Below are 56,087 nucleotides of genomic sequence, written 5' to 3' on the forward strand. Positions count from 1 at the left end.
GGTCAGCGACTTATTTTCAGTGGCGAGCTTAACCGAATAGGGGAGGCGTAGCGAAAGCGAGTCTTAATAGGGCGTCTAGTCGCTGGGAATAGACCCGAAACCGGGCGATCTATCCATGGGCAGGTTGAAGGTTAGGTAACACTGACTGGAGGACCGAACCGACTACCGTTGAAAAGTTAGCGGATGACCTGTGGATCGGAGTGAAAGGCTAATCAAGCTCGGAGATAGCTGGTTCTCCTCGAAAGCTATTTAGGTAGCGCCTCATGTATCACTGTAGGGGGTAGAGCACTGTTTCGGCTAGGGGGTCATCCCGACTTACCAAACCGATGCAAACTCCGAATACCTACAAGTGCCGAGCATGGGAGACACACGGCGGGTGCTAACGTCCGTCGTGAAAAGGGAAACAACCCAGACCGTCAGCTAAGGTCCCAAAGTTATGGTTAAGTGGGAAACGATGTGGGAAGGCTTAGACAGCTAGGAGGTTGGCTTAGAAGCAGCCACCCTTTAAAGAAAGCGTAATAGCTCACTAGTCGAGTCGGCCTGCGCGGAAGATGTAACGGGGCTCAAACCATACACCGAAGCTACGGGTATCACTTAGGTGATGCGGTAGAGGAGCGTTCTGTAAGCCTGTGAAGGTGAGTTGAGAAGCTTGCTGGAGGTATCAGAAGTGCGAATGCTGACATGAGTAACGACAATGGGTGTGAAAAACACCCACGCCGAAAGACCAAGGTTTCCTGCGCAACGTTAATCGACGCAGGGTTAGTCGGTCCCTAAGGCGAGGCTGAAAAGCGTAGTCGATGGAAAACAGGTTAATATTCCTGTACTTCTGGTTATTGCGATGGAGGGACGGAGAAGGCTAGGCCAGCTTGGCGTTGGTTGTCCAAGTTTAAGGTGGTAGGCTGGAATCTTAGGTAAATCCGGGATTCTAAGGCCGAGAGCTGATGACGAGTGTTCTTTTAGAACACGAAGTGGTTGATGCCATGCTTCCAAGAAAAGCTTCTAAGCTTCAGGTAACCAGGAACCGTACCCCAAACCGACACAGGTGGTTGGGTAGAGAATACCAAGGCGCTTGAGAGAACTCGGGTGAAGGAACTAGGCAAAATGGCACCGTAACTTCGGGAGAAGGTGCGCCGGTGAGGGTGAAGTACTTGCTGCGTAAGCCCACGCCGGTCGAAGATACCAGGCCGCTGCGACTGTTTATTAAAAACACAGCACTCTGCAAACACGAAAGTGGACGTATAGGGTGTGACGCCTGCCCGGTGCCGGAAGGTTAATTGATGGGGTTAGCTAACGCGAAGCTCTTGATCGAAGCCCCGGTAAACGGCGGCCGTAACTATAACGGTCCTAAGGTAGCGAAATTCCTTGTCGGGTAAGTTCCGACCTGCACGAATGGCGTAACGATGGCGGCGCTGTCTCCACCCGAGACTCAGTGAAATTGAAATCGCTGTGAAGATGCAGTGTATCCGCGGCTAGACGGAAAGACCCCGTGAACCTTTACTATAGCTTTGCACTGGACTTTGAATTTGCTTGTGTAGGATAGGTGGGAGGCTTTGAAGCGTGGACGCCAGTTCGCGTGGAGCCATCCTTGAAATACCACCCTGGCAACTTTGAGGTTCTAACTCAGGTCCGTTATCCGGATCGAGGACAGTGTATGGTGGGTAGTTTGACTGGGGCGGTCTCCTCCTAAAGAGTAACGGAGGAGTACGAAGGTGCGCTCAGACCGGTCGGAAATCGGTCGTAGAGTATAAAGGCAAAAGCGCGCTTGACTGCGAGACAGACACGTCGAGCAGGTACGAAAGTAGGTCTTAGTGATCCGGTGGTTCTGTATGGAAGGGCCATCGCTCAACGGATAAAAGGTACTCCGGGGATAACAGGCTGATACCGCCCAAGAGTTCATATCGACGGCGGTGTTTGGCACCTCGATGTCGGCTCATCACATCCTGGGGCTGAAGCCGGTCCCAAGGGTATGGCTGTTCGCCATTTAAAGTGGTACGCGAGCTGGGTTTAGAACGTCGTGAGACAGTTCGGTCCCTATCTGCCGTGGACGTTTGAGATTTGAGAGGGGCTGCTCCTAGTACGAGAGGACCGGAGTGGACGAACCTCTGGTGTTCCGGTTGTCACGCCAGTGGCATTGCCGGGTAGCTATGTTCGGAATAGATAACCGCTGAAAGCATCTAAGCGGGAAACTAGCCTCAAGATGAGATCTCACTGGAACCTTGAGTTCCCTGAAGGGCCGTCGAAGACTACGACGTTGATAGGTTGGGTGTGTAAGCGCTGTGAGGCGTTGAGCTAACCAATACTAATTGCCCGTGAGGCTTGACCATATAACACCCAAGCAATTTGCGTCGAAAGGCCAGATTGCGGTGTGTGAAGACGCAATGAACCGAAAGTTCGCAACCATTCACAAAAGCCGCACAAACTATCGCATACCCAATTTGCTGAAGCGTCGAAAGACGGTTCGGTACCCGAATTTCTTGACGACCATAGAGCATTGGAACCACCTGATCCCATCCCGAACTCAGCAGTGAAACGATGCATCGCCGATGGTAGTGTGGGGTTTCCCCATGTGAGAGTAGGTCATCGTCAAGATTAAATTCCGAAACCCCTATCTGCGTATGCAGGTAGGGGTTTTGTTTTTGTCCGCAGGAAAATCTGACTCTCCGGGTTTCTATGCAACTGCTCGGGGCGTGGCTATCATGCGGGCCTCATTGTGAGGCGAGACTTGCATGCTGACGTTGTTAAAGCTTCTTAAAGATGGCCGATTCCATTCGGGTGAAGCGCTAGGTGCTGCCTTGGGCATCAGTCGCAGCGCTGTCTGGAAGCAGATCCAGCACCTGGAGGCTGAGCTGGGTTTGTCCATTCACAAGGTCCGAGGGCGAGGTTATCAGCTGGCCGCGCCATTGACGCTGCTTGATCCGCAGGAAATTGCCCGGCTTGCGTCTTCCTGTAATTGGCCGGTTTTGGCTTTTGACTCGATTGACTCCACCAATGCCGAGGCGCTACGCGCCATAGCTCAAGGCCAGGCGTCTCCCTTTATCGTACTCGCCGAGCGTCAGACGGCGGGTCGTGGAAGGCGCGGAAGGCGGTGGGCGAGTCCATTTGCAGAGAACATCTATTACAGCCTGGTGCTACGTATTGAAGGTGGGATGCGTCAGCTGGAAGGTTTGAGCCTTGTTGTGGGGCTCGCTGTCATGCATACGCTGCGAGAGCTTGGCATTTCGGCGGCTGGATTGAAGTGGCCCAATGATGTTCTTGTGGGTCAGAAGAAGATTGCCGGAATTCTGCTTGAGTTGGTGGGGGATCCCGCTGATGTCTGCCATGTGGTGCTGGGTGTTGGGATCAATGTAAACATGCAGATAACTGAGGAGGTCGATCAGCAGTGGACCTCCATGCGGCTTCAGTCCGGCAAGGTGTTCGATCGCAATCTTCTTGTCGCCGAGCTTGGATTGATGCTTCAGAAGTATCTGTCGCGTCACCAGGCGGGCGGATTTTCAGCTATTCAGGCTGAGTGGGAGCAAAATCATCTGTGGCAGGGGCGAGCGGTGTCGTTGATAGCTGGTGTAACCCATATAGACGGTGAAGTGCTGGGGATCGATAGCCAAGGCGCCTTGCGCTTGAAGGTGGATGGCGTGGAAAAAGTTTTCAGTGGTGGCGAGCTGAGTCTGAGGTTGCGCGATGATTCTTGAGCTCGATTGCGGAAATAGTTTCATCAAGTGGCGCGTGCTTGAGGCGAATGCGCGGTCAGTGGTGGGTGAGGGCGTTGTCGATTCGGATCTGGCGCTGCTTGACGACTTGAAAACACTGAAAGGCCTTGCTCTGAAGTTTTGTCGGCTGGTGAGTGTCAGGACCGCGGATGAAACCAGTGAGTTGACCGCTTTGTTGAAGGCATCCTTCAATGTCTCGGCGGTCTGCGCGGTTCCCGCGCGAGAAATGTCCGGGGTGCGCAATGGTTATGAGGATTTCGAGCGGCTCGGGCTGGATCGCTGGCTTGCAATGCTGGGCGGCTTTCATCTGGCTGCCGGCGCGTGCCTTGTCCTTGATTTCGGAACTGCTGTGACAGCTGACTTCGTTGCCAGGGATGGAGGGCACTTGGGTGGATTCATCTGTCCAGGTATGCCATTGATGCGTAATCAGCTTCGCACACATACCCGCAAAATTCGTTACGGTGATCGCGCGGCCGAGCGCGCGTTGGAGAGTCTCATTCCGGGTCGTACGACGGTTGAAGCTGTAGAGCGGGGGTGTCTGTTGATGCTTCAAGGGTTTGTGCTTACTCAGCTGGAACTGGCGCGTAGTTACTGGGGTAAAGAATTCGTAGTGTTCCTGACGGGGGGGGATGCGGCTTTGGTTTCAGGCATCGTGCCGGAGGCGAGGGTGGTTCCGGATCTGGTATTCGTTGGCTTGGCTATGGCGTGTCCTTTGTCCTGAGGTCCTTATGCGTTGGTTGTTTCTGCTTCTGCTGGTTCTCAACGTCTTCTATTACATCTGGCATCAGCAAGAGGCTCCTCTGCGTGCGAAAGATGTGACGCCTTTAAGTTTGTATCGGGGGGGGCAGCAGGATATTCGCCTGCTGAGTGAAACGCCTGATTCGACCAAGGAAAAAGGAAAGGCTGCTCAAGTAGATGTTGGCTGCCTCTATATAGGCGGGTTTACGCGGCAGGATGTCGCTCAGGGGCTTGAGCGCCGATTGAGCGGCATGGAGGTGAAATATCAGTCGTTGCCGAAGGGGAGCGCCGAATCAGCCGGTTACTGGGTGCGTGTGGCCCCTGAGAGCAGGCGTTGGCTCGACGATTTGCAGTTGCTAAACCTTTCTAGAGAATTCAATGAGTTAAAACATAAAATAATGCCTTGCGAGGGGGTTGCGCCCATCGAATAGTTTGCATAGAATGGCGCCCGCTCCACAGCGAAGACCTGAAACGGTCAGCGATGTGAAGCAAGGTCAACGCAGCTAACCTCAGGTTTTTAATGAGAAAAATGCTTGACAGAAGGCTGGCATGATGTAGAATGCCGGCTCGCTTAGGAGGGGTTCCCGAGCGGCCAAAGGGATCAGACTGTAAATCTGACGTCTACGACTTCGAAGGTTCGAATCCTTCCCCCTCCACCATTTTTAGCGAGAGCTGCAAGCCTCGCGGGTATAGTTTAGTGGTAGAACCTCAGCCTTCCAAGCTGATGATGCGGGTTCGATTCCCGCTACCCGCTCCAAGTTTGCAGGTTTTGCACGGTGTTACGCTCTTGTAGCTCAGTTGGTAGAGCACACCCTTGGTAAGGGTGAGGTCAGCGGTTCAAATCCGCTCAAGAGCTCCATATAACAAGGCAGATATGAAAATATCTGCCTTTGTTTTAATGGCTAGAGGTTGTTTGTCATTGTTTGCAAGGGTGGTTTTGGCACTCCTAGTGCAGGCGAGTGACCTGGGTCATTGAGTAAGTTGTTGTAAAGTCTTTTTCAGGCCGGCATAATGGTCGGCCTGATTTTGTTTTAGGTCAGTAGCTCAATTGGCAGAGCGACGGTCTCCAAAACCGTAGGTTGGGGGTTCGATTCCCTCCTGACCTGCCAGATTCACCAGGTGTGTCTGGCTTTCTTTTCACAGGATCTTCATAGATGACTCCTAAAGCTGAAGCTCAAGGTTCTCGCTTCGATCTGCTCAAGTGGCTAGTGGTAGTCGCTTTGGTGGTTATTGGCGTTGTTGGCAATCAGTATTTCTCTGCTTCGCCGATCCTGTACCGTGTGCTCGCTTTGCTTGTGATTGCTGCTGTAGCTGCCTTTGTAGGCTTGCAGACGGTCAAGGGCAAGTCTTTCTTTGTTCTTGTCAAGGAAGCGCGCACCGAGATTCGTAAAGTCGTTTGGCCAACTCGCCAAGAAACCACGCAGACCACGTTGATTGTTGTGGCTGTTGTTCTGGTTATGGCGTTGCTGTTGTGGGGGCTTGATTCCCTGCTCGGCTGGCTTGTTTCCTTGATTGTCGGCTAAGGGTGTCCCGTGGCTAAGCGTTGGTATGTTGTGCATGCTTACTCCGGTTACGAGAAGCATGTAATGCGCTCGTTGATTGAGCGCGTAAAGCTGGCTGGCATGGAAGATGGCTTCGGCGAGATTCTGGTTCCCACTGAAGAAGTGGTTGAAATGCGTAATGGCCAGAAGCGTAAAAGCGAGCGTAAATTCTTCCCTGGTTACGTGCTGGTCCAGATGGACATGAATGAGGGTACTTGGCACTTGGTCAAGGATACTCCTCGAGTTATGGGTTTCATTGGCGGTACCGCTGATAAGCCGGCTCCAATCACCGATAAGGAAGCAGAAGCAATTCTGCGTCGCGTCGCTGATGGTAGCGACAAGCCGAAGCCGAAGACGCTGTTCGAGCCTGGTGAGTCGGTGCGCGTCAATGATGGTCCTTTTGCCGATTTTACCGGCACTGTTGAAGAAGTTAACTACGAAAAGAGTCGCATCCAGGTGGCTGTACTCATTTTCGGTCGCTCTACTCCGGTAGAGTTGGAGTTCAGTCAGGTCGAAAAGGTCTAACTGAACAAGCATCCCAACCCCGCAGCCTTAGGCTGTGGGGTTTTGTCGTCACTGGGATAAACGCGCAAGTAACCGGGGAGCCTTTCGAGGCGTTTGAACCCGTAATTGGAGTGCCTCATGGCCAAGAAGATTACCGCTTACATCAAGCTGCAAGTGAAGGCCGCTCAGGCTAACCCAAGCCCACCTGTTGGTCCTGCTCTGGGTCAGCACGGCGTGAATATCATGGAATTCTGCAAGGCTTTCAACGCCCGTACTCAGGGTCTTGAGCCAGGTCTGCCGACTCCAGTGATCATCACTGTCTACAGCGACCGTAGCTTCACGTTCGAAACCAAATCCACCCCTGCTTCGGTTCTGCTGAAGAAGGCGGCCGGTCTGACCAGCGGTTCCGCTCGTCCGAACACCGTTAAGGTTGGCACCGTTACCCGTGCTCAGCTGGAAGAAATCGCGAAAACCAAAAACGCGGATCTGACTGCAGCTGATATGGAAGCGGCCGTGCGTACTATCGCCGGTTCTGCTCGTAGCATGGGCCTTAACGTGGAGGGTGTGTAATGGCTAAGCTGACCAAGCGTCAAAAGGCTATCGCCGGCAAAATCGAAGCAGGCAAGGCCTACAACTTTGTAGACGCCGCTGCACTGCTGGCCGAGCTGTCGACTGTCAAGTTCAGCGAGTCGTTCGACGTTGCTGTAAACCTGGGCGTTGACCCACGTAAATCCGACCAGGTCGTTCGTAGCGCTACTGTGCTGCCACACGGCACTGGCAAGACCGTTCGTGTTGCCGTGTTCACCCAGGGTCCAGCTGCTGAAGCCGCTCTGGCTGCCGGCGCTGACCGCGTAGGTATGGATGATCTGGCTGCCGAAATGAAAGGCGGCGACCTGAACTACGACGTAGTGATCGCATCCCCGGACGCCATGCGCGTAGTGGGTCAGCTGGGTCAGATCCTCGGTCCACGTGGTCTGATGCCTAACCCTAAAGTCGGCACCGTAACTCCAGACGTAGCTACCGCGGTTAAAAACGCCAAGGCTGGTCAGGTTCGTTATCGCACCGACAAAAACGGCATCATCCACACTTCCGTTGGCAAGATTGGCTTCGACGCCGTCAAGCTGAAGGAAAACGTTGAAGCCCTGATCGCTGATCTGAAGCGTATCAAGCCGGCTTCCTCGAAAGGTATTTACGTCAAGCGCGTTACCCTGAGCACCACTATGGGCCCAGGTCTGGTCATCGATCAGAGCTCGCTGGACGCGTAAGACGCGGATTGACGCAAGCGATTGCGTCAGTTGAAAAATTGGGGTCCCTGCCTGGCGGGGGCTGTCCAAGACCGTAGGCGACGCAAGTCTTAAACCTCAAGCCTACGCAGATGGTGCTCCCGGTTCCTTACCGAATCAGACACCAAAACGACATCTGGTTTCGACTGGATGAAACGGTAACAAGCAGGAGTTAAACCCGTGGCAATTAAACTCGAAGACAAGAAGGCCATCGTCGCTGAAGTCAACGAGGCTGCCAAAGTCGCTCTGTCCGCTGTCGTGGCTGATGCCCGTGGCGTAACAGTAGGCGCGATGACCGGACTCCGTAAAGAGGCTCGTGAAGCTGGCGTTTACGTACGTGTTGTACGTAACACCCTGCTCAAGCGCGCTGTTGCTGACACTGAATACAGTGTTCTCAACGACGTGTTCACCGGCCCTACCTTGATTGCATTCTCGAAAGAGCATCCGGGCGCTGCTGCCCGTATCTTCAAAGAGTTCGCAAAAGGTCAGGATAAGTTCGAGATCAAGGCAGCTGCGTTCGAGGGCAAGTTCCTCGCAGCTAACCAAATCGACGTGCTGGCAACTCTGCCGACCCGTGACGAAGCAATTTCTCAGCTGATGAGCGTGATTCAAGGCGCAACCAGCAAATTGGCTCGTACTCTGGCGGCACTTCGCGACCAGAAAGAAGCTGCTGCAGCCTAAGGCTGAGCGACTCCTTTCAGCGTTTATTGTTTATTTCGATGGCCGCGTAGGCTGTCACCCCAATACAGGAATTAATAGTCATGTCTCTGACTAACGAGCAAATCATCGAAGCAATCGGCGAAAAATCCGTAATGGAAATCGTTGAGCTGATCAAGGCAATGGAAGAGAAGTTCGGCGTTTCCGCTGCTGCTGCTTCCGCTGGCCCAGCTGTTGCTGCTGCCGTTGTTGAAGAACAAACTGAATTCAACGTCATGCTGACCGAAGCTGGCGAGAAGAAAGTTAACGTGATCAAGGCTGTACGTGAACTGACCGGTCTGGGCCTGAAAGAAGCCAAGGCTGTAGTTGACGGCGCTCCTGCCATGGTTCTGGAAGCTGTTGCCAAAGACGCAGCTGACAAAGCCAAAGCAGCTCTGGAAGAAGCAGGCGCTAAAGTCGAGCTGAAGTAAGCATCGACTTTGCGTTTCCAGCCCGAGCGTTAAGCGACAGGCTGATGGCTGGTGGCTCTTGCCACCGGCCTTTTTCCGTTATTGGCAGCCGGCTCGGTCGGCGCTGATAGCGAGCTGTAACCACCCGATGTGGTGGCGCAAACCATGGGGTTTGCACGATTTTCTGGCTGCTCCCGTCGGGAGGGGCCAAACAAGCAGGTGACCAAGCTGGGGAACGCTGATGGCTTACTCATATACTGAGAAAAAACGTATCCGCAAGGACTTTAGCAAGTTGCCGGACGTCATGGATGTGCCGTACCTCCTGGCCATCCAGCTGGATTCGTATCGTGAATTCTTGCAAGCGGGAGCGACTAAAGATCAGTTCCGCGACGTGGGCCTGCATGCGGCCTTCAAATCCGTTTTCCCGATCATCAGCTACTCCGGCAATGCTGCGCTGGAGTACGTCGGTTATCGCCTGGGCGAACCGGCATTTGATGTCAAAGAATGCGTATTGCGCGGTGTAACTTACGCCGTACCTTTGCGGGTAAAAGTGCGCCTGATCATTTTCGACAAAGAGTCGTCGAACAAAGCGATCAAGGACATCAAAGAGCAAGAAGTCTACATGGGTGAAATCCCCCTGATGACTGAGAACGGTACCTTCGTAATCAACGGTACTGAGCGTGTAATCGTTTCCCAGCTGCACCGTTCCCCGGGCGTGTTCTTCGACCACGACCGTGGCAAGACGCACAGCTCCGGTAAACTGCTGTACTCCGCGCGCATCATTCCTTACCGCGGTTCGTGGCTGGACTTCGAGTTCGACCCGAAAGACTGCGTATTCGTGCGTATCGACCGTCGTCGCAAGCTGCCTGCATCGGTACTGCTGCGCGCGCTCGGCTATACCACCGAAGAAGTGTTGGACGCGTTCTACACCACCAACGTATTCCACGTGAAAGGCGAGAGCCTGAGCCTGGAGCTGGTGCCTCAGCGCCTGCGTGGTGAAATTGCGGTCCTGGATATCCTGGATGACAAAGGCAAGGTTATTGTCGAGCAAGGTCGTCGTATCACCGCTCGTCACATCAACCAGCTGGAAAAAGCAGCGATCAAAGAGCTGGAAGTGCCTCTGGACTACGTCCTGGGTCGCACCACCGCCAAGGTCATCGTGCATCCGGCAACTGGCGAAATCCTGGCAGAGTGCAACACCGAGCTGAACACCGAGATCCTGGCGAAAATCGCCAAGGCCGGCGTTGTTCGCATCGAAACTCTGTACACCAACGATATCGACTGCGGTCCGTTCGTCTCCGACACGCTGAAGATCGACTCCACCAGCAACCAACTGGAAGCGCTGGTCGAGATCTATCGCATGATGCGCCCTGGCGAGCCGCCGACCAAGGACGCTGCCGAAACCCTGTTCAACAACCTGTTCTTCAGCCCTGAGCGCTATGACCTGTCTGCGGTCGGCCGGATGAAGTTCAACCGTCGTATCGGTCGTACCGAAATCGAAGGTTCGGGCGTGTTGTGCAAGGAAGACATCGTTGCGGTACTGAAGACTCTGGTCGACATCCGTAACGGTAAAGGCATCGTCGATGACATCGACCACCTGGGTAACCGTCGTGTTCGCTGCGTAGGCGAAATGGCCGAGAACCAGTTCCGCGTTGGCCTGGTGCGTGTTGAGCGTGCGGTCAAAGAGCGTCTGTCGATGGCTGAAAGCGAAGGCCTGATGCCGCAAGACCTGATCAACGCCAAGCCGGTAGCGGCAGCGGTGAAAGAGTTCTTCGGTTCGAGCCAGCTGTCCCAGTTCATGGACCAGAACAACCCGCTGTCCGAGATCACCCACAAGCGCCGTGTTTCTGCACTCGGCCCTGGCGGTCTGACTCGTGAGCGTGCCGGCTTTGAAGTGCGTGACGTACACCCGACGCACTACGGTCGTGTTTGCCCGATCGAAACGCCGGAAGGTCCGAACATTGGTCTGATCAACTCCCTGGCTGCCTATGCGCGCACCAACCAGTACGGCTTCCTCGAGAGCCCGTACCGCGTGGTTAAAGACGCTCTGGTCACCGACGAGATTGTGTTCCTGTCCGCCATCGAAGAAGCTGATCACGTGATCGCTCAGGCTTCGGCCACGATGAACGACAAGAAGGTCCTGATCGACGAGCTGGTAGCTGTTCGTCACCTGAACGAGTTCACCGTCAAGGCGCCTGAAGACGTCACCTTGATGGACGTATCGCCGAAGCAGGTAGTTTCGGTTGCAGCGTCGCTGATCCCGTTCCTCGAGCACGACGACGCCAACCGTGCGTTGATGGGTTCGAACATGCAGCGTCAAGCCGTACCAACCCTGCGTGCCGACAAGCCGCTGGTCGGTACCGGTATGGAGCGTAACGTAGCCCGTGACTCCGGCGTTTGCGTCGTGGCTCGTCGTGGTGGCGTGATCGATTCCGTCGATGCCAGCCGTATCGTGGTTCGTGTTGCCGATGACGAAGTTGAAACCGGTGAAGCCGGTGTCGACATCTACAACCTGACCAAATACACCCGCTCCAACCAGAACACCTGCATCAACCAGCGTCCGCTGGTGCGTAAAGGTGATCGGGTTCAGCGTAGCGACATCATGGCCGATGGTCCGTCCACCGATATGGGTGAATTGGCACTGGGTCAGAACATGCGCATCGCGTTCATGGCATGGAACGGCTTCAACTTCGAAGACTCCATCTGCCTGTCCGAGCGTGTTGTTCAGGAAGACCGTTTCACCACGATCCACATCCAGGAACTGACCTGTGTGGCCCGTGACACCAAGCTTGGCCCAGAGGAAATCACTGCGGACATCCCGAACGTGGGTGAAGCTGCACTGAACAAGCTGGACGAAGCCGGCATCGTTTACGTAGGTGCTGAAGTAGGCGCAGGCGACATCCTGGTTGGTAAGGTCACTCCGAAAGGCGAGACTCAGCTGACTCCGGAAGAGAAGCTCTTGCGTGCGATCTTCGGTGAAAAAGCCAGCGACGTTAAAGACACCTCCCTGCGTGTACCTACCGGTACCAAGGGTACTGTCATCGACGTACAGGTCTTCACCCGCGACGGCGTTGAGCGTGATGCTCGTGCCCTGTCGATCGAGAAGTCCCAGCTGGACGAGATCCGCAAGGACCTCAACGAAGAGTTCCGTATCGTCGAAGGCGCTACTTTCGAACGTCTGCGTTCCGCTCTGGTCGGCCACAAAGCCGAAGGCGGCGCCGGTCTGAAGAAAGGCCAGGACATCACCGACGAAGTACTCGACGGTCTTGAGCACGGCCAGTGGTTCAAACTGCGGATGGCTGAAGATGCTCTGAACGAGCAGCTCGAGAAGGCTCAGGCCTACATCGTTGATCGTCGTCGTCTGCTGGATGACAAGTTCGAAGACAAGAAGCGCAAACTGCAGCAAGGCGATGACCTGGCTCCAGGCGTGCTGAAGATCGTCAAGGTTTACCTGGCAATCCGTCGTCGCATCCAACCGGGCGACAAGATGGCCGGTCGTCACGGTAACAAGGGTGTGGTCTCCGTGATCATGCCGGTTGAAGACATGCCGCACGATGCCAATGGCACCCCGGTCGACGTCGTCCTCAACCCGTTGGGCGTACCTTCGCGTATGAACGTTGGTCAGATCCTTGAAACCCACCTGGGCCTCGCGGCCAAAGGTCTGGGCGAGAAGATCAACCGCATGATTGAAGAGCAGCGTAAAGTTGCCGAGCTGCGTAAATTCCTGCACGAGATCTACAACGAGATCGGCGGTCGTCAGGAAAGCCTCGATGACTTCTCGGACCAGGAAATTCTGGATCTGGCTCAAAACCTGCGCGGCGGCGTACCGATGGCCACTCCGGTGTTCGACGGTGCCAAGGAAAGCGAAATCAAGGCCATGCTGAAACTGGCAGACCTGCCAGAAAGCGGCCAGATGCAGCTGACCGATGGCCGTACCGGCAACAAGTTCGAGCGCCCGGTTACCGTTGGCTACATGTACATGCTGAAGCTGAACCACTTGGTAGACGACAAGATGCACGCTCGTTCTACCGGTTCGTACAGCCTGGTTACCCAGCAACCGCTGGGTGGTAAGGCGCAGTTCGGTGGTCAGCGTTTCGGGGAGATGGAGGTCTGGGCACTGGAAGCATACGGTGCTGCATACACTCTGCAAGAAATGCTCACAGTGAAGTCGGACGATGTGAACGGCCGGACCAAGATGTACAAAAACATCGTGGACGGCGATCACCGTATGGAGCCGGGCATGCCCGAGTCCTTCAACGTGTTGATCAAAGAAATTCGTTCCCTCGGCATCGATATCGATCTGGAAACCGAATAACACGTGACGCGAATCGAGAGCGGGGCTGGAATGCCCGCTCTCTGCTCCGCCAGGAGGAAAGGCCTTGAAAGACCTACTGAATTTGCTGAAAAACCAGGGTCAAGTCGAAGAGTTCGACGCCATCCGTATCGGATTGGCATCGCCTGAGATGATCCGTTCGTGGTCGTTCGGTGAAGTTAAAAAGCCGGAAACCATCAACTACCGTACGTTCAAACCCGAGCGTGACGGTCTGTTCTGCGCCAAAATCTTTGGCCCGGTAAAGGATTACGAGTGCCTGTGCGGTAAGTACAAGCGCTTGAAGCACCGCGGTGTGATCTGCGAGAAGTGCGGCGTTGAAGTCGCGCTGGCAAAAGTTCGTCGTGAGCGCATGGCGCACATCGAACTGGCTTCGCCGGTCGCCCACATCTGGTTCCTGAAGTCGCTGCCGTCCCGTATCGGCTTGCTGATGGACATGACCCTGCGTGATATCGAGCGCGTTCTCTACTTCGAGAGCTACGTCGTTATCGATCCAGGCATGACCACCCTTGAAAAAGGTCAGCTGCTCAACGACGAGCAGTACTTCGAAGCGCTGGAAGAGTTCGGCGACGATTTCGATGCCCGCATGGGTGCCGAAGCTGTCCGCGAACTGCTGCACGCTATCGACCTGGAACACGAGATTGGCCGTCTGCGTGAAGAAATTCCGCAAACCAACTCCGAAACCAAGATCAAGAAGCTGTCCAAGCGTCTGAAGTTGATGGAAGCCTTCCAGGGTTCCGGCAACCTTCCAGAGTGGATGGTGCTGACCGTTCTGCCGGTTCTGCCGCCAGATCTGCGTCCACTGGTCCCGCTGGATGGCGGTCGTTTCGCGACTTCCGACCTCAACGATCTGTATCGTCGAGTGATCAACCGTAACAACCGTTTGAAGCGCCTGCTGGATCTGTCCGCTCCGGACATCATCGTGCGCAACGAAAAGCGCATGTTGCAGGAAGCCGTCGACGCATTGCTCGACAACGGTCGTCGTGGCCGCGCCATTACTGGTTCCAACAAGCGTCCTCTGAAATCCCTGGCTGACATGATCAAGGGTAAGCAGGGTCGTTTCCGTCAGAACTTGCTCGGTAAGCGTGTTGACTACTCGGGTCGTTCGGTAATTACCGTAGGTCCGACCCTGCGTCTGCACCAGTGCGGTCTGCCGAAGAAGATGGCTCTCGAGCTGTTCAAGCCGTTCATTTTCGGCAAGCTGGAAATGCGTGGTCTCGCGACCACCATCAAAGCTGCCAAGAAGATGGTCGAGCGTGAGCTGCCAGAGGTTTGGGACGTTCTCGCTGAAGTGATTCGCGAACACCCAGTGCTTCTCAACCGTGCACCGACCCTTCACCGTCTGGGTATTCAGGCGTTTGAACCGGTACTGATCGAAGGTAAGGCTATCCAGCTGCACCCTCTGGTCTGCGCTGCGTACAACGCCGACTTCGACGGCGACCAAATGGCCGTGCACGTACCGCTGACACTGGAAGCCCAGTTGGAAGCGCGTGCGTTGATGATGTCGACCAACAACATTCTGTCGCCAGCCAACGGTGAGCCAATCATCGTTCCGTCGCAGGACGTTGTATTGGGTCTGTACTACATGACTCGTGAAGCGATCAACGCCAAGGGCGAAGGTCGTGTGTTCGCGGATCTGCAGGAAGTTGACCGTGTGTTCCGTGCCGGCGAAGCCGCTCTGCACGCCAAGGTCAAAGTGCGGATCAACGAAACCGTCAACGACCGTGATGGTGGCAGCGTGACCAACACCCGTATCGTCGACACCACTGTCGGCCGTGCGCTGTTGTTCCAGGTTGTGCCAAAAGGTCTGTCGTACGACGTCGTCAACCTGCCGATGAAGAAAAAGGCGATCTCCAAGCTGATCAACCAGTGCTACCGCGTGGTTGGTCTGAAAGAGACCGTGATCTTCGCTGACCAGTTGATGTACACCGGTTTTGCCTATTCGACCATTTCCGGCGTTTCCATCGGTGTTAACGACTTCGTTATCCCGGATGAAAAAGCCCGCATCATCGGTGCAGCCACCGACGAAGTGAAAGAGATCGAAAGTCAGTACGCCTCCGGCCTGGTAACCCAGGGCGAGAAGTACAACAAAGTGATCGACCTCTGGTCCAAGGCGAACGACGAAGTTTCCAAGGCGATGATGGCCAACCTCTCGAAAGAGAAAGTCATCGACCGTCATGGTGTCGAAGTCGACCAGGAATCCTTCAACTCGATGTACATGATGGCCGACTCGGGCGCACGGGGTTCTGCTGCGCAGATCCGTCAGCTCGCCGGTATGCGTGGCCTGATGGCCAAGCCGGACGGTTCCATCATCGAAACGCCGATTACTGCGAACTTCCGTGAAGGTTTGAGCGTACTCCAGTACTTCATCTCCACTCACGGTGCTCGTAAGGGTCTTGCGGATACCGCGTTGAAAACGGCTAACTCCGGTTACCTGACTCGTCGTCTGGTAGACGTAGCGCAAGATCTGGTTGTAACCGAGATCGATTGCGGCACCGAACACGGCCTGGTAATGACTCCGCACATTGAAGGCGGTGACGTTGTAGAGCCGTTGGGTGAACGCGTATTGGGTCGTGTTATCGCCCGTGACGTATTCAAGCCGGGTACCGAGGACATCATCGTTCCTGCCGGCACTCTGGTAGACGAGAAGTGGGTCGAGTTCATCGAGCTGAACAGCATCGACGAAGTGATCGTGCGTTCGCCGATCAGCTGCGAAACCCGCTATGGCATTTGCGCCAAGTGCTACGGCCGTGACCTGGCTCGTGGTCACCAGGTGAACATCGGTGAAGCGGTCGGCGTTATCGCTGCCCAGTCCATCGGTGAGCCGGGTACCCAGCTGACGATGCGTACGTTCCACATCGGTGGTGCGGCAAGCCGGACCTCCGCAGCCGACAGCGTTCAGGTGAAGAATGGCGGTACCGTCCGTCTGCACAACCTGAAACATGTTGAGCGAGTGGATGGCCACCTGGTTGCCGTGTCCCGTTCTGGCGAGCTGGCTATCGCTGATGACTTCGGTCGTGAGCGCGAGCGTTACAAGCTGCCGTACGGTGCCGTGATTTCGGTTAAAGAAGGTGACAAGGTCGACGCTGGCGCAATCGTGGCCAAGTGGGATCCGCACACTCACCCAATCGTCACCGAGATGAAAGGTACCGTGACCTACGTGGGCATGGAAGAAGGCATCACGATCAAGCGTCAGACTGACGAATTGACCGGTATGACCAACATTGAAGTGCTCGACGCCAAAGACCGTCCAGCTGCCGGCAAGGACATCCGTCCCGCCGTGAAGATGGTCGACGACAACGGCAAGGATCTGTTGCTGCCAGGTACTGACGTTATTGCTCAGTACTTCCTGCCAGCCAACGCCCTGGTCGGTGTGGCGGATGGTGCGAAGATTGCGATCGGTGATGTTATCGCTCGTATTCCGCAAGAAACTTCGAAAACCCGTGACATCACCGGTGGTCTGCCGCGTGTTGCCGACTTGTTCGAAGCTCGTCGTCCGAAAGAAGCGTCGATTCTGGCTGAAGTCAGCGGCACCATCGCGTTCGGTAAAGAGACCAAAGGCAAGCGCCGTCTGGTTATCACTCCGAACGACGGTAGCGATCCGTATGAAGAGCTGATTCCGAAGTGGCGTCACCTGAACGTCTTCGAAGGCGAACAAGTGAACCGCGGCGAAGTTATCTCCGACGGCCCGAGCGATCCACACGACATCCTGCGTCTGTTGGGTGTAAGTGCGCTCGCCAAGTACATCGTTAACGAGATCCAGGACGTTTACCGTCTACAAGGCGTGAAGATCAACGACAAGCACATCGAGACCATCCTGCGTCAGATGCTGCGTAAAGTTGAGATCGCTGAATCCGGCGATTCGAGTTTCATCAAGGGCGACCAGATGGAACTGACTCACGTACTGGTAGAGAACGAGCGCCTGAGCGCGGAAGACAAGTTTGTCTCCAAGTTCACTCGCGTTCTGCTGGGTATCACCAAGGCGTCGTTGTCCACCGAATCGTTCATCTCGGCGGCTTCCTTCCAGGAAACCACTCGCGTACTGACCGAAGCGGCGGTAACCGGCAAGCGCGATTACCTGCGCGGCCTGAAAGAAAACGTGGTCGTGGGTCGTCTGATCCCGGCTGGTACCGGTCTGGCTTATCACAGCGAGCGCAAGCGTCGCCGTGATGCAGACAAACCGTTGCGCGTGAGCGCCAGTGAAGTGGAAGCTGCACTGACCGAAGCGCTGAACTCGAGCGGTAACTGAGTTCTGCGGTAAATGAGAGTAAGGCCCTGGTCACTCCGTTCATCGAATCAAGACAATTTGTCGAGGTTGGATGAGTGGGGAGGTCGGGGCCTTGCCTTGACTGGGGGCAAGATCCTCTTTAGACTCTTGTACCCCTAAATTTGGCGGGAACTCGTTCCTGCCATTTTGCTTTTCTTGCAAGACAATAGCGTCGCAAGACAACAGTGGAGCTAGTAGATGGCAACTATCAACCAGCTGGTACGTCAGCCGCGTAAGCGTATCGTCGAGAAATCCGACGTGCCTGCGCTGCAGAACTGCCCGCAACGTCGTGGCGTGTGCACCCGTGTGTACACCACTACGCCGAAAAAACCTAACTCGGCACTGCGTAAAGTATGCCGTGTGCGTCTGACCAACGGTTTCGAGGTTTCCTCGTACATCGGCGGTGAAGGCCACAACCTGCAAGAGCACAGCGTGGTACTGATCCGCGGCGGTCGTGTAAAAGACTTGCCAGGTGTTCGTTACCACACCGTACGCGGTTCTTTGGATACTTCCGGCGTTAAAGGTCGTAACCAGGGTCGTTCGAAGTACGGTACCAAGAAGCCTAAGTAGTAGCGGCTTTTTGTAAACTGAATCATCTATTTTTCTGAGTCGATAAGAGTAAGGTCGGAGGCGTCCCGCAAGGGCACCGATTCCGAGCGAACCTGAAGACCGTTTGAGGGCTTATCCATGCCAAGAAGACGCGTAGCAGCCAAGCGCGAAGTGCTTGACGATCCAAAATACGGAAGCCAGATCCTGGCCAAGTTCATGAACCACGTGATGGAAAGCGGCAAGAAAGCCGTTGCCGAGCGTATCGTTTATGGCGCGCTGGAAAAGGTTAAAGAACGCAAGAACAGCGACCCCCTGGAAATCTTCGAGAAAGCTCTCGACGCCATCGCTCCGCTGGTCGAAGTAAAGTCGCGCCGTGTAGGCGGTGCTACTTACCAGGTTCCGGTTGAAGTTCGTCCGTCCCGTCGTAACGCTCTGGCAATGCGCTGGTTGGTAGACTTCGCCCGTAAGCGCGGCGAGAAGTCTATGGCTCTGCGTTTGGCTGGCGAACTGTTGGACGCCGCCGAAGGTAAAGGTGCTGCAGTTAAGAAGCGTGAAGACGTGCACCGTATGGCTGAAGCTAACAAAGCTTTCTCGCACTACCGCTTCTAATTTTAGCGTCACTAATTTTGCGAGGGCTTTATGGCTCGTACCACACCGATTAATCGCTACCGTAACATTGGTATCGTTGCTCACGTGGATGCTGGTAAAACCACCACCACCGAGCGCGTCCTTTTTTACACTGGCAAAAGTCACAAGATGGGCGAGGTGCATGACGGCGCCGCGACCACAGACTGGATGGTTCAGGAGCAGGAGCGTGGTATTACCATTACTTCTGCTGCTATTACCGCCTTCTGGCAGGGTTCTGCTAAGCAGCACAAAGACCAATACCGCTTCAACGTCATTGACACCCCGGGTCACGTAGACTTCACTATTGAAGTTGAACGTTCCCTGCGTGTACTCGACGGCGCGGTCGTTGTGTTCTGCGGTACTTCCGGCGTTGAGCCTCAGTCCGAAACCGTATGGCGTCAAGCCAACAAGTACGGTGTTCCACGTATCGTTTACGTGAACAAGATGGACCGTGCCGGTGCGAACTTCCTGCGCGTGATCGCTCAGATCAAGCAGCGTCTGGGTCACACTCCGGTGCCGATCCAGTTGGCTATCGGTTCCGAAGACAACTTCCAGGGTCAGATCGATCTGATGACCATGGAAGCGGTTTACTGGAACGATGCTGACAAGGGCATGACTCCACGTCGCGAAGCTATCCCTGCTGAACTGCAGGAACTGGCTGAAGAGTGGCGCAGCAACATGGTTGAGGCTGCGGCCGAAGCCAGCGAAGAGCTGATGAACAAGTACCTCGAAGGCGAAGAGCTCTCCATCGAGGAAATCAAGGCCGCTCTGCGTCAGCGTACCATCGCTGGCGAAATCGTCCTGGCTGTTTGCGGTTCTTCCTTCAAGAACAAGGGTGTTCCCCTGGTTCTCGACGCCGTTATCGACTACCTGCCGGCTCCAACCGACATTCCTGCCATCAAGGGTACTGACCCGGATGACGAGGAAAAGCAAATGGAGCGTCATGCAGACGACAACGAGCCGTTCTCGGCTCTGGCGTTCAAGATCGCTACCGACCCATTCGTGGGTACCTTGACCTTCGTCCGCGTTTACTCGGGCGTGTTGGCCTCCGGCGACGGCGTGATCAACTCGGTTAAAGGCAAGAAAGAGCGCGTGGGTCGTATGGTGCAAATGCACGCAAACGCCCGCGAAGAGATCAAGGAAGTACGCGCTGGCGACATCGCGGCCCTGATCGGCATGAAGGACGTCACCACCGGTGAAACCCTCTGCAACGCTGACAAGCCAATCATCCTGGTTCGTATGGACTTCCCGGAGCCGGTTATTTCGGTTGCCGTTGAGCCTAAGACCAAGGATGACCAGGAAAAAATGGGTATCGCTCTGGGCAAACTTGCTCAGGAAGACCCGTCTTTCCGCGTCAAAACTGATGAAGAGACTGGTCAGACGATCATCTCTGGCATGGGCGAGCTGCACCTGGACATCCTGGTTGACCGGATGCGCCGTGAGTTCAACGTCGAAGCCAACATCGGTAAGCCTCAGGTTTCCTATCGTGAGCGCATCACGAAGAGCTGTGAAATCGAAGGCAAGTTCGTTCGTCAGTCCGGCGGTCGTGGCCAGTTCGGTCATTGCTGGATCCGTTTTGCACCTGCTGACGAAGGTCAGGAAGGTCTGCAATTCCTGAACGAAGTAGTGGGTGGTGTGGTTCCTAAGGAATACATCCCGGCTATCCAGAAGGGTATCGAAGAGCAGATGAAGAACGGTGTTGTTGCCGGCTATCCGCTGATCGGCCTGAAGGCTACCGTGTTTGATGGTTCTTACCACGACGTCGACTCGAACGAGATGGCGTTTAAGGTGGCTGCTTCCATGGCGACCAAGCAACTGGCCCAGAAGGGTGGTGGTGAGTTGCTCGAGCCGATCATGGCGGTAGAGGTTGTTACGCCTGAAGACTATATGGGTGACGTGATGGGCGACCTTAACCGTCGTCGCGGCATGATTCTGGGTATGGAAGATACGGTTTCCGGTAAGGTTATCCGTGCTGAAGTTCCGTTGGGCGAGATGTTCGGTTATGCGACCGACGTTCGTTCGATGTCCCAGGGTCGCGCAAGCTACTCTATGGAATTCAAAAAATACAATACGGCTCCGTCGCACATCGTCGAAACCGTTACCAAAAAACAAGGCTGATTCAGTCCTTTAGGCAAGGAGTTAATTGTCGTGGCTAAAGAAAAATTTGATCGTTCCCTACCGCACGTCAACGTTGGCACTATCGGTCACGTTGACCACGGTAAAACCACTCTGACCGCTGCTCTGACTCGCGTCTGCTCCGAAGTTTTCGGTTCGGCTCGTGTTGACTTCGACAAGATCGACAGCGCACCAGAAGAGAAAGCTCGCGGTATCACCATCAACACCGCGCACGTTGAGTACAACTCGAGCATTCGTCACTACGCTCACGTTGACTGCCCAGGTCACGCTGACTACGTGAAGAACATGATCACCGGTGCTGCCCAGATGGACGGCGCTATCCTGGTTTGCTCGGCCGCTGATGGTCCGATGCCGCAAACCCGTGAGCACATCCTGCTGTCCCGTCAGGTAGGCGTTCCGTACATCGTGGTTTTCCTGAACAAGGCTGACCTGGTAGACGACGCAGAGCTGCTGGAACTGGTTGAGATGGAAGTGCGCGATCTGCTGAGCACTTACGACTTCCCGGGTGACGACACTCCAATCATCATCGGTTCCGCGCGTATGGCGCTGGAAGGTAACGATGAAAACGAGATGGGCACCACTGCCGTTAAGCGCCTGGTAGAGACTCTGGACAGCTACATCCCAGAGCCAGAGCGTGCTATCGACAAGCCATTCCTGATGCCAATCGAAGACGTTTTCTCGATCTCGGGTCGTGGTACTGTTGTGACTGGTCGTATCGAGCGCGGTATCGTTCGCGTTCAAGATGCACTGGAAATCGTTGGTCTGCGTGACACCACCACCACCACCTGCACCGGTGTTGAAATGTTCCGCAAACTGCTCGACGAAGGTCGTGCTGGCGAGAACTGCGGCGTTCTGCTGCGTGGTACCAAGCGTGACGACGTTGAGCGTGGCCAGGTTCTGGTTAAGCCAGGTTCGGTTAAGCCGCACACCAAGTTCACCGCAGAAGTTTACGTTCTGAGCAAGGAAGAAGGCGGTCGTCACACTCCGTTCTTCAAAGGCTACCGTCCACAGTTCTACTTCCGTACTACTGACGTGACCGGTAACTGCGAACTGCCAGAAGGCGTTGAAATGGTAATGCCAGGCGATAACATTCAAATGACTGTTACCCTGATCAAAACCATCGCAATGGAAGACGGTCTGCGCTTCGCTATCCGTGAAGGCGGCCGTACCGTTGGTGCTGGCGTTGTAGCTAAAATCATCGAGTAAGCTCTTTTTGAGTTAGCTTTGATGCTTTGAAAAGGCCCCCGCTCAGCGGGGGCTTTTTTTATTGGGTTGACACCTATCGGGGGCGTCTATAGAATTGCGCCTCCTTTTAACGGGCGTATTGCGCCCGGTGGGAATAGCAGCCGGAGTCTGAAATCCAATGCAAAATCAGCAAATCCGTATCAGGTTGAAGGCTTTCGACCATCGCCTGATCGACCAATCCACCCAGGAAATCGTGGAAACCGCGAAACGTACTGGTGCTCAAGTGCGTGGTCCAATTCCACTGCCTACCCGTAAAGAGCGGTTCACTGTTCTGGTCTCCCCGCACGTCAACAAAGACGCGCGTGACCAGTACGAGATCCGTACTCATAAGCGCGTTCTGGACATCGTCCAGCCAACGGATAAAACCGTTGATGCACTTATGAAGCTTGATCTTGCGGCCGGTGTGGAAGTGCAGATCAGCCTCGGCTAAGACTCGGTCTTAGTCGTGTAACGCTCTGAAATGGGCGGCCATAGCGGGTGAAAGCCCCGTACACTCATGAGGTTTACAACATGACTATTGGTGTAGTCGGTCGTAAATGCGGTATGACCCGTATTTTCACCGAAGAAGGTGTCTCCATTCCGGTCACGGTCATTGAGATCGAACCGAATCGCGTCACCCAGTTCAAAACTGAAGAGACCGATGGCTATCGTGCAGTGCAAGTCACTGTCGGCGAGCGTCGTGCTTCGCGTGTAACAGCAGCTCAGGCTGGCCACTTCGCTAAAGCGAACGTTGCCGCTGGTCGTACCGTAATGGAATTCCGTCTTGAAGAAGGCGAGTACCAGGCCGGCGATCTGATCAACGCTGAAATCTTCGCCGCTGGTCAACTGGTTGATGTAACCGGTCAGTCCAAGGGTAAAGGCTTCCAGGGTACGATCAAGCGTTGGAACTTCCGCGGGCAAGATAACACCCACGGTAACTCCGTATCCCACCGCGTTCCAGGCTCTATCGGCCAGTGCCAGACTCCTGGTCGTGTATTCAAGGGCAAAAAAATGTCCGGTCATATGGGCGCTGAGCGCGTGACCGTGCAGTCCCTCGAAGTAGTGCGCGTGGACGCTGAACGCAATCTGTTGTTGGTCAAGGGCGCTGTTCCTGGCGCTACTGGCGGCAACTTGGTTGTACGTCCAGCAGCCAAGGCTCGCGGTTAAGGGGAAGCTGACATGCAATTAAATGTAAATGACGCTCAAGCGATCGAAGTTTCCGAACTGACATTTGGCGGCGAATTCAACGAGACGCTGGTTCACCAAGCAGTCGTGGCCTACATGGCTGGCGGCCGTCAAGGTAGCAAGCAGCAAAAGACCCGTTCCGACGTTTCTGGTGGCGGTAAGCGCCCATGGCGTCAGAAAGGTACTGGCCGTGCTCGTGCCGGTACTATCCGTAGCCCAATCTGGCGTGGCGGCGGTACCACTTTCGCAGCTCGTCCTCAGGATCACTCCCAGAAGCTGAACAAGAAGATGTATCGCGCAGCAATGCGTTCCATCCTTGCTGAGCTGGTGCGTACTGATCGTCTGGTCGTGGTTCAGGATTTCGCTGTTGAAACGCCGAAAACCAAAGACCTGCTGGGCAAGCTGAACAACATGAGCCTGACCGATGTTTTGATCGTGTCGGACGCTGTTGATCAGAACCTGTACCTGGCTGCTCGTAACCTGCCGCACGTAGATGTTCGTGACGTGCAAGGTTCCGATCCAGTTAGTCTGATCGCATACGACAAGGTGTTGATCACCGTGTCGGCCGTGAAGAAATTCGAGGAGCTGCTGGGATGAACCAGGAACGCGTATTTAAAGTTCTGCTTGGCCCGCACGTTTCCGAGAAGGCTACGGTTCTGGCAGACAAGAAAGGCCAGTTCGTTTTCAAGGTTGCTACTGATGCAACCAAGCTGGAAATCAAGAAGGCCGTCGAAAGCCTGTTCAGCGTGAAAGTAGAGCGTGTTACTACCCTGAATGTTCTGGGTAAGAGCAAGCGCACTGCTCGCGGTCTGGGCAAGCGTAATGACTGGAAGAAGGCAGTTATCTCCCTTCAGCCAGGCCAAGATCTCGATTTCAGCAGCAGTGCTGAGTAAGGAAGGGGTGCATCATGGCAATCGTTAAATGCAAACCGACTTCCCCTGGCCGCCGTTTTGTGGTCAAGGTGGTCAACCAGGAGCTGCATAAAGGCGCTCCTCACGCACCGCTGCTCGAGAAGAAGTCGAAGTCTGGTGGTCGTAACAACAATGGCCGTATTACCACTCGTCACATCGGTGGTGGTCATAAGCAGCATTATCGTCTGGTCGACTTCCGTCGTAACGACAAAGATGGCATCGCTGCCACTGTCGAGCGTATCGAATACGATCCAAACCGTACTGCTCACATCGCTCTGCTGCTGTACGCAGATGGCGAGCGTCGCTACATCATCGCCCCTAAAGGCGTGAGCGCTGGCGACCAGCTGATCGCAGGTGCTCTGGCGCCGATCAAGCCGGGCAACGCTCTGCAACTGCGTAACATTCCAGTTGGTAGCACCGTACACGGCATCGAATTGAAGCCAGGTAAAGGCGCACAGATCGCTCGTTCCGCTGGTGCTTCGGCTCAGCTGATCGCTCGTGAAGGTGTCTACGTGACCCTGCGTCTGCGTTCTGGTGAGATGCGTAAAGTGCTGGCTGAGTGCCGCGCGACCCTGGGCGAAGTCTCGAACTCCGAGCACAGCCTGCGTTCGCTGGGTAAAGCTGGTGCCAAACGCTGGCGTGGCGTTCGCCCAACCGTTCGTGGTGTTGCCATGAACCCGGTTGACCACCCACATGGTGGTGGTGAAGGTCGTACCTCTGGTGGTCGTCATCCGGTATCGCCATGGGGCTTCCCGACTAAGGGTGCGAAGACTCGTGGTAATAAGCGTACCGACAAAATGATCGTCCGTCGTCGCAAGTAAATAGAGGGATACGACAGTGCCACGTTCTCTGAAAAAAGGTCCTTTTATCGATCTTCACCTACTGAAGAAGATCGAAGTGGCGGCGGAAAAGAACGATCGCAAACCAGTTAAAACCTGGTCGCGTCGCTCGATGATCCTGCCACAAATGGTCGGTCTGACCATCGCAGTACACAACGGTCGTCAACACGTCCCAGTTCTCGTTAACGAAGACATGGTCGGCCACAAACTGGGCGAGTTCGCCGGTACCCGCACTTATCGTGGGCACGTGGCAGACAAGAAAGCCAAGCGTTAAGGGGTTAGGAAATGGAAGTAGCCGCTAAGTTGTCGGGCGCTCGAATCTCCGCCCAGAAAGCCCGCTTGGTCGCCGACCAGATCCGCGGGAAGAAGGTGGGCGAAGCGCTCAACCTGTTGGCTTTCAGCAGTAAGAAAGCCGCCGAGATCATGAAGAAAGTGCTGGAGTCGGCCGTAGCCAACGCCGAGCATAACGAAGGCGCAGACGTTGATGACCTGAAAGTCAGCACCGTTTTCGTTAACGAAGGGCGTTCGCTGAAGCGCATCATGCCGCGTGCCAAAGGCCGTGCTGATCGCATCGTCAAGCGGTCTTGCCATATCACTGTCAAGGTTGCTGACAAGTAACGGAGTCGAAGAGATGGGTCAGAAAGTACATCCCATTGGCATTCGCCTGGGAATCGTCAAGGAGCACACCTCCGTCTGGTACGCAGACGGTCGGACTTATGCGGACTACTTGTTCGCTGATCTGAAGGTGCGTGAGTATCTCCAAGACAAACTAAAAAGCGCGTCCGTAAGCCGTATCGATATCCATCGTCCGGCCCAAACTGCACGTATCACCATTCACACCGCTCGCCCAGGTATCGTTATCGGGAAGAAAGGTGAAGATGTTGAGAAACTGCGTCAGGACCTGACCAAGCAAATGGGTGTGCCTGTGCACATCAATATCGAAGAGATCCGTAAGCCGGAGCTCGACGGTATGCTGGTTGCGCAGAGCGTAGCTCAGCAGCTGGAGCGTCGCGTTATGTTCCGTCGCGCTATGAAGCGCGCTGTACAGAACGCAATGCGCATTGGTGCCAAAGGCATCAAAATCCAAGTGAGCGGTCGTCTCGGCGGTGCTGAAATCGCACGTACTGAATGGTATCGCGAAGGTCGTGTGCCACTGCACACCCTGCGTGCCGACATCGACTATGCCAACTACGAAGCTCACACCACCTACGGTGTGATCGGTGTAAAGGTTTGGATCTTCAAAGGCGAAGTAATTGGTGGTCGCCAAGAAGAACTGAAACCACAAGCACCAGCGCCTCGTAAAAAAGCTGCTAAGTAAGGGGTACGCCAAATGTTGCAACCAAAGCGTACGAAGTTCCGCAAGCAAATGACTGGTCACAACCGTGGCCTGGCATTGCGCGGTAGCAAAGTCAGCTTCGGCGAGTTCGCGCTGAAGTCTGTTGCTCGTGGTCGTCTCACCGCTCGTCAGATCGAGTCAGCGCGTCGTGCTCTGACCCGTCACGTAAAACGTGGTGGCAAGATCTGGATCCGTGTATTCCCGGACAAGCCGATCTCCAAAAAACCTCTCGAGGTTCGGATGGGTAAAGGTAAGGGTAACGTGGAATACTGGGTAGCCCAGATTCAGCCAGGCAAAGTCCTGTATGAAATCGAGGGTGTAACTGAAGAGCTGGCGCGTGAGGCTTTTGCCCTGGCTGCTGCAAAGCTGCCGCTCGCCACCGCCTTTGTTAAACGGACGGTGATGTGATGAAAGCGAATGAACTTCGTGAAAAATCCGCACAGCAGCTGAACGAGCAACTGCTCGGCTTGCTGCGCGACCAGTTCAATCTGCGTATGCAGAAAGCAACTGGCCAGTTGGGGCAGTCTCATCTGCTCTCGCAAGTTAAGCGTGACATCGCTCGCGTGAAGACTGTGCTCAACCAGCAGGCAGGTAAGTAATCATGGCTGAAGCCGAAAAAACTGTCCGTACGCTGACTGGCCGTGTTGTCAGCGACAAGATGGACAAAACCATCACCGTTCTGATCGAGCGTCGCGTAAAGCACCCGATCTACGGTAAATACGTTAAGCGTTCGACTAAGCTGCACGCGCACGACGAAACCAATCAGTGCCACATCGGCGACAAAGTCACTATTCGTGAAACTCGTCCTTTGGCCAAGACCAAGTCTTGGGCGCTGGTTGATGTTCTCGAACGCGCTGTGGAAGTCTAAGGACTAGGGGTCGGAGAAATTATATGATTCAGACTCAATCCATGCTCGATGTGGCCGATAACAGCGGCGCTCGCCGCGTTATGTGCATCAAGGTGCTGGGTGGCTCCCATCGTCGTTACGCTGGTATCGGTGACATCATCAAAGTTACCGTGAAGGAAGCAATTCCTCGCGGTAAGGTGAAAAAAGGCCAAGTGATGACTGCTGTTGTAGTCCGCACTCGTCACGGCGTACGTCGTGCTGATGGCTCCATTATCCGCTTTGATGGCAACGCTGCTGTTCTTCTGAACAACAAGCAAGAGCCGATCGGCACCCGTATCTTTGGGCCAGTGACCCGTGAACTTCGTACTGAGAAGTTCATGAAGATCGTCTCGCTCGCCCCAGAAGTGCTGTAAGGAGATCCGACATGCAAAAGATTCGTCGTGACGACGAGATCATCGTGATCGCCGGCAAAGACAAAGGTAAGCGCGGTAAGGTGCTGAAGGTTCTTGCTGACAACCGTCTGGTTGTTGGTGGTCTGAACCTGGTCAAGCGTCATACCAAGCCTAACCCGATGTCGGGCGTACAGGGCGGTATCGTCGAGAAAGAAGCGCCACTGCACGCTTCCAACGTCGCCATCTTCAACGGCGAAACCAACAAGGCTGACCGCGTTGGTTTCAAAGTAGAAGACGGTAAGAAAATTCGTGTCTTCAAGTCGACCCAAAAAGCGGTTGATGCTTGAACACTGCTAGGTAGAAGACCATGGCACGACTAAAAGAGATTTACCGGAAGGAAATCGCTCCGAAACTTAAGGAAGAACTTAAGCTTTCGAACGTGATGGAAGTTCCGCGCGTTACCAAAATCACCCTGAACATGGGTCTGGGCGAAGCGATCGGCGACAAAAAAGTCATCGAGCACGCTGTTGCTGACCTGGAAAAGATCACCGGCCAGAAAGTCGTTGTGACCTACGCTCGCAAATCCATCGCTGGCTTTAAAGTCCGTGAAGGTTGGCCGATCGGCGTCAAAGTGACCCTGCGCCGTGAGCGTATGTACGAGTTCCTGGATCGTCTGCTGTCGATCTCCCTGCCTCGGGTTCGCGACTTCCGCGGCCTGAATGCCAAGTCCTTCGATGGTCGTGGCAACTACAGCATGGGCGTGAAAGAGCAGATCATCTTCCCGGAAATCGACTACGACAAGATCGATGCTCTCCGCGGTCTGGACATCACCCTGACCACCACTGCCAAGAACGATGATGAAGGCCGCGCTCTGCTGCGTGCGTTCAAATTCCCGTTCCGCAACTGATTGGAGTAGGACCATGGCCAAGATGAGCATGAAAAACCGCGAGCTGAAGCGTCAGCTCACGGTTGCCAAGTACGCCAAGAAGCGTGCAGCACTGAAAGCTATCATCGTTGATCTGAACGCAAGTCCAGAAGCGCGTTGGGAAGCTACAGTAGCCCTGCAGAAGCAGCCACGTGACGCAAGCGCTTCGCGCATGCGTAACCGCTGCCGCCTGACCGGTCGTCCACACGGCGTTTACCGCAAGTTCGGCCTCGGCCGTAACAAACTGCGTGAAGCGGCAATGCGTGGTGACGTACCAGGTCTGGTTAAAGCTAGCTGGTAAGTACTGTCAAAGTCTCGGTGGTCGGAATCGCAAGATCCTGACCACCGGTGGCCTTGAATCTGAATCAAGCCCCTTTTGGGGCTTGATTCATTTCTGGGGTGTGTCTAGAATACCCGGCTCGCCTGAGCCCGTGTTTTCTATGCTCGGAGATTCTCGGCGACACGTAATAGCCGCAAGGCTAATTTTTTTGTATTAGGAGCGTCTAGCCCATGAGTATGCAGGACCCGTTAGCGGACATGCTAACTCGTATCCGTAATGCCCAGATGGCTGAAAAGTCCGTCGTAAGCATGCCATCTTCCACGTTGAAGGTAGCTGTTGCCAAAGTCCTGAAGGACGAAGGTTACATTGCGGGTTATCAGATCAGCAGCGAAACAAAGCCACTGCTGTCCATCGAGCTGAAATACTTCGAAGGCCGTCCGGTCATCGAAGAAGTGAAGCGCGTTAGCCGTCCAGGCCTGCGTCAGTACAAGTCCGTCGATGATCTGCCAAAAGTTCGTGGCGGTCTCGGTGTGTCTATCGTCTCCACCAACAAGGGTGTGATGACTGATCGTGCTGCGCGCGCTGCCGGTGTCGGCGGCGAAGTTCTTTGCACTGTGTTCTAAGGGGGGATAAGCATGTCTCGCGTCGCTAAGAACCCCGTTAAGCTGCCAGCCGGTGTCGAAGTAAAATTCGCAGGCCAACAGCTTTCGGTGAAGGGTGCCAAGGGCACTCTCGAACTGAACATCCATTCGTCCGTTGAGATTGTTGAAGAAGCTGGTGAGCTGCGTTTCGCTGCTCGCAATGGCGATCAACAAACTCGCGCAATGGCTGGTACCACTCGTGCGTTGGTAAACAACATGGTCCAAGGCGTAAGCCAAGGCTTCGAGCGCAAGCTTCAGCTGGTCGGTGTTGGTTACAAAGCGCAAGCAAAAGGCACAGTGCTGAACCTGGCTCTTGGCTTCTCGCATCCAGTGGATTACGAACTGCCGGAAGGCATCACCGCTGAGACTCCTAGCCAGACCGATATCCTGATCAAGGGCATCGACAAGCAGCTGGTAGGTCAAGTGGCCGCCGAGATCCGCGACTTCCGTCCACCAGAGCCGTACAAAGGCAAAGGTGTGCGCTACGCGGACGAAGTCGTCCGTCGTAAAGAAGCCAAGAAGAAGTAGGGCATAGCAAATGACCGACAAAAAAGTTACTCGACTGCGTCGCGCTCGCAAAGCACGCCTGAAAATGCACGAACTCGAAGTCGTGCGTCTCTGCGTGTTCCGCTCTTCGCAGCACATTTACGCCCAGGTCATTTCGGCCGACGGCAACAAAGTCCTGGCAAGCGCCTCGACTTTGGATAAAGAACTGCGTGATGGCGCCACTGGCAACATCGACGCGGCCACTAAGGTTGGCCAGCTGGTCGCTACGCGTGCTAAGGCCGCTGGCGTCTCGCAGGTGGCTTTCGACCGCTCTGGCTTCAAGTACCATGGCCGCGTTAAAGCGTTGGCTGATGCTGCTCGTGAAGCTGGGCTGGAGTTCTAAGTTATGTCAAATAACGACCAAAAGCGCGACGAAGGCTACATTGAGAAGCTGGTTCAAGTTAACCGCGTAGCCAAAACCGTTAAAGGCGGCCGTATCTTCACTTTCACCGCGTTGACCGTGGTTGGTGATGGTAAAGGGCGCGTTGGCTTCGGCCGTGGCAAGTCGCGTGAAGTGCCTGCTGCGATCCAGAAGGCAATGGAAGCTGCTCGCCGCAACATGATCCAGGTTGATCTGAACGGCACCACTCTGCAGTACGCAATGAAGTCCGCTCACGGCGCTTCGAAGGTGTACATGCAGCCTGCTTCTGAAGGTACCGGTATCATCGCTGGCGGCGCTATGCGTGCCGTTCTCGAAGTTGCTGGCGTTCAGAACGTTCTGGCCAAGTGCTACGGCTCGACTAACCCGGTAAACGTGGTTCACGCCACTTTCAAAGGTTTGAAGGCTATGCAGTCTCCTGAATCCATTGCCGCCAAGCGTGGCAAAAGCGTCAAGGAGATCTTCTGATCATGGCTACCGTTAAAGTTACGCTGATCAAAAGCATGACCGGCCGCATCCCTAACCACAAACTGTGCGTTAAGGGTCTGGGTCTGCGTCGCATCGGTCACACTGTAGAAGTCCAGGATACTCCCGAGAATCGCGGGATGATCAACAAGGCTTACTACATGCTGCGTGTCGAGGGTTAATCGATGAAACTCAATGATCTGAGTCCAGCGCCGGGTTCCCGTCGCGAAAAGCATCGTCCGGGCCGTGGTATCGGTAGTGGTTTGGGTAAGACTGGTGGCCGTGGCCACAAAGGTCAGACTTCCCGCTCCGGTGGCACCATTGCTCCAGGCTTTGAAGGCGGTCAACAGCCGCTGCATCGTCGCCTGCCGAAGTTCGGTTTCGTTTCCCTGAAAGCCATGGATCGCGCAGAAGTGCGTCTGTCCGAGCTGGCTAAAGTGGAAGGCGACATCGTCACCGTGCAGTCCCTGAAAGATGCCAACGTGATCAACGTCAACGTACAGCGTGTGAAAATCATGCTGTCCGGTGAAGTGACTCGCGCTGTCACTATCGGCAAGGGAATCGGCGCCACCAAAGGTGCGCGTGCGGCTATCGAAGCAGCTGGCGGCAAGTTCGAGGAATAAATGGCTAAGCAAGGTGCTCTCTCTGCGCTCGGCAAAGGCGGTATGTCTGAACTCTGGGCTCGTCTGCGTTTTCTGTTCTTGGCGATTATCGTCTACCGAATAGGCGCACACATCCCGGTTCCAGGTATCAACCCGGACCGACTCGCGGACCTGTTTCGACAGAATGAGGGGACCATTCTTAGCTTGTTCAACATGTTTTCCGGCGGCGCGCTGGAGCGGATGAGCATCTTTGCACTGGGGATCATGCCGTACATTTCGGCATCGATCATCATGCAGCTGATGACCGCCGTCAGCCCGCAGCTGGAGCAGTTGAAGAAGGAAGGTGAAGCTGGCCGTCGCAAGATCAGCCAGTACACCCGCTACGGCACTGTCGTCCTCGCTCTCGTTCAAGCCATTGGCATGTCCATTGGTCTGGCGGGGCAGGGCGTAGCGTTCACTGGTGACTTTGGCTTCCATTTCGTCGCAGTATCCACTTTTGTGGCTGGTGCGATGTTCATGATGTGGCTGGGTGAGCAGATTACTGAGCGTGGTGTTGGCAACGGTATCTCGATGTTGATTTTTTCGGGTATCGTCGCCGGTCTTCCGAGAGCGATCGGGCAGTCTTTCGAGTCTGCACGTCAGGGTGATATCAACATCTTCGCCCTGGTTGCCATCGGTTTGCTGGCAGTAGCGATTATCGGTTTCGTGGTGTTCATTGAGCGTGGCCAGCGTCGTATTGCTGTTCACTACGCCAAGCGTCAGCAGGGTCGCAAGGTCTTTGCTGCGCAGACCAGCCACTTGCCGCTGAAGGTGAACATGGCCGGTGTTATTCCGGCTATTTTCGCGAGCAGCATATTGCTGTTCCCGGCTTCGTTGGGTGCCTGGTTCGGTCAGTCTGAAGGTATGGGCTGGTTGCAGGACATCTCGCAGTCGATCGCTCCTGGTCAGCCGTTGAATATTCTGCTGTTTAGTGCAGGGATTATTTTCTTCTGCTTCTTCTATACGGCGTTGATGTTCAATCCGAAAGACGTAGCGGAAAACCTGAAGAAGTCCGGTGCCTTTATTCCGGGCATCCGTCCAGGTGAGCAGTCTGCGCGCTACATTGATGGCGTTCTGACTCGCTTGACCATGTTCGGTGCTCTTTACATGACGGCCGTCTGCCTGTTGCCCCAGTTCTTGGTGGTTGCAGCCAACGTTCCGTTCTACCTTGGCGGGACCTCGTTGCTGATCGTGGTCGTGGTTGTGATGGACTTCATGTCCCAAGTACAATCGCACCTCGTTTCGCACCAGTACGAATCCCTGATGAAGAAAGCCAACCTGAAGGGTTACGGCAGCGGCATGTTGCGCTGAGTACCCATAAGGTTCGAGGAGTTGGTGATGAAAGTTCGTGCATCGGTGAAAAAGCTGTGCCGTAACTGCAAGATTATTCGCCGCGAAGGTGTTGTTCGAGTAATTTGCAGCGCGGAACCGCGTCACAAACAGCGCCAAGGCTGAGTGTGATTGTGCTTCAAGCCCGGCAGCTAGTGCGCTGCCGGGTTGATTATTTGTTATTACAGCGATATTATCTCGCGCCCTATTTCTTGGCTTCCGGGGCGTAGGTAGCTGTCAATTGGAGTCCCACTGAATGGCCCGTATTGCAGGCGTTAACATTCCAGATAACAAGCATACTGTTATCTCGCTGACCTACATCTATGGTGTTGGTCGCACTACTGCACAGAAAATTTGTGCAGATACTGGGGTAAACCCAGCAGCAAAGATCAAGGATCTGAGCGACGAGCAAATTGAACAGCTGCGTGGCGAAGTGGCGAAGTTCACCACTGAAGGTGACCTGCGTCGCGAAATCAACATGAAAATCAAGCGCTTGATGGACCTCGGTTGCTATCGCGGTCTGCGTCATCGTCGTGGTCTTCCAGTACGCGGTCAGCGTACCAAGACCAACGCGCGTACCCGTAAAGGTCCGCGTAAGCCGATCCGCAAGTAATCGCCCCAGCGAATCGACAGGAAATTAATCATGGCAAAACCTGCTGCTCGTCCTCGTAAAAAAGTTAAAAAGACAGTGGTTGATGGCATCGCCCACATCCATGCATCTTTTAACAACACCATCGTGACCATTACCGACCGTCAAGGTAACGCTCTTTCCTGGGCTACCTCCGGTGGTTCGGGTTTCCGCGGTTCCCGCAAGTCCACCCCGTTTGCTGCTCAAGTAGCTGCTGAACGTGCTGGTCAAGCTGCGCTGGAATACGGCCTGAAAAACCTCGACGTAAACGTCAAAGGTCCAGGTCCAGGTCGTGAATCCGCAGTCCGCGCTTTGAACGGCTGTGGCTACAAGATCGCCAGCATCACCGACGTGACGCCAATCCCGCACAACGGGTGCCGTCCGCCGAAGAAGCGCCGCGTGTAATCCAGGAGATTGTAAAGAATGGCTCGTTACATTGGTCCAAAATGCAAACTCGCTCGTCGCGAAGGCACCGATCTCTTCCTGAAGAGCGGCGTGCGCGCGATCGAATCGAAGTGCAACATTGAAGCAGCACCTGGTATCCACGGTCAGCGCCGCGGTCGCCAGTCCGATTACGGCACCCAACTGCGTGAAAAGCAGAAGGTCCGTCGTATCTACGGCGTTCTCGAGCGTCAATTCAGCGGCTACTACAAAGAAGCTGCTGGCAAGAAAGGCGCAACTGGCGAAAACCTGTTGCAACTGCTCGAATGCCGTCTGGACAACGTTGTATACCGTATGGGCTTTGGTTCGACTCGTGCCGAATCCCGCCAACTGGTATCGCACAAGTCGATCAGCGTAAACGGTCAGACCGTTAACGTACCGTCCTACCAGGTTCGTGCTGGTGACGTGGTCGCTGTTCGCGAGAAAGCAAAAAATCAACTTCGCATTGTCCAAGCTCTCGATCTGTGTGCCCAACGTGGCCGCGTAGAATGGGTAGAAGTAGACACTGAGAAGAAGTCGGGCGTTTTCAAGAACGTTCCAGCTCGCAGTGATCTGTCCGCCGACATCAACGAAAGCCTGATTGTCGAGCTCTACTCCAAGTAAGGGCTAGAAAATAGGTGCATCCATGCAGATTTCGGTAAATGAGTTCCTGACACCCCGCCACATTGATGTGCAGGTTGTCAGTCCAACCCGCGCCAAGATCACTCTCGAGCCTCTCGAGCGTGGCTTTGGCCACACCCTGGGCAACGCGCTGCGCCGCATCCTGTTGTCCTCAATGCCCGGCTGTGCAGTAGTCGAGGCCGAGATTGACGGTGTGCTCCACGAGTACAGCGCCATCGAAGGTGTACAGGAAGACGTAATTGAAATCCTGTTGAACCTTAAAGGTCTGGCTATCAAGCTGCACGGCCGTGACGAAGTTACGCTGACCTTGTCGAAGAAGGGTTCGGGGGTGGTTACCGCTGCCGATATTCAGCTGGATCATGATGTCGAGATCGTTAACCCCGATCACGTAATCGCTAACCTGGCGTCTAACGGCGCCCTGAACATGAAGCTCGTCGTAGCTCGTGGTCGTGGTTATGAACCGGCAGACTCGCGTCAGAGCGATGAAGACGAAAGCCGCAGCATTGGTCGCTTGCAGCTTGACTCTTCGTTCAGCCCGGTTCGCCGTATCGCATACGTGGTGGAAAACGCCCGTGTCGAACAGCGTACTAACCTGGACAAGCTGGTTATTGATCTGGAAACCAACGGTACTCTGGATCCTGAAGAGGCTATCCGCCGCGCTGCAACCATCCTGCAACAGCAGTTGGCTGCGTTCGTCGACCTCAAAGGTGACAGCGAACCAGTGGTAATCGAGCAAGAAGACGAGATCGATCCGATCCTGCTTCGCCCGGTTGACGATCTGGAACTGACTGTACGTTCGGCTAACTGCCTTAAGGCGGAAAACATCTACTACATCGGTGACCTGATTCAGCGTACCGAAGTAGAGCTGTTGAAGACTCCGAACCTGGGCAAGAAATCCTTGACTGAAATCAAGGACGTTCTGGCCTCCCGCGGTCTGTCCCTCGGCATGCGCCTCGACAACTGGCCGCCTGCAAGTCTTAAGAAGGACGACAAGGCGACTGCCTGATCGTCGTAATCACCGAACGTAGTGTTTGGTAAGGAATGAACCATGCGTCATCGTAAAAGTGGTCGTCACCTCAGCCGCACCAGCTCGCACCGCAAGGCCATGTTCCAGAACATGGCGGTGTCGCTGTTCGAGCACGAGCTGATCAAAACTACTCTGCCAAAAGCCAAAGAACTGCGTCGCGTTGCTGAGCCGCTGATCACTCTGGCCAAGACAGACAGCCTGGCTAACCGCCGTCTGGCTTTCGACCGTACTCGTTCGAAAGCTATCGTTGGTAAGCTCTTCAACGACCTGGGCAAGCGTTACGCTACCCGTGAGGGTGGCTACCTGCGCATCCTCAAGTGCGGTTTCCGCGCTGGCGACAACGCGCCTATGGCGTACGTCGAGTTGGTTGATCGTGCTGTCGGCGGTGAAGCTGTATCCGCTGAGTAAGACGTCAGTCTGAAACAAGGAACCGGGCCCAGTGCCCGGTTTTTTGTGCCTGTAAGAAATGCGCTCTGCGTACAAGCTTCAATCCTTTCCGGTCGGCACTATAAGCGTGGGTTGATTATTAGTAATTTTCTATCGATGTCCGCAAGTTAATGAATTTGTGGCTGTCATGATGATGATCAATACTTCCCGCCAAGCCGATTCCCCGGCAGTTCAAGACTGACAAAGGAAGAGTTCGCATGAGCCAAAATAAAACACTGACCACCGCCAGTGGCGCTCCTGTCGCCGATAATCAGAATTCCCGTTCCGCCGGCCCTCGGGGTCCGCTGCTGCTCGACGATTTCCACCTGATCGAGAAACTCGCCCACTTCAACCGAGAAAACATCCCTGAACGACGTGTGCACGCCAAAGGTTCGGGTGCGTACGGTACGTTTACCGTGACTCGCGACATTACTCAGTTCACCAGCGCCAAGCTGTTTGAAACAGTGGGTAAACAAACGCCGACCTTTTTGCGGTTTTCCACCGTTGGCGGTGAGCGCGGTTCGGCGGATACCGAGCGCGATCCACGCGGTTTCGCGTTGAAGTTCTACACCGAGGAAGGAAACTGGGACATTGTTGGCAACAACACACCAGTGTTCTTCATCCGCGATCCGCTCAAATTCCCGGACTTTATCCATACGCAAAAGCGGCTGCCGCAAAGCAATCTCAAAAGCGCGCAGGCGATGTGGGACTTCTGGTCGCACTCTCCTGAAGCGCTGCACCAGGTCACGATCCTGTTTTCCGATCGAGGCATTCCTGACGGCTATCGTCACATGCACGGCTTCGGCAGTCACACGTATAGCTTGATCAATGCTAATGGCGAGCGCCACTGGGTCAAGTGGCACTACAAGACCCGACAAGGGATCAAGAACCTGGCGCCGGCAGAAGCTGCGCGCCTCGCGGGTACTGATCCGGATTACGCTCAGCGTGATCTGTTCAGCGCCATCGAGCGTGGCGACTTCCCGAAATGGCGTGTGTGCATCCAGATCATGACCGAAGCACAAGCTGCCGCGCATTATGAGAACCCGTTCGACGTGACCAAGACCTGGTCGCAGAAAGAGTTTCCGCTGATTGAAGTCGGCGAGTTGGAGCTCAATCGCAACCCGCTCAACTATTTCGCGGAAGTCGAGCAAGCGGCATTCGGCCCAAGCAATATGGTGCCGGGGGTCGGGCTGTCGCCAGACCGGATGCTACAGGGGCGCGTTTTCGCTTATGCCGATGCTCACCGCTACCGTGTCGGCACCAATCACCAACAATTGCCGGTTAACGCTCCGCGTAGCCCGGTTAACAGCTATCAGCGCGATGGATCGATGGCGTTTGGCACCAATGGCGGTGCAGCACCCAACTACGAACCGAACAGTTATGTCGAATCGCCTAAACAAGCACCTCGTTACGCTGAGCCAGCGCTCGCGTTAAGCGGTTCGGCCGATCGCTACGATCACCGCAAAGATACCGATTACTACAGTCATGCCGGTGCGCTGTTTCGCTTGATGAGCGATCAGCAGAAAGCATTGTTGGTCGGTAACATCGCCGGTGCGATGGGAGGTGTATCCAGTGATGTGGTTGACCGCCAATTGCAGCATTTCTACAAGGCTGATCCGGCGTACGGAGAAGCAATCGCGAAGCTGCTCGACGTACAGCTTAACGAAGTCTAAATGAGAAGCAGAACCGCCCTTGATTGGGCGGTTTTTGCGTTAATTAAGCTGATTTTCTCAGAATATCTTCGCTTTTATTGCTTGAATCGAGTGACCTGCCAAGCAGCTTGGTTCAAACTACAGACTTTCAAGCAGGGAGATGTAGGGCGATGCAAGGCCACCCAGACGTTATCGATTACCTCAACACGTTGCTGACCGGCGAATTGGCCGCGCGTGATCAATATTTCGTCCATTCGCGGATGTATGAGGACTGGGGATTCACCAAGCTCTACGAACGAATCAATCACGAGATGGAAGAAGAAGCCGGTCACGCCGATGCGTTGATGCGGCGGATCCTGATGCTGGAAGGCACGCCACGCATGCGTCCGGACGATCTCGATGTGGGCACTACAGTGCCTGAGATGCTCGAGGCTGATCTGCGTCTTGAGTACAAGGTCCGCGCAGCACTGTGCAAAGGTATCGAGCTTTGCGAGCAACACAAGGATTACGTCAGTCGCGAAATCTTGCGTATTCAGCTCAATGACACCGAAGAAGATCACACGTACTGGCTGGAAAAGCAGTTGGGTCTGATCAAGTTGATCGGTCTCGAGAACTACCTGCAATCGCACACCTGATTGCTGCGGATTTAAAAAAGCCCCTGTCACTGATGAAGTGACAGGGGCTTTTTCTTTTTGCGGGCTCAGGCCCGATCGCGTTCCAGCAGCGGTTTCAGGTAGAAGCCGGTGTGAGACTGTTTCATCTCTGCAACTTCCTCCGGTGTGCCGACGGCAATGATTTGGCCGCCCTTGGACCCGCCTTCAGGCCCCAGGTCCACCAACCAGTCAGCGGTCTTGATCACGTCCAGGTTGTGCTCGATCACTACGACCGTGTTGCCGTGGTCGCGCAGTCTATGCAACACGTCGAGCAGTTGCTGGATATCTGCGAAGTGCAGGCCCGTGGTCGGTTCGTCGAGGATGTACAGGGTCTTGCCCGTGTCGCGCTTGGACAGTTCGCGGGACAGTTTCACCCGCTGTGCTTCGCCACCGGACAGCGTGGTCGCCGATTGCCCCAGCTTGATGTAAGACAGGCCGACATCCATCAGCGTCTGCAGCTTGCGCGCCAGTGCCGGCACAGCGTCGAAGAACTCCCGCGCTTCCTCGATGGTCATCTCGAGGGTTTCGTGGATGCTCTTGCCCTTGTACTTGATCTCCAGGGTTTCGCGGTTGTAGCGCTTGCTCTTGCACACGTCACAAGGAACGTAGATGTCCGGCAGGAAGTGCATTTCCACCTTGATCAGGCCATCGCCCTGGCAGGCCTCGCAGCGTCCGCCCTTCACGTTGAAGGAGAAGCGCCCTGGCCCGTAACCACGGGAGCGGGACTCCGGCACGCCGGCGAACAGCTCGCGAATCGGCGTGAACAACCCGGTGTAGGTCGCCGGGTTGGAACGCGGCGTACGACCAATCGGGCTCTGGTCGATATCGACGACCTTGTCCAGGTGTTCCAGACCCTTGATGCTGTCGTGTGCGGCGGCTTCCAGTGTGGTCGCGCCATTGAGTGCCGTGGCGCTCAGGGGAAACAGCGTGTTGTTGATCAGGGTCGATTTGCCTGAGCCGGATACCCCGGTCACACAGGTCAGCAGCCCGATCGGAATCTCGAGGTCGACGTTGCGCAAATTGTTGCCACGAGCGCCCTTGAGCGATAGCGACAGCTTCTTGTTGCGCGGCGTACGTTTGGCCGGCACCTCGATCTTCACCCGACCCGACAGGTACTTGCCCGTCAGGGAGTCTGGGTGAGCCATGACTTCGGCCGGCGTGCCTTCGGCAACGATATGCCCACCATGAACCCCGGCGCCCGGGCCGATATCCACCACATAGTCAGCCAGGCGAATCGCATCTTCGTCGTGCTCGACCACGATCACCGTGTTACCGATGTCCCGCAGGTGCTTGAGGGTGCCGAGCAGTCGGTCGTTGTCGCGTTGGTGCAACCCAATCGACGGCTCGTCGAGGATGTACAGGACACCCACCAGGCCGGCACCGATCTGGCTGGCCAGGCGAATACGCTGGGCCTCACCACCGGACAGGGTGTCGGCGCTGCGATCCAGCGACAGGTAATCAAGACCAACGTTGACGAGGAACTGCAGACGCTCGCGGATTTCCTTGAGGATCTTGTCGGCGATTTCCCCACGACGTCCGGTGAGCTTGAGCTCGCCGAAGTAGTCGCAGGCATCGCCGATGGGCAGGTTGGTCACCGCCGGCAGGGTTTTCTCGCCGACCCATACATGCCTCGCCTCACGCCGCAGGCGGGTGCCGCGGCAGTCCGGGCAAGCCTGGGTGCTTAAGAACTTGGCCAGCTCTTCGCGCACTGAAGCCGATTCGGTTTCGCGGTACCGGCGTTCCAGGTTCGGCACGATGCCTTCGAACGGGTGCGAACGCTTGACGATGTCGCCACGGTCGTTCAGGTATTTGAAGTCGACGTTTTGCGAGCCGCTACCGTGCAGGATGAACTTCTGCTGGTCGCCAGGCAGTTCGTTGAACGGCACTTCGAGGCTGAACTTGTAGTGCGAGGCCAGCGAGCCGAGCATCTGGAAGTAATAGACGTTGCGTCGATCCCAGCCGCGAATCGCGCCTTCGGCCAGGGTCAACTCGCCATTGACCAGTCGCTTGATGTCGAAAAATTGCTTCACACCCAGGCCATCACACGTCGGGCAGGCGCCGGCCGGGTTGTTGAAGGAGAACAGCTTGGGTTCGAGCTCGCTGATGGCGTGGCCGCAAATCGGGCAGGCGAAGCGCGCGGAGAAGATCATCTCTTCACCCGGCTCATCGTCCATCGGTGCGACCAGAGCGATGCCGTCCGCCAGCTTCAGCGCAGTCTCGAAGGATTCGGCCAGGCGTTGCTGCAGATCGGCGCGGACCTTGAAGCGGTCGACCACCACATCGATGGAATGTTTCTTTTGTTTGTCGAGCTTGGGCGCTTCGTCCAGCTCATACAGCTTGCCGTTGATCCGGGCACGCACGAAGCCCTGGGCGCGCAGCTCTTCGAACACCGAAAGGTGCTCGCCTTTGCGCTCGCGAATGACCGGGGCCAGCAGCATGAGCTTGCTACCCTCCGGTTGCGCCAGAACCAGGTCGACCATCTGGCTGACGGTCTGTGCCTCAAGCGGGATGTCGTGATCCGGACAGCGCGGAATGCCCACGCGCGCATAAAGCAGGCGCAGGTAGTCGTAGATTTCGGTGATGGTGCCGACCGTCGAGCGCGGGTTGTGCGAGGTCGACTTCTGCTCGATGGAGATGGCCGGCGAAAGGCCTTCGATGGTGTCGACATCGGGCTTTTCCATCATCGACAGGAACTGGCGGGCGTAGGCCGACAAAGATTCGACGTAGCGGCGCTGGCCTTCGGCGTAGAGCGTATCGAAAGCCAGGGATGACTTGCCGGAGCCGGACAGGCCGGTGATGACGATCAGCTTGTCCCTTGGCAGGGTCAGGTCGATGTTCTTCAGGTTGTGGGTTCGAGCCCCACGAATCAGGATCTTGTCCAAAGTGGCCTCGCTTGGCGGGCGTCGAAAACGTAAGAGTATACGGCCAAATACTGGATGGATGCACACTATCAAATGACGGGAGTATTGGCTTACATGAAGAGTCTGTCAGATGAGCGCGTCAAAGCGTCGCGATATACCCCGCCAATCGATGGGACTGGTAGAATCGCCGCCGGTTCACATGAGGTTTTTCCATGCACGATCCCCACAGCGAACGCATGAGTGGCAGCGAGACCCGCGCGGCGAGTGGTCTGGCCCTGGTGTTCGCCTTCCGTATGCTTGGCATGTTCATGGTGTTGCCGGTATTGGCGACCTATGGGATGGACCTGGCGGGAGCGACCCCAGCCCTTATCGGGCTGGCGATTGGCGCTTACGGCCTGACCCAGGCGATTTTCCAGATTCCTTTCGGTTTCATTTCCGACCGCATCGGCCGCCGCCCGGTCATTTATCTCGGTTTGATTATCTTTGCGCTGGGCAGTCTGCTGGCCGCCAACGCCGATTCGATCTGGGGCGTGATCGCCGGACGTATCCTCCAGGGGGCCGGAGCGATTTCCGCCGCAGTCATGGCATTGTTGTCAGATCTGACCCGCGAGCAGCATCGGACCAAGGCCATGGCCATGATCGGCATGACGATTGGCCTGTCGTTTGCCGTCGCCATGGTGGTCGGACCTTTGCTGACGCGCGCTTTCGGCCTGAGCGGATTGTTCCTCGCCACCGGTGGCATGGCACTGTTCGGCATTGTGATCGTGATGTTCATGGTGCCGCGTGCCACCGGGCCGTTGCAGCATCGTGAGTCCGGTGTCGCACGCCAGGCGCTGATTCCGACGCTCAAGCACCCGGACCTGCTGCGCCTGGACCTCGGCATCTTTGTGTTGCACGCGATGTTGATGTCGAGTTTCGTTGCGTTGCCCTTGGCCCTGGTCGAAAAAGCCGGGCTGCCTAAAGAGCAGCACTGGTGGGTCTATCTGACCGCGCTGCTGATTTCCTTCTTCGCCATGATTCCGTTCATTATCTACGGCGAGAAAAAACGCAAAATGAAACGAGTTTTGTTGGGCGCGGTACTGACGCTGATGTTCACTGAGCTATTCTTCTGGCAGTTCGGCGACAGCTTGCGGGCTCTGGTGATCGGGACGGTGGTGTTCTTCACTGCGTTCAATCTGCTGGAAGCTTCGTTGCCGTCGCTGATCAGCAAGGTTTCACCGGCTGGCGGCAAGGGCACGGCCATGGGGGTGTATTCCACCAGCCAGTTCCTCGGTTCGGCACTGGGCGGCATTCTCGGCGGCTGGTTGTTCCAGCATGGCGGTTTGTCGGTTGTGTTCCTGGGATGCGCCGGTCTGGCTGCCCTCTGGCTGGCCTTTGCTGTTACCATGCGCGAACCTCCCTACGTCACGAGCCTGCGCTTGCCGTTGTCGCCCGAGGCGATCCGCGAAGCGGGTCTGGTTGAGCGCCTGAAGGCGGTCGTAGGGGTAACAGATGCAGTGATCGTCGCTGATGAAGCGGCCATTTACATCAAATTGGACACCGAACTATTGGATCGCACCACCCTTGAGCGCCTGGTGAACAGCCCGGCCGAGGCAGCGTGCGTAGCCTAGGAGAACGTAATGGCCCGTGGGGTTAACAAAGTCATATTGGTCGGCACTTGCGGCCAGGATCCTGAAGTTCGCTACCTGCCAAACGGTAACGCCGTGACCAACCTGAGTCTGGCGACCAGCGAGCAGTGGACTGACAAGCAAACCGGTCAGAAAGTCGAAAAGACCGAATGGCACCGTGTGTCGATGTTCGGCAAAGTTGCAGAGATCGCTGGCGAGTACCTGCGTAAAGGTTCGCAGGTGTACATCGAAGGCAAGCTGCAGACCCGCGAGTGGGAAAAAGACGGCATCAAGCGTTACACCACCGAAATCGTCGTCGACATGCAAGGCACCATGCAACTGCTGGGCGGCCGTCCACAGGGCGACCAGCAAGGCCAGGGCGGCGGTAACAACTACCAGCAATCCGCTCCGCGCCAGCAGGCTCCACGTCCTGCCCCGCAACAGCAGCCACAGCGTCCGGCACCGCAACAAGCCGCGCCGCAACCGGCACCGGATTTCGACAGCTTTGATGACGATATTCCGTTCTGACAAGCCGCTTCCCCCGCTCTAAATACAAAGGCCCGGCGCTCACAGCGTCGGGCCTTTTTTGTGGGCGTCGGATTGATCAATCCGTCACCAGGCGTGGCAAGCTCCGGTCCTAGCCCTGGCTGGCAGACAGGAACTCGTCAGTGGAAATCACCTTGGCGTAGGCAAAACCCAAGGCTGACATAAAGGCCGCATGCACCTGGGCCGCCGGAACGGTCAGGCCGTTGAACTCCAGATCACGGGAAGCACAGGCGTCGTGAATCACCGTGACGCTATAGCCGAGGTCGTTGGCGGCACGGGTGATACCGTCGATGCACATGTGGCTCATGCTGCCGACGACCACCAGTTCCTTGACGCCTTTTTCGTCGAGGATCGACTGCAGTTCCGTTTCGCGGAACGAGTTGACGAAGTGCTTGAGTACCACCGGCTCATCGGCACGGTTGAGAACGTTGGGGTGCAACTTCGCGCCTTCGGAGCCAGGGGTGAAAAACGGTGCTTCTTCGGACGTGAATTCGTGGCGGATATGCACCACTGAATCACCAGCGTCGCGGAAGACTTTGAGCAGGCGGACCGCGTTGTCTGCCGCAGCATCGGCGCCGACCAGCGGCCACTTGCCTTGGGGGAAGTAGTCGTTTTGGATATCGACTAGGATGAGCGCTTGCTTGGCCATGACTGTTTCCTTGAAGTGCGGGTTGGATGTGGAATCAAGTATTGGCCCAGGCACGCCATCCGGGGATTGGCCGCACCGACAATAGAAGGGGGAAAACTGACAATGGATGCACAAAGGGCAATCGCCGAACTGGGCGTGTTGATCTATCCCGGCGCGCAAATCGCGGCGGTGCATGGGTTGACGGACCTGTTCGGGGTGGCCAACCGGATCGCCGCCGAACATCAGGCGGCGCAGTTACCGTTGCTTCGGGTCAGTCATTGGCAAGTGGACGGCGAGCAGGCGCCAGCACGGGTGTACGACAGCCATCCCGGGGCGGACGGCGCCTTGGTGGCGGTATTGATTCCGCCGTCGATTGCCGGGTTCCGCGAAGGCCAGGCATCGCAGGCGTTGATTCGCTGGATGCGTCAGCAACATGCCAGCGGCGCAACCCTCGGTGGTATCTGCGTGGGCTCGATTCTGCTGGCCGAAAGCGGCCTGCTCGACGGCCGGAGTGCCACCACCCACTGGACCTCGGCCAAGGCATTCGCCGAACGTTACCCGGCAATCAAGCTCAAGGCCGATAGCCCCATCGTCGATGACGGCGACCTGATCACCACTGCCGGCTTGATGGCCTGGTCGGAGCTGGGTCTGCGCCTGGTGGATCGCTTGCTGGGGCCGAGCATCGCCACCGGTACCGCACGCTTTCTGGTGGTTGAACACAGTGACAGCGCCAGCGAGTGCGGCAGCAATTTCGCGCCGATTCTCAGTCATGGCGATGCATCGATCCTCAAGGTTCAACACTGGCTGCAAAGCACCGGGGCCACCGACGTGTCGTTGACGTCCATGGCCGAGCGGGCAGGATTGGAAGAGCGCACGTTCCTGCGCCGGTTCCGTGCCGCCACCGGGCTCAAGCCCACCGAGTACTGCCAGCACTTGCGGGTCGGCAAGGCGCGGGAAATGCTCGAATTCACCAACAGCACCATCGACCACATTGCCTGGACCGTGGGGTATCAGGACCCAGGCGCCTTTCGTTCGACCTTCAAGAAAATCACCGGGCTGGCGCCAAGTGATTACCGGACCCGGTTTGGCGTGATGCCGAGTGTTGTTACCCGCTAAAAGCCGTGGGAAGAGGAAGGTTTGAGTCGTGCAAAATGCCGGAATGTTAAAGGTCGTCGTGCAGAATAAAGCAGGCCAGATGCCACTACTCGCCGTGTAACCGGCTGATTTTAAATGTATTTCTTTTCAGTCGCGATTGGCCTGATCTCTGCACCCCAATAGCTACATTCATTTGGCGCCGATTGAAGGGGGACGCATGACCCCAACAAGCCGCAAGAAAACAGTGGTCGCCCATTCGGTGCGTTCCGACGCGCCGTTGCACGAAGTCGAAACCAATCGCGCGCTGGCCCGCTGGCTGGCGCACATCCTCGGGCTCAAGTACGGCGGTAATTACGACCCTGCGCAGCATCACGGCCGTGAACATTACCTGCTCCCGACCCAGACGCTGGTGGGTGCTGCCACCGCCCGGCAACTGGGCGTCAAGGGGGCGGAGGATTTGTGGGGCGGTTACGTCGAGCATGACTTCATCTGCACCAAGGCCATCAGTCACGGTTTGTGCAACCAACTAGCCCGAGCTCCCCATGGCTGGTCGCCGTTGTTTTCCCAACGGGTACACCCTGTGGTGCTGGATGGCCTCAGCGTATTTTCCTTCGACGATGCGCGGCCGGCGGCGGAGCACCTGCTTTGCACCGGCCCGATCCGCCTCAAGCCGATTCATGCGTGCGCCGGGCGGGGCCAGGAAGTCATCAAGAGCCTCGACCAGTTCGATGAAATCCTTGCCCGGCCCGAGGCCAAAACGCTGTTCACTGAAGGCGTGGTGCTGGAGCAGGACCTGGACCAGGTGATTACCCACAGCGTGGGTCAGAGTTTCATCGGCGACAAGGTACTGAGTTACTGCGGTGATCAATATTTGACCAAAGACGCCCACGGTGAAGAGGTCTATGGTGGTTCCAACCTGTTGGTGGTGCAGGGGGGCTACGACGAATTGCTGAAGCTGGACCTGCCCGATGATGTGCGGCTGGCCATCCAGCAGGCTCAAGTGTTCGACAGCGCCGCGGACGAAGCCTACCCCGGTTTCTATGCATCACGGCGCAACTACGACATCGCCCAGGGCGTGGCCAGCGACGGCAAGCCACGCAGCGGCGTGCTCGAACAATCCTGGCGCATGGGCGGTGCCAGCAGTGCCGAAATGGCGGCCTTGCAGAGCTTCGTCAACGACCCAGGGATGCGTGCGATCCGTGTGTCTTCGGTGGAAACCTACATCGAACAGCCATTACCGGCGCACGCCATCGAGGTGTATCGCGGACCGGCGCAAGACAGTGATTTTCTCCTCAAGTACGTAACGGTCAAATCCTATGACGGCTAGAAGCGAAAGCATTCAAATCGACATTGACGACGAACAGATGAGTGGGACGTTTCTCAGTCCCAAATCGAAAGTCCCCGGCGTGTTATTCGTGCACGGTTGGGGCGGTAGTCAGGAGCGCGACCTGGAACGGGCGAAAGGCATCGCCGGCCTGGGTTGTGTGTGTCTGACCTTCGACCTGCGCGGGCATACCGGCGGCACCGGCATTCCGTTGTCCCGGGTGACCCGTGAAGACAACCTGCGCGACCTGCTGGCGGCCTACGATCGTCTGCTCGCGCACCCGGCGCTCGATACCTCGGCGATTGCCGTGGTGGGCACCAGTTATGGCGGTTACCTGGCTGCGATCCTGACGTCGTTGCGCCCCGTGCGCTGGCTGGCGCTGCGGGTGCCGGCGCTGTACCGCGACGATCAATGGCACACGCCCAAGCGCGATCTGGATAAACTCGATCTGCGCGATTATCGCAGCACCCTGGTGCGCGCCGAGGGCAACCGGGCGCTGCATGCCTGTTCGCAATTTACCGGGGATGTGCTGCTGGTGCAGTCCGAGACCGATGACTACGTGCCCCACGCAACCATCATGAGTTATCGCGCGGCCTGTCAGCAGACCCATTCGCTGACGCACCGCATCATCGACGGTGCCGACCATGCCCTGAGTGATCCGGTTTCACAGCAGGCCTACACTTCCATCCTCGTGGACTGGGTCACGGAAATGGTGGTGGGCGAGCGGCTGAGCATCATTCAGTCCAGGTGATAGTGGGCGTCTGGTCAAATAGCACGGATCACTCGGACTTTTTCGAGATTCGCAACGCCTTGGCCTTGGCCCGGCGGGTGGAGTACCGGCACGCGGCCAGATAGCCCGCACTTGCCAGCAGCAGCAACACGCCCACCCCTTGCAGCGCGCCGCTGCTGAGTGTCCAGCCGGTCGGCATGCGTACCAGACCGCTGCTGAACACCGCGCCTGCAATCACCATGTAGCCAAACCAATTGGTGGCCAGGCTCAGGCCGAGGATTTTCGCAATGTTGGCTTTGCTGACACCGAGTCGTGAGTACAGCCGATAACGCATGGCAATACCGCCGACCCAGGCACTCAGGTTGAGGTTGAAGGCGTAACTGATGATCCCGACGGGCAGGATCTGTTTCCACGTGAGGTCCTGGCGGATGTAAGTGCGGCCGATCAGGTCGAAGCAGGCATACACCAGGAAACTCGTGAGGGTCAGCCCGGACGCGATGATCAGCGTGCGCACCTTGAAGTCGGCCAGGGTATCGAACACCTCGTTCCATTCGATGCGCTGGGCGAACATCGTCAACAGCACGATCAGCGCCAGAAAAAACAGCATCGTCAGCGGTCGCTTCCAGTGGCTCCAGCGCGACTTGGCCGGGTGCTCGGCGTTACGCATCGCGGGTGCTTCAGTGCGGCTCATGATGGCTCGCTCCCGGTTGGTGCGCGGAAGGTCTTGAGACGGGGTTTATGCGCCGGCAACCAACCGGCCCAGGCCGGGAAATGCCGCAGGAAGTGGAAGACCAGAAAACCCACGGTCATGTGCCAGATGCGGCCGCGCGGGGCATTGTCGACCGACATGACCTGGCAATGGTTGTCGCTGAGATCTTCGAGGCGCTCGAACAGTTGCCGGTTGAACCCTCGGTCGCGGATCAACACATTGGCCTCCAGGTTCATCGACAGGCTCAACGGGTCGAGGTTGCTGGAGCCGACCGTGCTCCAGTCTTCGTCCACCAGCGCGACTTTGCCGTGCAGCGGGCGGTCGCAATATTCGTAAATCCTCACACCGGACTTGAGCAGGTAGTCGTAGGTCATGCGCGCCGCGAGCTTGGCCACCAGCATGTCCGGTTGCCCCTGCAGAATCAGCCGCACCTCGACACCCCGGCGGGCTGCATTGCGAATATCGCGCAGCAGTCGATAGCCGGGAAAGAAGTAAGCATTGGCGATCACCACGCGCCGTTGTGCGGTACGCAGTACCTGGCGGTAAACCTCCTCGATGTCGGTCCGATGCTCGCCGTTGTCGCGATACACCAGGCGCACTTGTCCATCGTGCTCGCTGAACGCCAACTCCGAACGGCGTTGTCGACGTCGTTGCCACCAGTACCTGGCGCGCACCGGGCGCCCGCATTGCAGCAGGGCAAAGTGATGGATGTCGGTCACCGCCGGACCTTGTACTTCCACCGAGTAATCCTGCTTGGCCTCCGGGCCGAAGTCGGCCAAATGGTCGGCGGAAAAATTGATCCCGCCGAGGAACGCGAAGGTCCCGTCGACGACCACGATCTTGCGGTGCAGGCGCCGAAACCAGTTGGTGCGGATGCCCAGGTATTTGGGTGCCGGGTCGAACATTTGCAGATGCACACCGGCGTCACTGAGGGCGGCGAGGTAACCGCTGCTCAGTTCTCCGCAACCAAAACCATCGAAGCTGGCGGTGACGCGCACGCCGCGTCGGGCCGCGTCGATCAGTACCGCCTGCAGTTCTGCGCCGACCTTGTCCTCGAAGACGATGAAGGTTTCCAGGAGGATTTCACTTTTGGCCTGACGCATGGCCTCGAACACCCGGGGGAAATAGGCTTCGCCGTTTTCCAGCAACTCGACCCGGTTGTTGCCGTGCCAACGGTAATCGACGTCGACCGGCGCCGGTTCGCTGACCGGGGGCGTGGGAATGTGGTCCATGGCGGTTTTTTCCATCGGCGAAGGGCTCATAGCTCGATCTCCACCGATAGCGGTGCGTGGTCGGAAAGGTGTGACCAGGGGCGGTTCGTCAGTACTTGTGGGCGACTGGCCTTCAGATTGCGTACGTAGATGCGGTCCAGGCGCAGCGCCGGCCATCGCGCGGGAAAGCTGCGCGCCGGTTGGCCCTGGTGTTCGGCGAAGACTTCGCGCAAGCCGCAAGGCTTGAGCAGGGCATCGGCGCGCTGGCGCCAGTCGTTGAAATCACCGGCGATGATTACTGGTGCGTCACCGGGCAGTTCTTCCAGGCGACGGGCCAACAGCTTGAGTTGTTCAGTGCGGTGGCTTTCACGCAGGCCCAGGTGAACGCATATGGCATGCACCTCCGGGCCTTCGCCGGGCAAGCGCAACACGCAATGCAGGACGCCGCGATTCTCGTGGCCACTGATCGATACGTCGAGATTGTCATGGCGCACGATCTGGAATTTCGACAGCAGCGCATTACCGTGATCGCCCGCCGGGTAGACCGCGTTGCGCCCATAGGCGAACTGCGGCCAAAGGCTGTCGGCGAGGAATTCGTATTGCGGCATCGCCGGCCAATTGTCATAGCGCTTGGGGTGGTGTTCGTGGGTGCCGTGGACTTCCTGCAAAAACACCACATCGGCGGACACACTGCGCACCGCTTCGCGCAATTGCGGCAAGATGAAACGCCGGTTCAACGCGGTGAAGCCTTTATGGGTATTGACCGTCAGTACCGTGAAGCGATGCACCAGGGGCTCGATGGTTGCTTGCTCGTCGGTGACGCCAACCGGCTCGGGAATGCTCATGCCAGCACTCCTTCGGCAAGCTGCGTGTCGACGTACCACTCGGCGTAGCGCTCTGGCCGTTGCAGGGCGTAAAAAGATTCATTGAGTTCGATGCTATTGACGGCCCGCGAGGCGAATTGCAATTCGCGCTTGCGGGCCAGGCCCTTCGGGTAGAAATCCCCTCGCCAAGGTGTGTAGCGCCAACCTGAAATACCGATATGAATCGCCGCCATGTCGCCTCCGGTCCGTGTGCCCCTGTTTTTTGATGACTGCGGGGCAGTGGCGAAAGTTTCGACGGGACTACGGGTGGCCGATATTTCACAGGTCACCGCAAAACCTGTAGGAGCCGGCTTGTCGGCGATGGTCGTCAACGATAACGCGCGTGTTCTGGATAGACGCGGCGCACTGGAGACCATCGCCAGCAGGCTGGCTCCTACAGGTATTACGTGACCGGCGCGGCCCTCTGTGGGAGCTGGCTTGCCAGCGATGGTCGTCAACGATAACGCGTGTGGTCTGGATGAATGCGGCGTACTGGAGACCATCGCCAGCAGGCTGGCTCCTACAGGGGATCAGTGGCCGACGACAATACGGGTTGAACCTTCGGCGTACGCAGGGCCGAGGCGATCGAGACGGCCGCTCCACGCGGTCAGCGCCAGTGCCACCAACACCACCAGGCCGCCAATCCACGCTGTATGAATCAGCCCCATATGCGCGACGATCAGGCCACCACCCCAGGCGCCACCGGCGATGCCAAGGTTGAACGCAGCAATGTTCAGGCCCGAAGCCACGTCCACCGCATGTGGCGTGTGATGTTCGGCCTGGCGCACCACGTACACCTGCAACCCCGGCACATTACCGAACGCCACGGCCCCCCAGACCAGTACGGTGGCCAGCGCCAGCCATGGATTGCCGGCCGTGAAGGTCAGCACGAACAGCACGGCGGCGAGCAGGCTGAAGATGATTTTCAGGGCGCTGATCGGACCGCGTTTGTCCGCCAGTTTGCCGCCCCAGATGTTGCCCACGGCCACCGAGATGCCGTAGACCAGCAGCACCAGGCTGACGGTGCTGGCGCTGAAGCCGGAAATGTCCTGGAGGATCGGTGCCAGGAAGGTGAACGCAATGAACGAACCGCCGTAACCAACCGCCGTCATGGCGTACACCAGCAGCAACCGTGGCTGCTTGAGCACCTGCAATTGCTGCAATAGCGACGCGGGTTTGCTGTGGGCGATGTTTTTCGGCACGTACAGCAGGCTGCCGATGAACGCGATGACACCCAGTGCGGACACGGCCAGAAAGGTTTCACGCCAGCCGAAATGCTGGCCGATGAAGGTGCCCAACGGCACGCCAGTGACCAGCGCCACGGTCAGTCCGGTGAACATGATGGCGATCGCGCTGGCGGCTTTGTCCTTGGACACAAGGCTAGTCGCGATGGTGGAACCAATCGAAAAGAACACCCCGTGGGCCAGGCCGGTGACGATCCGCGCAATGATCAGCGATTCGTAGCTCGGGGCCTTCCAGGCCAGCAGGTTGCCGAGGGTGAACAGCACCATCAGCGACAACAGCAGCATCTTGCGTGGGACTTTGCCGGTGAGGGCAGTCAACACAGGGGCGCCGACCGCGACGCCCAGCGCATACAGGCTGACCAGAAGGCCGGCGGACGGCAGGCTGACACCCAGGTCGGCGCCGATGGTGGGTAACAGGCCAACGATGACGAATTCGGTCGTCCCGATGGCGAATGCGCTGAGGGTCAGCGCGAGCAAGGCAATGGGCATGGCTGCAACTCCGGTGGGTTGATTCGATGGAGCGCAGTGTCGAGGTTTGGGGTGTGCGGAAAAATACAGGGATGAGCATTTGATATTTGCGTGCAGATCAAATATTGCCGCGACAATCGAAAACCTGCGGCGAGGGCGCTTGCACCGGGCGGCATTTCGACGATGAGGCCAGCCCAGGCGGCGCTAATGCCGGATCAGCTTGCCGTGCACTTCAGCCATGGCCTGTTGATCCAGCTCAAGCCAGAAATGCGGTTGGCCGGCGATCTCGGCAGCGGCCGGCAAACCGTCGCGGTACACCAGCCGATTGCTTGCCAGTGCCGGTACTTTGGGGCCGGGCAGCAGGGTCCCGGCGAGGTTCAAGGGATCGACGCCGCACACCGCGATCAAGCTGCCGTCATGGGGGCGGCGTCGGACTTCACGCATCAGTGCAATCGCCTCGGGCAGGGCGAATTGCTCGCCCGCCAGGCCACTGACAAAGCGTCCGCCGCGAATCTCGCCCCGCGCTTCCAGTCGATGGAAGGTGCGCAGCAATTCGCGCCAGCTCGGCAACCAATCGGCCTCGCGCTCCAGCAGGCGCCAGAACACCACGCCATAGCGACGCAGCAGGGTCATGGCGATGTGTTCCAGGGGCTCGGCAGGCGTGGCCGACGGCTGTTTGTTGTCGACAACCGGCGCGACAGCCCCGCGCCGCAACAGCGCCCAGCGTCCGGCATCGTCCATGCCGCCGACAAACGCGCCGCGTCCGCGACGGTTGCTGCGATTCAGGCGTTTGCTGGCCGGAGTGATCAGTGCCCGCAATCCGGCGAAGCTGTCGGCGTTCACCAGACCGGCGCCCACCAGTTCTTGCAAGGCGATTTCCAGCTCCGAACGCAGCAGGTGGGCCTCGTGAATCAATTCATCGAAAAACAGCGCGCCGTGCTGGCTGAGTGCGGCATGGACCTTTTGCGTTTTCGGCGACAGTTCGCTGATCGGCGTTTGCTCGGTCAAGTCGCTCCAGAGACCGACCCGATTGCGCGGCAACAACAGAATCGGCGTGCTGCGAAGTGCCGTGCTGGCGCTTTTGTTGCGCGCGGTGAGGCGGGTCCAGACCAGTTTGCCGCTGCGGCACAGGTCATCCAGCCAGCTCGGCGCATAGTCCTTGAGGCGTGCTGGCAGCAGGTCACTGTCCCAGGCCGATGCGGCGCCGGGGTAGCCCTCGAACTGCGCGATGATCGTCGGCAACATCCCGCTGCCCTGGCCCTGAGTGGCGCTGGACACGTGCTGCCAGTCGAACAGAAACCGCATGAAATCCTGCAACGCCACCGGCTCGATTTCCCGGCGCAGGCGCTTGACCGTGTAGCGATGAATCCGCGCCAGCAAATGACGCTCGCACCATTGTTCTTCGGTCGCACCCGGCGTGAAGCGGCCGCGCAGCACATAACCTTCGCGTTCCAGTTGCGCCAGTGCCTGGGCAACCTGTGTCCCGGGCAAGCCGAGCGGATCGGCAATCGCCTTCAACGGTAACGGGCCAAAAGCACTGAGCCGGGCGCGGATGACTTCAAGCACCGCATCGTCCGCGTTCCAGGCTTCATCGAATCCCGGCAGCGCCTCCCGTGCCGGCAGTACATCAGCCTGTGGGTAAATTGCCCGCAGGCAGGTCAGCCGTTCCCGTGCCAGCCACAGCGACGAGTCGAGGCGGCTGGCGCGGCCGCTGTCGCCCAGGGTGTTGAGCCAGTCGAGCCAGTTCGGGTTGGCCTGGGCTTCGGCTTCGGTGATGCAGGCCAGGCTCATCAATGCCTCGTGCATTTCATCGATGCCGTTGGGGGCAGGCCAGGCTTCTTCGCGCACGGCGGCAATCGCTTCGGCGTCCAGCGCGCCGAGGTCGTCGGTCGATTCCGGGTCGCTCCAGCGGCGGTTGAGCACCGCTTGCGTGCGGCGTTCTTCCAGCGGCGCATCGTCGAGAAAGGTGTAGGGCCGCGCGCTGAGAATCTCCGCCGCCAATGGCGAGGGCGCCGGCAGGTCGCGACTGATCAGCCGGACCTCGCCGCGCTCCATGCGCCGCAACAGCGCGAGCCAGCCTTCGCTGTCCATGGCTTCGTGCAGGCAATCGTCGAGGGTTTGTTCCACCAGCGGATGGTCGGGAATGTCCCGCTCGCCGACGAGGTTTTCCACGCAGGCGATCTGATCGGGAAACACACTGGCGATCAGGTCTTCGCTCTTCATCCGCTGGATTTGCGGCGGGACTTTTCGCCCGCCGGAGTAGCGTGGCAACGCCAGCGCCACCCCGGCATTCCAACGCCAGCGCACGCCGAACAGCGGCGCATCGAGGACGGCTTGAATCAGCGTGTGCTCGGCGCTGTTACTGTGTAGGTAACGCCACACGTCATCCAGCTCAAAACTGTGGCTGGTGGACAGCGACAGCACGATGGCGTCTTCACTGGCGGCAGCCTGCAATTCGAAGTTGAAGGTGCGGCAGAAACGCTTGCGCAGGGCCAGGCCCCAGGCGCGATTTATGCGGCTGCCGAACGGCGTGTGGATGATCAGTTGCGTGCCACCGGACTCGTCGAAAAACCGTTCCATCAACAGTGTGTCTTGCGAGGGCAGGGCGCCGAAGGCCTGGCGCGCGCGGGCCAGGTATTCCACCAGTTGTTCGGCGCTGGCCAGGTTCAGGCCGAGGGTTTGCGTCAGCCAGTCGAGGCCGGGCTGCAAGTTGCCCGGCGTGGCACCCAGCAGTTCATCGAGTTGCGCTTGCAGGCGCGCGACGGCGAACGACAGTTCCGCGCTGCGCCCCGGTGCTTCGCCGAGCCAGAACGGTATGGTCGGCGGCTGACCCTGGGCATCCTCGACCCGGACCTTGCCGGTCTCGACCCGCAGGATCCGGTACGACGTGTTGCCCAGTTGAAAAACGTCGCCGGCGATGCTTTCCACCGCGAAGTCTTCGTTGACGCTGCCGATGTTCAACCCTTGTGGCTCCAGCAACACGCTGTAGTCGGCGTTGTCCGGAATGGTCCCGCCGCTGGTCACGGCCGTCAGCTTGGCGCCCCGGCGGCCGCGCAGGCTGCGGGTCACCGCATCGCGGTGCAGGTAAGCGCTGCGGATGCCCTGGCGACCGTTGTAGCCCTCGGCGAGCATGCGCAGCAAAGCCTGATAGTGTTTTTCGTCGAGCGTGGCGTAGGGAGAGGCCTGGCGGAACTGCGCCAGCAACGCGTCCTCCGGCCATTCCTGACAACTGACTTCGGCGATGATCTGCTGGGCCAGCACGTCTAGCGGGGCCTCGGGGATTTGCAGGGTGTCGAGTTCGCCCCGGCGCACGCAGTCGAGCAGGGCGGCGCATTCGATCAGGTCGTCGCGGGTGGTGGCGAACAAACGGCCCTTGGGGGTGCCGCCGACCTGGTGCCCGGAGCGACCGACCCGTTGCAAAAAAGCCGAAATCGAGCGCGGCGAGGCGATCTGGCAGACCAGGTCGACGTCGCCAATGTCGATCCCCAGCTCCAGCGACGCCGTGGCGATCAGCACTTGCAGCTCGCCGCGCTTGAGCCGTTGCTCGGCATCCAGGCGAAACTCCTTGGCCAGGCTGCCATGGTGGGCGGCCACGGCGTCCTTGCCGAGACGTTCGCTCAAGTGGCGGCTCAGGCGTTCGGCCAGGCGCCGGGTGTTGACGAAAATCAGCGTGGTCCGGTGTTCGCGGGCGAGGGCGGCGAGGCGGTCGTACACCAATTCCCAGACATCGTTGGCCATTACCGCTGACAGCGGAACTGGCGGCACTTCAATGTCCAGATCCCGTGGGCGGGCGTGGCCGATGTCGATGATTTCGCACGGCCGGTCGCGGCCCACCAGGAAGCGCGACACCGCGTCGATGGGTTTTTGCGTGGCGGACAGACCGATGCGCACCAGTGGCTCGACGCAGAGCGCTTGCAGGCGCTCGAGGCTCAGGGCGAGGTGGCTGCCGCGTTTGCTGGCGGCGATGGCATGGATTTCATCGACGATCACGGTGCGCGTGGTACCGAGCATTTGCCGGCCCGAATCGGAGCCGAGCAGCACGTAGAGCGATTCCGGAGTGGTGACCAGAATGTGCGGCGCCGTCTTGCGCATTGCCGAGCGCTCTTTTTGCGGGGTGTCGCCGGTGCGCACGGCCGTCGTGATCTGCCATTCGGGTAAGCCCAGCAGGCGCAATTGTTCGGTGATCCCGGCCAGTGGGTCTTGCAGGTTGATGCGGATGTCGTTGGACAGCGCCTTGAGTGGCGAGACGTAGACCACCAGGGTTTCGTCCGGCAGGCCTTCGGGCTGCTCCAGTCCACGGTGCACCAGGTCGTCGATCACGGCGAGAAACGCGGTGAGGGTCTTGCCGGAGCCCGTGGGGGCGGCGATCAGGGTCGAGCGACGCTGGCGAATCAACGGCCACGCCCGGGCCTGGGCGGCGGTCACCGTCGCGAAGGTCTTGCTGAACCAGGCGCTGACGGCGGGGTGGAAGCCGTTCAGGGCACTGTCTGCGGGGATGGGCAGGTTCATGCAACAATTTATGCGGGTGGGGGGCGCAAGATGCAAGTACCGCTGGGGCGGCGCAGGCAGCCCAAATCCCGCACATCGACACTTTACGGATGACGGTTGCGCACTAAACCCGCAAAATG

The 56,087-nt window shown here is 57.2% G+C and carries 56 protein-coding genes, 4 tRNA genes, 2 rRNA genes and 2 pseudogenes (1 of these 64 cut by a window edge); 56 read left to right on the forward strand and 8 right to left on the reverse strand.

Going from position 1 to position 56,087, the window contains the following annotated elements; translation table 11 throughout:
• The 51 genes from ACX3YD_RS02110 to bfr all read left to right on the forward strand — a co-directional run.
• Positions 1-2,324 (forward strand): 23S ribosomal RNA (locus ACX3YD_RS02110); it begins 568 nt to the left of the window's first position.
• Between the two features lie 149 nt (positions 2,325-2,473).
• Positions 2,474-2,589, forward strand: a 5S ribosomal RNA gene (gene rrf / locus ACX3YD_RS02115).
• A 137-nt stretch (positions 2,590-2,726) separates the two neighbouring features.
• The gene (gene birA, locus ACX3YD_RS02120) at positions 2,727-3,686 is read left to right on the forward strand and encodes a bifunctional biotin--[acetyl-CoA-carboxylase] ligase/biotin operon repressor BirA (RefSeq protein ID WP_103403380.1); all 960 of its coding nucleotides are present in this window, start codon (positions 2,727-2,729) and stop codon (positions 3,684-3,686) included.
• The gene (locus ACX3YD_RS02125) at positions 3,676-4,425 is read left to right on the forward strand and encodes a pantothenate kinase (protein WP_090466801.1); all 750 of its coding nucleotides are present in this window, start codon (positions 3,676-3,678) and stop codon (positions 4,423-4,425) included. Before birA ends, ACX3YD_RS02125 begins: the two co-directional genes overlap by 11 nt.
• 7 nt (positions 4,426-4,432) lie before the next feature.
• A complete protein-coding gene (locus tag ACX3YD_RS02130) occupies positions 4,433-4,873 on the forward strand; it encodes a hypothetical protein (protein WP_103403381.1) in 441 nt (146 codons plus the stop codon).
• Between the two features lie 143 nt (positions 4,874-5,016).
• A tRNA-Tyr gene (locus ACX3YD_RS02135) sits at positions 5,017-5,101 on the forward strand.
• Between the two features lie 24 nt (positions 5,102-5,125).
• Positions 5,126-5,199 (forward strand) — tRNA-Gly (locus tag ACX3YD_RS02140).
• 26 nt (positions 5,200-5,225) lie between these two features.
• Positions 5,226-5,301 (forward strand) — tRNA-Thr (locus ACX3YD_RS02145).
• A 174-nt stretch (positions 5,302-5,475) separates the two neighbouring features.
• Positions 5,476-5,551, forward strand: a tRNA-Trp gene (locus ACX3YD_RS02150).
• Between the two features lie 45 nt (positions 5,552-5,596).
• On the forward strand, positions 5,597-5,965 hold the full coding sequence (gene secE, locus ACX3YD_RS02155) for a preprotein translocase subunit SecE (protein ID WP_047534052.1): 369 nt from the start codon (positions 5,597-5,599) through the stop codon (positions 5,963-5,965).
• Between the two features lie 9 nt (positions 5,966-5,974).
• Positions 5,975-6,508: a transcription termination/antitermination protein NusG gene (gene nusG / locus ACX3YD_RS02160; protein WP_007933727.1), complete on the forward strand. Its 534-nt coding sequence runs from the start codon at positions 5,975-5,977 to the stop codon at positions 6,506-6,508.
• A gap of 117 nt (positions 6,509-6,625) precedes the next feature.
• Positions 6,626-7,057, forward strand: coding sequence for a 50S ribosomal protein L11 (gene rplK, locus ACX3YD_RS02165; RefSeq protein ID WP_007933726.1), 432 nt, complete (start codon positions 6,626-6,628; stop codon positions 7,055-7,057).
• Positions 7,057-7,752, forward strand: coding sequence for a 50S ribosomal protein L1 (gene rplA, locus ACX3YD_RS02170; protein ID WP_003186095.1), 696 nt, complete (start codon positions 7,057-7,059; stop codon positions 7,750-7,752). The genes rplK and rplA overlap by 1 nt, the downstream gene beginning before the upstream one ends.
• Before the next feature lie 198 nt (positions 7,753-7,950).
• Positions 7,951-8,451 (forward strand): 50S ribosomal protein L10, encoded by a 501-nt coding sequence (gene rplJ / locus ACX3YD_RS02175; protein ID WP_007933724.1) that lies wholly within the window; start codon positions 7,951-7,953, stop codon positions 8,449-8,451.
• A gap of 80 nt (positions 8,452-8,531) precedes the next feature.
• A complete protein-coding gene (gene rplL / locus ACX3YD_RS02180) occupies positions 8,532-8,897 on the forward strand; it encodes a 50S ribosomal protein L7/L12 (protein WP_007933723.1) in 366 nt (121 codons plus the stop codon).
• Positions 8,898-9,117: 220 nt separating this feature from the next.
• Positions 9,118-13,191: a DNA-directed RNA polymerase subunit beta gene (gene rpoB / locus ACX3YD_RS02185; protein WP_047534046.1), complete on the forward strand. Its 4,074-nt coding sequence runs from the start codon at positions 9,118-9,120 to the stop codon at positions 13,189-13,191.
• Positions 13,192-13,255: 64 nt separating this feature from the next.
• A complete protein-coding gene (gene rpoC / locus ACX3YD_RS02190; protein WP_458959189.1) occupies positions 13,256-17,455 on the forward strand; it encodes a DNA-directed RNA polymerase subunit beta' in 4,200 nt (1,399 codons plus the stop codon).
• A 216-nt stretch (positions 17,456-17,671) separates the two neighbouring features.
• Positions 17,672-18,043 carry a 30S ribosomal protein S12 gene (gene rpsL, locus ACX3YD_RS02195; RefSeq protein WP_002555494.1) on the forward strand — a complete coding sequence of 124 codons (372 nt, stop codon included), beginning with the start codon at positions 17,672-17,674 and terminating at the stop codon, positions 18,041-18,043.
• A 117-nt stretch (positions 18,044-18,160) separates the two neighbouring features.
• A complete protein-coding gene (rpsG, locus tag ACX3YD_RS02200; RefSeq protein WP_002555493.1) occupies positions 18,161-18,631 on the forward strand; it encodes a 30S ribosomal protein S7 in 471 nt (156 codons plus the stop codon).
• Positions 18,632-18,661: 30 nt separating this feature from the next.
• On the forward strand, positions 18,662-20,767 hold the full coding sequence (gene fusA / locus ACX3YD_RS02205; RefSeq protein WP_046815908.1) for an elongation factor G: 2,106 nt from the start codon (positions 18,662-18,664) through the stop codon (positions 20,765-20,767).
• Between the two features lie 30 nt (positions 20,768-20,797).
• Positions 20,798-21,991, forward strand: a complete 1,194-nt coding sequence (gene tuf / locus ACX3YD_RS02210; protein WP_103403382.1) for an elongation factor Tu — start codon at positions 20,798-20,800, stop codon at positions 21,989-21,991.
• A gap of 157 nt (positions 21,992-22,148) precedes the next feature.
• Entirely contained in the window at positions 22,149-22,460 is a 312-nt protein-coding gene (gene rpsJ / locus ACX3YD_RS02215) for a 30S ribosomal protein S10 (RefSeq protein ID WP_003186070.1), read from the forward strand.
• Between the two features lie 80 nt (positions 22,461-22,540).
• Positions 22,541-23,176: a 50S ribosomal protein L3 gene (rplC, locus tag ACX3YD_RS02220; RefSeq protein ID WP_003186059.1), complete on the forward strand. Its 636-nt coding sequence runs from the start codon at positions 22,541-22,543 to the stop codon at positions 23,174-23,176.
• Positions 23,177-23,188: 12 nt separating this feature from the next.
• Complete coding sequence (rplD, locus tag ACX3YD_RS02225; RefSeq protein WP_007924200.1) at positions 23,189-23,791, forward strand: 50S ribosomal protein L4; 603 nt, start codon at positions 23,189-23,191, stop codon at positions 23,789-23,791.
• Complete coding sequence (gene rplW, locus ACX3YD_RS02230) at positions 23,788-24,087, forward strand: 50S ribosomal protein L23 (RefSeq protein WP_002555488.1); 300 nt, start codon at positions 23,788-23,790, stop codon at positions 24,085-24,087. Before rplD ends, rplW begins: the two co-directional genes overlap by 4 nt.
• Positions 24,088-24,101: 14 nt before the next feature.
• Entirely contained in the window at positions 24,102-24,926 is an 825-nt protein-coding gene (gene rplB / locus ACX3YD_RS02235) for a 50S ribosomal protein L2 (protein ID WP_003186055.1), read from the forward strand.
• Positions 24,927-24,942: 16 nt separating this feature from the next.
• Positions 24,943-25,218, forward strand: a complete 276-nt coding sequence (gene rpsS, locus ACX3YD_RS02240) for a 30S ribosomal protein S19 (RefSeq protein WP_002555486.1) — start codon at positions 24,943-24,945, stop codon at positions 25,216-25,218.
• A gap of 11 nt (positions 25,219-25,229) precedes the next feature.
• On the forward strand, positions 25,230-25,562 hold the full coding sequence (gene rplV, locus ACX3YD_RS02245; protein ID WP_003103908.1) for a 50S ribosomal protein L22: 333 nt from the start codon (positions 25,230-25,232) through the stop codon (positions 25,560-25,562).
• Positions 25,563-25,575: 13 nt separating this feature from the next.
• Positions 25,576-26,262 carry a 30S ribosomal protein S3 gene (rpsC, locus tag ACX3YD_RS02250; RefSeq protein WP_003176422.1) on the forward strand — a complete coding sequence of 229 codons (687 nt, stop codon included), beginning with the start codon at positions 25,576-25,578 and terminating at the stop codon, positions 26,260-26,262.
• Between the two features lie 12 nt (positions 26,263-26,274).
• Complete coding sequence (gene rplP, locus ACX3YD_RS02255) at positions 26,275-26,688, forward strand: 50S ribosomal protein L16 (RefSeq protein WP_025215754.1); 414 nt, start codon at positions 26,275-26,277, stop codon at positions 26,686-26,688.
• Positions 26,688-26,879, forward strand: a complete 192-nt coding sequence (gene rpmC, locus ACX3YD_RS02260) for a 50S ribosomal protein L29 (protein ID WP_002555481.1) — start codon at positions 26,688-26,690, stop codon at positions 26,877-26,879. Before rplP ends, rpmC begins: the two co-directional genes overlap by 1 nt.
• Before the next feature lie 2 nt (positions 26,880-26,881).
• Positions 26,882-27,148: a 30S ribosomal protein S17 gene (rpsQ, locus tag ACX3YD_RS02265; RefSeq protein ID WP_003176419.1), complete on the forward strand. Its 267-nt coding sequence runs from the start codon at positions 26,882-26,884 to the stop codon at positions 27,146-27,148.
• Positions 27,149-27,171: 23 nt separating this feature from the next.
• Positions 27,172-27,540 carry a 50S ribosomal protein L14 gene (gene rplN / locus ACX3YD_RS02270; protein WP_002555479.1) on the forward strand — a complete coding sequence of 123 codons (369 nt, stop codon included), beginning with the start codon at positions 27,172-27,174 and terminating at the stop codon, positions 27,538-27,540.
• Between the two features lie 11 nt (positions 27,541-27,551).
• Positions 27,552-27,866: a 50S ribosomal protein L24 gene (gene rplX, locus ACX3YD_RS02275; protein ID WP_003186046.1), complete on the forward strand. Its 315-nt coding sequence runs from the start codon at positions 27,552-27,554 to the stop codon at positions 27,864-27,866.
• A 20-nt stretch (positions 27,867-27,886) separates the two neighbouring features.
• The gene (gene rplE / locus ACX3YD_RS02280; protein WP_003210069.1) at positions 27,887-28,426 is read left to right on the forward strand and encodes a 50S ribosomal protein L5; all 540 of its coding nucleotides are present in this window, start codon (positions 27,887-27,889) and stop codon (positions 28,424-28,426) included.
• Between the two features lie 13 nt (positions 28,427-28,439).
• Entirely contained in the window at positions 28,440-28,745 is a 306-nt protein-coding gene (rpsN, locus tag ACX3YD_RS02285; RefSeq protein WP_003176414.1) for a 30S ribosomal protein S14, read from the forward strand.
• A 209-nt stretch (positions 28,746-28,954) separates the two neighbouring features.
• Entirely contained in the window at positions 28,955-29,347 is a 393-nt protein-coding gene (rpsH, locus tag ACX3YD_RS02290; RefSeq protein WP_008065722.1) for a 30S ribosomal protein S8, read from the forward strand.
• A 12-nt stretch (positions 29,348-29,359) separates the two neighbouring features.
• Positions 29,360-29,893 carry a 50S ribosomal protein L6 gene (gene rplF, locus ACX3YD_RS02295; protein ID WP_003176412.1) on the forward strand — a complete coding sequence of 178 codons (534 nt, stop codon included), beginning with the start codon at positions 29,360-29,362 and terminating at the stop codon, positions 29,891-29,893.
• 10 nt (positions 29,894-29,903) lie between these two features.
• The gene (gene rplR, locus ACX3YD_RS02300; protein WP_003186037.1) at positions 29,904-30,254 is read left to right on the forward strand and encodes a 50S ribosomal protein L18; all 351 of its coding nucleotides are present in this window, start codon (positions 29,904-29,906) and stop codon (positions 30,252-30,254) included.
• A gap of 3 nt (positions 30,255-30,257) precedes the next feature.
• Complete coding sequence (rpsE, locus tag ACX3YD_RS02305; protein ID WP_003186035.1) at positions 30,258-30,758, forward strand: 30S ribosomal protein S5; 501 nt, start codon at positions 30,258-30,260, stop codon at positions 30,756-30,758.
• 2 nt (positions 30,759-30,760) lie between these two features.
• Positions 30,761-30,937, forward strand: a complete 177-nt coding sequence (rpmD, locus tag ACX3YD_RS02310; protein ID WP_003176408.1) for a 50S ribosomal protein L30 — start codon at positions 30,761-30,763, stop codon at positions 30,935-30,937.
• A gap of 3 nt (positions 30,938-30,940) precedes the next feature.
• Positions 30,941-31,378, forward strand: coding sequence for a 50S ribosomal protein L15 (gene rplO, locus ACX3YD_RS02315; RefSeq protein ID WP_003228720.1), 438 nt, complete (start codon positions 30,941-30,943; stop codon positions 31,376-31,378).
• Positions 31,379-32,707 (forward strand): preprotein translocase subunit SecY, encoded by a 1,329-nt coding sequence (gene secY, locus ACX3YD_RS02320; RefSeq protein ID WP_003228718.1) that lies wholly within the window; start codon positions 31,379-31,381, stop codon positions 32,705-32,707. It abuts the gene before it with no gap.
• A gap of 27 nt (positions 32,708-32,734) precedes the next feature.
• Entirely contained in the window at positions 32,735-32,851 is a 117-nt protein-coding gene (rpmJ, locus tag ACX3YD_RS02325; RefSeq protein ID WP_002555468.1) for a 50S ribosomal protein L36, read from the forward strand.
• A 130-nt stretch (positions 32,852-32,981) separates the two neighbouring features.
• Entirely contained in the window at positions 32,982-33,338 is a 357-nt protein-coding gene (rpsM, locus tag ACX3YD_RS02330) for a 30S ribosomal protein S13 (RefSeq protein ID WP_008374135.1), read from the forward strand.
• A gap of 30 nt (positions 33,339-33,368) precedes the next feature.
• Positions 33,369-33,758 carry a 30S ribosomal protein S11 gene (gene rpsK / locus ACX3YD_RS02335; RefSeq protein ID WP_002555466.1) on the forward strand — a complete coding sequence of 130 codons (390 nt, stop codon included), beginning with the start codon at positions 33,369-33,371 and terminating at the stop codon, positions 33,756-33,758.
• 18 nt (positions 33,759-33,776) lie between these two features.
• Entirely contained in the window at positions 33,777-34,397 is a 621-nt protein-coding gene (gene rpsD / locus ACX3YD_RS02340; RefSeq protein ID WP_003176404.1) for a 30S ribosomal protein S4, read from the forward strand.
• 22 nt (positions 34,398-34,419) lie between these two features.
• Positions 34,420-35,421: a DNA-directed RNA polymerase subunit alpha gene (locus ACX3YD_RS02345; protein WP_007924176.1), complete on the forward strand. Its 1,002-nt coding sequence runs from the start codon at positions 34,420-34,422 to the stop codon at positions 35,419-35,421.
• Positions 35,422-35,463: 42 nt separating this feature from the next.
• Positions 35,464-35,850, forward strand: a complete 387-nt coding sequence (gene rplQ / locus ACX3YD_RS02350; protein ID WP_007924175.1) for a 50S ribosomal protein L17 — start codon at positions 35,464-35,466, stop codon at positions 35,848-35,850.
• Positions 35,851-36,086: 236 nt separating this feature from the next.
• Positions 36,087-37,541 (forward strand): catalase, encoded by a 1,455-nt coding sequence (locus ACX3YD_RS02355; RefSeq protein ID WP_047533939.1) that lies wholly within the window; start codon positions 36,087-36,089, stop codon positions 37,539-37,541.
• Positions 37,542-37,690: 149 nt separating this feature from the next.
• Positions 37,691-38,155: a bacterioferritin gene (gene bfr, locus ACX3YD_RS02360; protein ID WP_025109504.1), complete on the forward strand. Its 465-nt coding sequence runs from the start codon at positions 37,691-37,693 to the stop codon at positions 38,153-38,155.
• Between the two features lie 65 nt (positions 38,156-38,220).
• Here bfr and uvrA read toward each other — a convergent pair whose 3' ends face one another.
• Positions 38,221-41,055, reverse strand: coding sequence for an excinuclease ABC subunit UvrA (uvrA, locus tag ACX3YD_RS02365; protein WP_047533932.1), 2,835 nt, complete (start codon positions 41,053-41,055; stop codon positions 38,221-38,223).
• 191 nt (positions 41,056-41,246) lie between these two features.
• Between uvrA and ACX3YD_RS02370 the strand changes: the two genes are divergently transcribed.
• Together ACX3YD_RS02370 and ACX3YD_RS02375 are read left to right on the forward strand one after the other, a co-directional pair.
• On the forward strand, positions 41,247-42,644 hold the full coding sequence (locus tag ACX3YD_RS02370) for an MFS transporter (protein ID WP_103403385.1): 1,398 nt from the start codon (positions 41,247-41,249) through the stop codon (positions 42,642-42,644).
• Positions 42,645-42,653: 9 nt separating this feature from the next.
• Positions 42,654-43,169: a single-stranded DNA-binding protein gene (locus tag ACX3YD_RS02375; protein WP_007970128.1), complete on the forward strand. Its 516-nt coding sequence runs from the start codon at positions 42,654-42,656 to the stop codon at positions 43,167-43,169.
• Between the two features lie 109 nt (positions 43,170-43,278).
• On the opposite strand, the gene ACX3YD_RS02380 is transcribed toward ACX3YD_RS02375, so the two are convergent.
• Complete coding sequence (locus ACX3YD_RS02380; RefSeq protein ID WP_458959190.1) at positions 43,279-43,836, reverse strand: cysteine hydrolase family protein; 558 nt, start codon at positions 43,834-43,836, stop codon at positions 43,279-43,281.
• Positions 43,837-43,938: 102 nt separating this feature from the next.
• Here ACX3YD_RS02380 and ACX3YD_RS02385 point away from each other — a divergent pair, with 102 nt between their 5' ends.
• The 3 genes from ACX3YD_RS02385 (at position 43,939) to ACX3YD_RS02395 (ending at position 46,985) form a co-directional block, all read left to right on the forward strand.
• Positions 43,939-44,931, forward strand: a complete 993-nt coding sequence (locus ACX3YD_RS02385; protein ID WP_458959191.1) for a GlxA family transcriptional regulator — start codon at positions 43,939-43,941, stop codon at positions 44,929-44,931.
• 196 nt (positions 44,932-45,127) lie between these two features.
• On the forward strand, positions 45,128-46,237 hold the full coding sequence (locus ACX3YD_RS02390; RefSeq protein WP_458959192.1) for a DUF3182 family protein: 1,110 nt from the start codon (positions 45,128-45,130) through the stop codon (positions 46,235-46,237).
• Positions 46,227-46,985, forward strand: a complete 759-nt coding sequence (locus ACX3YD_RS02395) for an alpha/beta hydrolase family protein (RefSeq protein ID WP_458959193.1) — start codon at positions 46,227-46,229, stop codon at positions 46,983-46,985. The genes ACX3YD_RS02390 and ACX3YD_RS02395 overlap by 11 nt, the downstream gene beginning before the upstream one ends.
• Positions 46,986-47,055: 70 nt before the next feature.
• Here ACX3YD_RS02395 and ACX3YD_RS02400 read toward each other — a convergent pair.
• The 6 genes and pseudogenes from ACX3YD_RS02400 to ACX3YD_RS02425 all read right to left on the reverse strand — a co-directional run.
• Positions 47,056-47,655, reverse strand: a pseudogene (locus ACX3YD_RS02400) (lysylphosphatidylglycerol synthase transmembrane domain-containing protein); the annotation flags it as partial.
• The gene (gene clsB / locus ACX3YD_RS02405) at positions 47,652-48,935 is read right to left on the reverse strand and encodes a cardiolipin synthase ClsB (RefSeq protein WP_103403391.1); all 1,284 of its coding nucleotides are present in this window, start codon (positions 48,933-48,935) and stop codon (positions 47,652-47,654) included. The gene clsB and the pseudogene ACX3YD_RS02400, both read right to left, overlap by 4 nt.
• Positions 48,932-49,729 (reverse strand): endonuclease/exonuclease/phosphatase family protein, encoded by a 798-nt coding sequence (locus ACX3YD_RS02410; protein WP_458959194.1) that lies wholly within the window; start codon positions 49,727-49,729, stop codon positions 48,932-48,934. Before ACX3YD_RS02410 ends, clsB begins: the two co-directional genes overlap by 4 nt.
• Positions 49,730-49,752: 23 nt before the next feature.
• Positions 49,753-49,941 (reverse strand): annotated as a pseudogene (locus tag ACX3YD_RS02415) (DUF72 domain-containing protein); the annotation flags it as partial.
• Positions 49,942-50,277: 336 nt separating this feature from the next.
• Entirely contained in the window at positions 50,278-51,480 is a 1,203-nt protein-coding gene (locus ACX3YD_RS02420) for an MFS transporter (protein ID WP_103403394.1), read from the reverse strand.
• Between the two features lie 183 nt (positions 51,481-51,663).
• Positions 51,664-55,968, reverse strand: a complete 4,305-nt coding sequence (locus tag ACX3YD_RS02425; RefSeq protein WP_458959195.1) for an Lhr family helicase — start codon at positions 55,966-55,968, stop codon at positions 51,664-51,666.
• Positions 55,969-56,087 lie beyond the last annotated feature (119 nt).

This window comes from Pseudomonas fluorescens group sp. PF-1, assembly GCF_054481335.1.

Bases quoted from the DNA above. Each gene is read 5' to 3' on its own strand.
- rplW (WP_002555488.1), top strand. From the start codon at position 23,788: ATGAACCAGGAACGCGTATTTAAAGTTCTGCTTGGCCCGCACGTTTCC.
- ACX3YD_RS02125 (WP_090466801.1), top strand. From the start codon at position 3,676: ATGATTCTTGAGCTCGATTGCGGAAATAGTTTCATCAAGTGGCGCGTG.
- rpmC (WP_002555481.1), top strand. From the start codon at position 26,688: ATGAAAGCGAATGAACTTCGTGAAAAATCCGCACAGCAGCTGAACGAG.
- ACX3YD_RS02370 (WP_103403385.1), top strand. From the start codon at position 41,247: ATGCACGATCCCCACAGCGAACGCATGAGTGGCAGCGAGACCCGCGCG.
- ACX3YD_RS02425 (WP_458959195.1), bottom strand. From the start codon at position 55,968: ATGAACCTGCCCATCCCCGCAGACAGTGCCCTGAACGGCTTCCACCCC.
- rpsH (WP_008065722.1), top strand. From the start codon at position 28,955: ATGAGTATGCAGGACCCGTTAGCGGACATGCTAACTCGTATCCGTAAT.
- rpoB (WP_047534046.1), top strand. From the start codon at position 9,118: ATGGCTTACTCATATACTGAGAAAAAACGTATCCGCAAGGACTTTAGC.
- bfr (WP_025109504.1), top strand. From the start codon at position 37,691: ATGCAAGGCCACCCAGACGTTATCGATTACCTCAACACGTTGCTGACC.
- rplC (WP_003186059.1), top strand. From the start codon at position 22,541: ATGACTATTGGTGTAGTCGGTCGTAAATGCGGTATGACCCGTATTTTC.
- secY (WP_003228718.1), top strand. From the start codon at position 31,379: ATGGCTAAGCAAGGTGCTCTCTCTGCGCTCGGCAAAGGCGGTATGTCT.
- fusA (WP_046815908.1), top strand. From the start codon at position 18,662: ATGGCTCGTACCACACCGATTAATCGCTACCGTAACATTGGTATCGTT.
- rplR (WP_003186037.1), top strand. From the start codon at position 29,904: ATGACCGACAAAAAAGTTACTCGACTGCGTCGCGCTCGCAAAGCACGC.
- rpsN (WP_003176414.1), top strand. From the start codon at position 28,440: ATGGCCAAGATGAGCATGAAAAACCGCGAGCTGAAGCGTCAGCTCACG.
- ACX3YD_RS02345 (WP_007924176.1), top strand. From the start codon at position 34,420: ATGCAGATTTCGGTAAATGAGTTCCTGACACCCCGCCACATTGATGTG.
- rplB (WP_003186055.1), top strand. From the start codon at position 24,102: ATGGCAATCGTTAAATGCAAACCGACTTCCCCTGGCCGCCGTTTTGTG.
- rpsD (WP_003176404.1), top strand. From the start codon at position 33,777: ATGGCTCGTTACATTGGTCCAAAATGCAAACTCGCTCGTCGCGAAGGC.
- rplP (WP_025215754.1), top strand. From the start codon at position 26,275: ATGTTGCAACCAAAGCGTACGAAGTTCCGCAAGCAAATGACTGGTCAC.
- ACX3YD_RS02130 (WP_103403381.1), top strand. From the start codon at position 4,433: ATGCGTTGGTTGTTTCTGCTTCTGCTGGTTCTCAACGTCTTCTATTAC.
- rplV (WP_003103908.1), top strand. From the start codon at position 25,230: ATGGAAGTAGCCGCTAAGTTGTCGGGCGCTCGAATCTCCGCCCAGAAA.
- rpsJ (WP_003186070.1), top strand. From the start codon at position 22,149: ATGCAAAATCAGCAAATCCGTATCAGGTTGAAGGCTTTCGACCATCGC.
- ACX3YD_RS02410 (WP_458959194.1), bottom strand. From the start codon at position 49,729: ATGAGCATTCCCGAGCCGGTTGGCGTCACCGACGAGCAAGCAACCATC.
- rpsQ (WP_003176419.1), top strand. From the start codon at position 26,882: ATGGCTGAAGCCGAAAAAACTGTCCGTACGCTGACTGGCCGTGTTGTC.
- ACX3YD_RS02380 (WP_458959190.1), bottom strand. From the start codon at position 43,836: ATGGCCAAGCAAGCGCTCATCCTAGTCGATATCCAAAACGACTACTTC.
- rpmD (WP_003176408.1), top strand. From the start codon at position 30,761: ATGGCTACCGTTAAAGTTACGCTGATCAAAAGCATGACCGGCCGCATC.
- rplF (WP_003176412.1), top strand. From the start codon at position 29,360: ATGTCTCGCGTCGCTAAGAACCCCGTTAAGCTGCCAGCCGGTGTCGAA.
- rpsG (WP_002555493.1), top strand. From the start codon at position 18,161: ATGCCAAGAAGACGCGTAGCAGCCAAGCGCGAAGTGCTTGACGATCCA.
- rplX (WP_003186046.1), top strand. From the start codon at position 27,552: ATGCAAAAGATTCGTCGTGACGACGAGATCATCGTGATCGCCGGCAAA.
- rpmJ (WP_002555468.1), top strand. From the start codon at position 32,735: ATGAAAGTTCGTGCATCGGTGAAAAAGCTGTGCCGTAACTGCAAGATT.
- ACX3YD_RS02420 (WP_103403394.1), bottom strand. From the start codon at position 51,480: ATGCCCATTGCCTTGCTCGCGCTGACCCTCAGCGCATTCGCCATCGGG.
- rpsM (WP_008374135.1), top strand. From the start codon at position 32,982: ATGGCCCGTATTGCAGGCGTTAACATTCCAGATAACAAGCATACTGTT.
- rpsK (WP_002555466.1), top strand. From the start codon at position 33,369: ATGGCAAAACCTGCTGCTCGTCCTCGTAAAAAAGTTAAAAAGACAGTG.
- rplE (WP_003210069.1), top strand. From the start codon at position 27,887: ATGGCACGACTAAAAGAGATTTACCGGAAGGAAATCGCTCCGAAACTT.
- clsB (WP_103403391.1), bottom strand. From the start codon at position 48,935: ATGAGCCCTTCGCCGATGGAAAAAACCGCCATGGACCACATTCCCACG.
- ACX3YD_RS02395 (WP_458959193.1), top strand. From the start codon at position 46,227: ATGACGGCTAGAAGCGAAAGCATTCAAATCGACATTGACGACGAACAG.
- ACX3YD_RS02390 (WP_458959192.1), top strand. From the start codon at position 45,128: ATGACCCCAACAAGCCGCAAGAAAACAGTGGTCGCCCATTCGGTGCGT.
- ACX3YD_RS02355 (WP_047533939.1), top strand. From the start codon at position 36,087: ATGAGCCAAAATAAAACACTGACCACCGCCAGTGGCGCTCCTGTCGCC.
- rplD (WP_007924200.1), top strand. From the start codon at position 23,189: ATGCAATTAAATGTAAATGACGCTCAAGCGATCGAAGTTTCCGAACTG.
- rplN (WP_002555479.1), top strand. From the start codon at position 27,172: ATGATTCAGACTCAATCCATGCTCGATGTGGCCGATAACAGCGGCGCT.
- rplL (WP_007933723.1), top strand. From the start codon at position 8,532: ATGTCTCTGACTAACGAGCAAATCATCGAAGCAATCGGCGAAAAATCC.
- birA (WP_103403380.1), top strand. From the start codon at position 2,727: ATGCTGACGTTGTTAAAGCTTCTTAAAGATGGCCGATTCCATTCGGGT.
- rplO (WP_003228720.1), top strand. From the start codon at position 30,941: ATGAAACTCAATGATCTGAGTCCAGCGCCGGGTTCCCGTCGCGAAAAG.
- rpsE (WP_003186035.1), top strand. From the start codon at position 30,258: ATGTCAAATAACGACCAAAAGCGCGACGAAGGCTACATTGAGAAGCTG.
- rpsL (WP_002555494.1), top strand. From the start codon at position 17,672: ATGGCAACTATCAACCAGCTGGTACGTCAGCCGCGTAAGCGTATCGTC.
- ACX3YD_RS02375 (WP_007970128.1), top strand. From the start codon at position 42,654: ATGGCCCGTGGGGTTAACAAAGTCATATTGGTCGGCACTTGCGGCCAG.
- secE (WP_047534052.1), top strand. From the start codon at position 5,597: ATGACTCCTAAAGCTGAAGCTCAAGGTTCTCGCTTCGATCTGCTCAAG.
- rplA (WP_003186095.1), top strand. From the start codon at position 7,057: ATGGCTAAGCTGACCAAGCGTCAAAAGGCTATCGCCGGCAAAATCGAA.
- rpsC (WP_003176422.1), top strand. From the start codon at position 25,576: ATGGGTCAGAAAGTACATCCCATTGGCATTCGCCTGGGAATCGTCAAG.
- ACX3YD_RS02385 (WP_458959191.1), top strand. From the start codon at position 43,939: ATGGATGCACAAAGGGCAATCGCCGAACTGGGCGTGTTGATCTATCCC.
- rplK (WP_007933726.1), top strand. From the start codon at position 6,626: ATGGCCAAGAAGATTACCGCTTACATCAAGCTGCAAGTGAAGGCCGCT.
- rplQ (WP_007924175.1), top strand. From the start codon at position 35,464: ATGCGTCATCGTAAAAGTGGTCGTCACCTCAGCCGCACCAGCTCGCAC.